The sequence below is a fragment of the Roseovarius sp. genome, assembly GCF_965228755.1.
In the GTDB taxonomy this organism is placed as follows: domain Bacteria; phylum Pseudomonadota; class Alphaproteobacteria; order Rhodobacterales; family Rhodobacteraceae; genus Roseovarius.
This window is the reverse complement of the sequence record NZ_CBDDIG010000014.1, coordinates 1-49,500: the sequence shown is the minus strand read 5'-3', so window position 1 is coordinate 49,500 and position 49,500 is coordinate 1. Positions and strand designations below refer to the sequence as shown.

At 64.1% G+C, this 49,500-nt stretch carries 52 protein-coding genes and 1 tRNA gene; 24 read left to right on the top strand and 29 right to left on the bottom strand.

Translation table 11 applies throughout. From position 1 onward, the window contains the following. Window positions 1-671, bottom strand: a 671-nt coding sequence (locus tag ACO07J_RS23515; RefSeq protein WP_422033597.1) for an ABC transporter permease, incomplete at its 3' end; no start/stop codon positions are given. Then, on the bottom strand, window positions 668-1,354 hold the full coding sequence (locus ACO07J_RS23510; protein WP_422033595.1) for an ABC transporter ATP-binding protein: 687 nt from the start codon (window positions 1,352-1,354) through the stop codon (window positions 668-670). The genes ACO07J_RS23510 and ACO07J_RS23515, both read right to left, overlap by 4 nt. A 16-nt stretch (window positions 1,355-1,370) precedes the next feature. On the opposite strand from ACO07J_RS23510, the gene ACO07J_RS23505 reads away from it, so the two are divergent. Then, a complete protein-coding gene (locus ACO07J_RS23505) occupies window positions 1,371-2,030 on the top strand; it encodes an arylesterase (RefSeq protein WP_422033593.1) in 660 nt (219 codons plus the stop codon). A gap of 50 nt (window positions 2,031-2,080) precedes the next feature. On the opposite strand, the gene ACO07J_RS23500 is transcribed toward ACO07J_RS23505, so the two are convergent. From ACO07J_RS23500 to ACO07J_RS23480, 5 genes are all read right to left on the bottom strand, one after another. After that, entirely contained in the window at window positions 2,081-2,338 is a 258-nt protein-coding gene (locus ACO07J_RS23500; protein WP_422033591.1) for a YjhX family toxin, read from the bottom strand. Between the two features lie 357 nt (window positions 2,339-2,695). After that, a complete protein-coding gene (locus tag ACO07J_RS23495) occupies window positions 2,696-2,902 on the bottom strand; it encodes a cold-shock protein (protein ID WP_300895765.1) in 207 nt (68 codons plus the stop codon). 237 nt (window positions 2,903-3,139) lie between these two features. Further along, entirely contained in the window at window positions 3,140-3,718 is a 579-nt protein-coding gene (locus ACO07J_RS23490; RefSeq protein WP_422033589.1) for a L,D-transpeptidase, read from the bottom strand. A gap of 120 nt (window positions 3,719-3,838) precedes the next feature. Further along, window positions 3,839-4,162, bottom strand: a complete 324-nt coding sequence (locus tag ACO07J_RS23485; protein ID WP_422033587.1) for a hypothetical protein — start codon at window positions 4,160-4,162, stop codon at window positions 3,839-3,841. A 124-nt stretch (window positions 4,163-4,286) separates the two neighbouring features. Beyond that, window positions 4,287-5,459, bottom strand: a complete 1,173-nt coding sequence (locus ACO07J_RS23480; protein ID WP_422033585.1) for a geranylgeranyl reductase family protein — start codon at window positions 5,457-5,459, stop codon at window positions 4,287-4,289. A gap of 401 nt (window positions 5,460-5,860) precedes the next feature. On the opposite strand from ACO07J_RS23480, the gene ACO07J_RS23475 reads away from it, so the two are divergent. Then, a complete protein-coding gene (locus ACO07J_RS23475; protein ID WP_422033583.1) occupies window positions 5,861-6,481 on the top strand; it encodes an REP-associated tyrosine transposase in 621 nt (206 codons plus the stop codon). Between the two features lie 383 nt (window positions 6,482-6,864). Here the strand turns inward: ACO07J_RS23475 and ettA are convergent, their stop codons facing one another. Continuing rightward, on the bottom strand, window positions 6,865-8,517 hold the full coding sequence (gene ettA / locus ACO07J_RS23470; RefSeq protein ID WP_422033581.1) for an energy-dependent translational throttle protein EttA: 1,653 nt from the start codon (window positions 8,515-8,517) through the stop codon (window positions 6,865-6,867). A gap of 220 nt (window positions 8,518-8,737) precedes the next feature. Here ettA and ACO07J_RS23465 point away from each other — a divergent pair, with 220 nt between their 5' ends. Together ACO07J_RS23465 and dacB are read left to right on the top strand one after the other, a co-directional pair. Then, window positions 8,738-9,352, top strand: coding sequence for a nicotinate-nucleotide adenylyltransferase (locus ACO07J_RS23465; RefSeq protein WP_422033579.1), 615 nt, complete (start codon window positions 8,738-8,740; stop codon window positions 9,350-9,352). Window positions 9,353-9,543: 191 nt separating this feature from the next. Beyond that, on the top strand, window positions 9,544-10,902 hold the full coding sequence (dacB, locus tag ACO07J_RS23460) for a D-alanyl-D-alanine carboxypeptidase/D-alanyl-D-alanine endopeptidase (protein WP_422033577.1): 1,359 nt from the start codon (window positions 9,544-9,546) through the stop codon (window positions 10,900-10,902). A gap of 6 nt (window positions 10,903-10,908) precedes the next feature. Here dacB and ACO07J_RS23455 read toward each other — a convergent pair whose 3' ends face one another. Beyond that, window positions 10,909-11,343 (bottom strand): Lrp/AsnC family transcriptional regulator, encoded by a 435-nt coding sequence (locus tag ACO07J_RS23455; RefSeq protein WP_422033575.1) that lies wholly within the window; start codon window positions 11,341-11,343, stop codon window positions 10,909-10,911. A 109-nt stretch (window positions 11,344-11,452) separates the two neighbouring features. Between ACO07J_RS23455 and ACO07J_RS23450 the strand changes: the two genes are divergently transcribed. The 3 genes from ACO07J_RS23450 (at window position 11,453) to ACO07J_RS23440 (ending at window position 15,995) form a co-directional block, all read left to right on the top strand. Then, complete coding sequence (locus ACO07J_RS23450; protein ID WP_422033573.1) at window positions 11,453-12,583, top strand: type III PLP-dependent enzyme; 1,131 nt, start codon at window positions 11,453-11,455, stop codon at window positions 12,581-12,583. 75 nt (window positions 12,584-12,658) lie between these two features. Further along, window positions 12,659-14,956, top strand: a complete 2,298-nt coding sequence (locus ACO07J_RS23445) for a xanthine dehydrogenase family protein molybdopterin-binding subunit (RefSeq protein WP_422033571.1) — start codon at window positions 12,659-12,661, stop codon at window positions 14,954-14,956. Then, entirely contained in the window at window positions 14,934-15,995 is a 1,062-nt protein-coding gene (locus tag ACO07J_RS23440) for a DUF2235 domain-containing protein (protein ID WP_422033569.1), read from the top strand. Before ACO07J_RS23445 ends, ACO07J_RS23440 begins: the two co-directional genes overlap by 23 nt. Window positions 15,996-16,164: 169 nt before the next feature. On the opposite strand, the gene ACO07J_RS23435 is transcribed toward ACO07J_RS23440, so the two are convergent. Then, entirely contained in the window at window positions 16,165-16,662 is a 498-nt protein-coding gene (locus ACO07J_RS23435; protein ID WP_422033567.1) for a PaaI family thioesterase, read from the bottom strand. 161 nt (window positions 16,663-16,823) lie between these two features. Then, the gene (gene metF, locus ACO07J_RS23430; protein ID WP_422033565.1) at window positions 16,824-17,696 is read right to left on the bottom strand and encodes a methylenetetrahydrofolate reductase [NAD(P)H]; all 873 of its coding nucleotides are present in this window, start codon (window positions 17,694-17,696) and stop codon (window positions 16,824-16,826) included. 103 nt (window positions 17,697-17,799) lie between these two features. On the opposite strand from metF, the gene ACO07J_RS23425 reads away from it, so the two are divergent. Next, window positions 17,800-18,729, top strand: coding sequence for a LysR family transcriptional regulator (locus ACO07J_RS23425; RefSeq protein ID WP_422033563.1), 930 nt, complete (start codon window positions 17,800-17,802; stop codon window positions 18,727-18,729). A 107-nt stretch (window positions 18,730-18,836) separates the two neighbouring features. Here the strand turns inward: ACO07J_RS23425 and ACO07J_RS23420 are convergent, their stop codons facing one another. After that, a complete protein-coding gene (locus ACO07J_RS23420; protein ID WP_422033561.1) occupies window positions 18,837-20,066 on the bottom strand; it encodes an acyl-CoA dehydrogenase family protein in 1,230 nt (409 codons plus the stop codon). Between the two features lie 166 nt (window positions 20,067-20,232). Between ACO07J_RS23420 and ACO07J_RS23415 the strand changes: the two genes are divergently transcribed. From ACO07J_RS23415 to ACO07J_RS23380, 8 genes are all read left to right on the top strand, one after another. Beyond that, window positions 20,233-20,958, top strand: a complete 726-nt coding sequence (locus ACO07J_RS23415; protein WP_422033559.1) for a Hint domain-containing protein — start codon at window positions 20,233-20,235, stop codon at window positions 20,956-20,958. A gap of 141 nt (window positions 20,959-21,099) precedes the next feature. After that, the gene (locus tag ACO07J_RS23410; protein WP_422033557.1) at window positions 21,100-22,365 is read left to right on the top strand and encodes a glycosyltransferase; all 1,266 of its coding nucleotides are present in this window, start codon (window positions 21,100-21,102) and stop codon (window positions 22,363-22,365) included. A 333-nt stretch (window positions 22,366-22,698) separates the two neighbouring features. Beyond that, window positions 22,699-24,051 carry a tyrosine-type recombinase/integrase gene (locus ACO07J_RS23405; RefSeq protein ID WP_422033555.1) on the top strand — a complete coding sequence of 451 codons (1,353 nt, stop codon included), beginning with the start codon at window positions 22,699-22,701 and terminating at the stop codon, window positions 24,049-24,051. Next, entirely contained in the window at window positions 24,048-24,755 is a 708-nt protein-coding gene (locus ACO07J_RS23400) for a hypothetical protein (RefSeq protein WP_422033553.1), read from the top strand. Before ACO07J_RS23405 ends, ACO07J_RS23400 begins: the two co-directional genes overlap by 4 nt. A 95-nt stretch (window positions 24,756-24,850) precedes the next feature. Continuing rightward, complete coding sequence (locus ACO07J_RS23395) at window positions 24,851-25,090, top strand: helix-turn-helix transcriptional regulator (RefSeq protein WP_422033551.1); 240 nt, start codon at window positions 24,851-24,853, stop codon at window positions 25,088-25,090. A 141-nt stretch (window positions 25,091-25,231) separates the two neighbouring features. After that, window positions 25,232-26,794 (top strand): hypothetical protein, encoded by a 1,563-nt coding sequence (locus tag ACO07J_RS23390; RefSeq protein ID WP_422033549.1) that lies wholly within the window; start codon window positions 25,232-25,234, stop codon window positions 26,792-26,794. A gap of 10 nt (window positions 26,795-26,804) precedes the next feature. Then, a complete protein-coding gene (locus ACO07J_RS23385; RefSeq protein ID WP_422033547.1) occupies window positions 26,805-29,192 on the top strand; it encodes a DotA/TraY family protein in 2,388 nt (795 codons plus the stop codon). Window positions 29,193-29,258: 66 nt separating this feature from the next. Next, on the top strand, window positions 29,259-29,486 hold the full coding sequence (locus ACO07J_RS23380; protein ID WP_422033545.1) for a hypothetical protein: 228 nt from the start codon (window positions 29,259-29,261) through the stop codon (window positions 29,484-29,486). A 448-nt stretch (window positions 29,487-29,934) separates the two neighbouring features. On the opposite strand, the gene ACO07J_RS23375 is transcribed toward ACO07J_RS23380, so the two are convergent. From ACO07J_RS23375 to ACO07J_RS23355, 5 genes are all read right to left on the bottom strand, one after another. Then, window positions 29,935-30,198: a hypothetical protein gene (locus tag ACO07J_RS23375; RefSeq protein WP_422033543.1), complete on the bottom strand. Its 264-nt coding sequence runs from the start codon at window positions 30,196-30,198 to the stop codon at window positions 29,935-29,937. Window positions 30,199-30,336: 138 nt separating this feature from the next. Next, a complete protein-coding gene (locus ACO07J_RS23370) occupies window positions 30,337-30,738 on the bottom strand; it encodes a hypothetical protein (protein WP_422033541.1) in 402 nt (133 codons plus the stop codon). Window positions 30,739-30,750: 12 nt separating this feature from the next. After that, complete coding sequence (locus ACO07J_RS23365; RefSeq protein ID WP_422033539.1) at window positions 30,751-31,662, bottom strand: relaxase/mobilization nuclease domain-containing protein; 912 nt, start codon at window positions 31,660-31,662, stop codon at window positions 30,751-30,753. After that, window positions 31,659-31,820 (bottom strand): hypothetical protein, encoded by a 162-nt coding sequence (locus ACO07J_RS23360; RefSeq protein WP_422033537.1) that lies wholly within the window; start codon window positions 31,818-31,820, stop codon window positions 31,659-31,661. The genes ACO07J_RS23365 and ACO07J_RS23360 overlap by 4 nt, the downstream gene beginning before the upstream one ends. A gap of 2 nt (window positions 31,821-31,822) precedes the next feature. After that, window positions 31,823-32,134 carry a plasmid mobilization protein gene (locus ACO07J_RS23355; protein ID WP_422033535.1) on the bottom strand — a complete coding sequence of 104 codons (312 nt, stop codon included), beginning with the start codon at window positions 32,132-32,134 and terminating at the stop codon, window positions 31,823-31,825. A gap of 164 nt (window positions 32,135-32,298) precedes the next feature. Between ACO07J_RS23355 and ACO07J_RS23350 the strand changes: the two genes are divergently transcribed. From ACO07J_RS23350 to ACO07J_RS23340, 3 genes are all read left to right on the top strand, one after another. Next, window positions 32,299-32,790: a hypothetical protein gene (locus ACO07J_RS23350; RefSeq protein WP_422033533.1), complete on the top strand. Its 492-nt coding sequence runs from the start codon at window positions 32,299-32,301 to the stop codon at window positions 32,788-32,790. Window positions 32,791-32,918: 128 nt separating this feature from the next. Continuing rightward, on the top strand, window positions 32,919-34,856 hold the full coding sequence (locus ACO07J_RS23345) for a DNA methyltransferase (RefSeq protein ID WP_422033531.1): 1,938 nt from the start codon (window positions 32,919-32,921) through the stop codon (window positions 34,854-34,856). Then, a complete protein-coding gene (locus ACO07J_RS23340; RefSeq protein WP_422033529.1) occupies window positions 34,853-37,477 on the top strand; it encodes a DEAD/DEAH box helicase family protein in 2,625 nt (874 codons plus the stop codon). Before ACO07J_RS23345 ends, ACO07J_RS23340 begins: the two co-directional genes overlap by 4 nt. A 223-nt stretch (window positions 37,478-37,700) precedes the next feature. Here the strand turns inward: ACO07J_RS23340 and ACO07J_RS23335 are convergent, their stop codons facing one another. The 9 genes from ACO07J_RS23335 to ACO07J_RS23295 all read right to left on the bottom strand — a co-directional run bounded on the left by ACO07J_RS23335 (window position 37,701) and on the right by ACO07J_RS23295 (window position 42,804). Further along, the gene (locus tag ACO07J_RS23335) at window positions 37,701-37,946 is read right to left on the bottom strand and encodes a hypothetical protein (RefSeq protein WP_422033527.1); all 246 of its coding nucleotides are present in this window, start codon (window positions 37,944-37,946) and stop codon (window positions 37,701-37,703) included. A gap of 29 nt (window positions 37,947-37,975) precedes the next feature. Next, entirely contained in the window at window positions 37,976-38,857 is an 882-nt protein-coding gene (locus ACO07J_RS23330; protein WP_422033525.1) for an ArdC family protein, read from the bottom strand. Between the two features lie 380 nt (window positions 38,858-39,237). Then, window positions 39,238-39,312, bottom strand: a tRNA-Phe gene (locus ACO07J_RS23325). Window positions 39,313-39,392: 80 nt separating this feature from the next. After that, window positions 39,393-39,575, bottom strand: a complete 183-nt coding sequence (locus ACO07J_RS23320) for a DNA gyrase inhibitor YacG (RefSeq protein WP_422033523.1) — start codon at window positions 39,573-39,575, stop codon at window positions 39,393-39,395. Further along, window positions 39,572-40,594 carry a ribonuclease E/G gene (locus ACO07J_RS23315; protein ID WP_422033521.1) on the bottom strand — a complete coding sequence of 341 codons (1,023 nt, stop codon included), beginning with the start codon at window positions 40,592-40,594 and terminating at the stop codon, window positions 39,572-39,574. Before ACO07J_RS23315 ends, ACO07J_RS23320 begins: the two co-directional genes overlap by 4 nt. Further along, window positions 40,591-41,169, bottom strand: coding sequence for a Maf family protein (locus tag ACO07J_RS23310; protein ID WP_422033519.1), 579 nt, complete (start codon window positions 41,167-41,169; stop codon window positions 40,591-40,593). Before ACO07J_RS23310 ends, ACO07J_RS23315 begins: the two co-directional genes overlap by 4 nt. Window positions 41,170-41,184: 15 nt before the next feature. Beyond that, the gene (gene infA / locus ACO07J_RS23305) at window positions 41,185-41,403 is read right to left on the bottom strand and encodes a translation initiation factor IF-1 (RefSeq protein ID WP_005978431.1); all 219 of its coding nucleotides are present in this window, start codon (window positions 41,401-41,403) and stop codon (window positions 41,185-41,187) included. Window positions 41,404-41,485: 82 nt separating this feature from the next. Then, window positions 41,486-42,370: a carbon-nitrogen hydrolase family protein gene (locus ACO07J_RS23300; protein ID WP_422033517.1), complete on the bottom strand. Its 885-nt coding sequence runs from the start codon at window positions 42,368-42,370 to the stop codon at window positions 41,486-41,488. A gap of 83 nt (window positions 42,371-42,453) precedes the next feature. After that, complete coding sequence (locus ACO07J_RS23295) at window positions 42,454-42,804, bottom strand: ArsR/SmtB family transcription factor (RefSeq protein ID WP_422033515.1); 351 nt, start codon at window positions 42,802-42,804, stop codon at window positions 42,454-42,456. 256 nt (window positions 42,805-43,060) lie between these two features. On the opposite strand from ACO07J_RS23295, the gene ACO07J_RS23290 reads away from it, so the two are divergent. Further along, complete coding sequence (locus ACO07J_RS23290; protein ID WP_422033513.1) at window positions 43,061-43,693, top strand: ATP-dependent Clp protease proteolytic subunit; 633 nt, start codon at window positions 43,061-43,063, stop codon at window positions 43,691-43,693. A 144-nt stretch (window positions 43,694-43,837) separates the two neighbouring features. After that, window positions 43,838-45,100, top strand: coding sequence for an ATP-dependent Clp protease ATP-binding subunit ClpX (gene clpX, locus ACO07J_RS23285; protein ID WP_422033511.1), 1,263 nt, complete (start codon window positions 43,838-43,840; stop codon window positions 45,098-45,100). Window positions 45,101-45,124: 24 nt separating this feature from the next. Here the strand turns inward: clpX and ACO07J_RS23280 are convergent, their stop codons facing one another. Then, entirely contained in the window at window positions 45,125-45,835 is a 711-nt protein-coding gene (locus tag ACO07J_RS23280) for a DUF4760 domain-containing protein (RefSeq protein ID WP_422033509.1), read from the bottom strand. Between the two features lie 339 nt (window positions 45,836-46,174). Between ACO07J_RS23280 and ACO07J_RS23275 the strand changes: the two genes are divergently transcribed. From ACO07J_RS23275 to ACO07J_RS23265, 3 genes are read left to right on the top strand one after another with little or no spacing between them, the layout of a single operon-like run. Further along, window positions 46,175-46,558, top strand: a complete 384-nt coding sequence (locus ACO07J_RS23275) for an NADH:ubiquinone oxidoreductase subunit NDUFA12 (protein ID WP_422033507.1) — start codon at window positions 46,175-46,177, stop codon at window positions 46,556-46,558. Window positions 46,559-46,591: 33 nt separating this feature from the next. Beyond that, a complete protein-coding gene (mlaD, locus tag ACO07J_RS23270; RefSeq protein WP_422033505.1) occupies window positions 46,592-47,053 on the top strand; it encodes an outer membrane lipid asymmetry maintenance protein MlaD in 462 nt (153 codons plus the stop codon). Further along, entirely contained in the window at window positions 47,050-47,415 is a 366-nt protein-coding gene (locus tag ACO07J_RS23265) for a DUF2155 domain-containing protein (RefSeq protein ID WP_422033503.1), read from the top strand. Before mlaD ends, ACO07J_RS23265 begins: the two co-directional genes overlap by 4 nt. Here the strand turns inward: ACO07J_RS23265 and aat are convergent. Both aat and accC read right to left on the bottom strand, forming a co-directional pair. Then, the gene (gene aat / locus ACO07J_RS23260) at window positions 47,379-48,029 is read right to left on the bottom strand and encodes a leucyl/phenylalanyl-tRNA--protein transferase (RefSeq protein WP_422033501.1); all 651 of its coding nucleotides are present in this window, start codon (window positions 48,027-48,029) and stop codon (window positions 47,379-47,381) included. The two genes, ACO07J_RS23265 and aat, sit on opposite strands and share 37 nt — an antisense overlap. A gap of 109 nt (window positions 48,030-48,138) precedes the next feature. Further along, window positions 48,139-49,488, bottom strand: a complete 1,350-nt coding sequence (gene accC, locus ACO07J_RS23255) for an acetyl-CoA carboxylase biotin carboxylase subunit (RefSeq protein WP_300895795.1) — start codon at window positions 49,486-49,488, stop codon at window positions 48,139-48,141. Window positions 49,489-49,500 lie beyond the last annotated feature (12 nt).

Here is a 49,500-nt window from a genome sequence, read left to right as displayed (position 1 = left end):
GGCAGAATGGCGCCCGGCGGCAGGTCGAGCCGGTATTTCGTGGAGTAGAGCGAGCCGGGTTCGAGCAGGCCGGAGCCTTCCAGCGCCTCGGTCGCGACGATGGTGCGGGGGCCAAGGCCGAAGCCGGCGGTGGCGTTGTCGGGCTCGGAATCGAGCGAGGCCATCAGGCGGAAGTCGCGGGTGCCGAGGCGGACGGTGTCGCCGGGGGCGATGCCCAGCCGGTCGATCAGCAGGGGGTGCATGACGAGGCCGGGGGTGCCGCCTTCGCCCGCCAAGGCCTCGGCAAGCGGCATGGGCGGGTCGAGCGTGACCTGGCCCACGAGCGGGTAGGCGGCATCGACCGCCTTCACCTGGGTCAGGCCGCGGGGCCCGTCGGGAACGGTGGCCATGGAGCGGAAATCGGCGATCTCGGAGACGCGGGTGGCGGTTTTTTCCATCCAGGCGCGCTCGGTGTCGTTGGCGAAGCGGTAGGTGAGTTCGATCTCGGCATCGCCGCCCAGGAGTCGGGCGCCTTCCTGCTGGAGGCCGGTGGCGATGCTTTCGCGCACGGTGCCCACGGCGGCGATGGCCGCCACGCCGAGGATGACGCAGCCGAGGAAGATGCGGAAGCCGCGCAGGCCGCCCCGCAATTCCCGCGCTGCCAGTTTCGCGGCAAGCCGCAGGGTGGTCATGCGGCGGCCTCGGTTCGGGAGAGGCGGCCATCGGTCAGGGTGATGACCCGGTCGCAGCGATGGGCCAGTTCCGGGGCGTGGGTGACGAGGATGAGCGTGGCGTTGTGGCGTTCGCGCAGGCCGAAGAGCAGGTCGACGATGGCGGCGCCGTTGACCGAGTCGAGGTTGCCCGTGGGCTCGTCGGCCAGCAGGATATCGGGGCGCGGGGCGGCGGCGCGGGCGAGCGCCACGCGTTGCTGTTCGCCGCCCGACAGCTGCGAGGGGTAGTGGTTCATGCGGCTTTCGAGGCCCACGGTCTTCAGCTCTTCCTCGGCGCGGGCGAAGGCATCGGCCGCGCCGGCGAGTTCCAGCGGGGTCGCCACGTTTTCCAGCGCCGTCATGGTGGGGATCAGGTGGAAGGACTGGAAGACCACGCCGAAATGATCGCGGCGGAGGCGGGCGAGCTGATCCTCGGTCATGCTGGTGAGGTCGTGGCCGAGCGCGGTGACGGTGCCGCCGGTGGCCTGCTCCAGCCCGCCCATCAGCATCAGCAGCGAGGATTTGCCGGAACCGGAGGGGCCGATCAGGCCCACCGTCTCTTGCCGGTGGACATCGAGGGAGATCGCATCAAGTATCCGGACGGGGCCGGCATTGCCCTTGAGAGAAAGCGAAGCGTCCTGAAGCGAAAGAACGGGTGAAGACATGAACTGGCGCCTGAAAATGAAAGGTTTTCTGTCATATGGGGCCTCGGCCGCGCGGGGCAAGGCGCTGGCGGTCATTATGCTGGCCGCGACGCCGGCCTGGGCCGAGGAGGTCACGGTGCTGGCCTTCGGCGACAGCCTGACGCAGGGCTACGGGCTGGCCGAGGCGGAGGGGTTCGTGCCGCAATTGCAGGGCTGGCTGGACGGGCAGGGGGCCGAGGCCACGCTGATCAATGGCGGGGTGTCGGGGGATACCACGGCGGGCGGTGCGTCGCGCGTGGAATGGAGCCTGACGCCAGAGGTGGACGCGATGATCGTGGCGCTGGGCGGGAATGACCTGTTGCGGGGGATCGACCCGGCGGTGTCGCGGGAGAACCTCGACCGGATCCTGGCGGCGGCGGAGGCGCGGGAGGTGCCGGTACTGCTGGTGGGCATGGACGCGCCGGGGAATTACGGGGCGGAGTACAAGGACGCGTTCGACGGGATGTACCCGGCGTTGGCCGAAGAATATGACACGCTGTACGTCGAGAGCTTCTTCGAGGGGCTGGGGACGACAGACCCGGCGGAGGCGCGGGGGTTGTTCCAGTCGGACGGCATCCATCCCAATGCCGAGGGCGTGGGCCTGATCGTCGAGGCGTTGGGGCCGAGGGTGCTGGAGCTGATCGGCGAGGTGGAGTAGGCCGGCCGCCCTTGTGAAGAGGCGGCCGGACCGGTGGTTTTGCAGGGGCGTCAGCGCTGGTTCAATTGGGCGCGGACGGTGATGATGCCCAGCCGCGAGACACGGTAGGGCTTTCCCTGTTTCGAGTGGATGAGGCGCCGGCGCTTCAGGCGCTGGAAGACCTCGAGCGTGCAGTCGGAGAGGATATGCCCCTCGCGCGTGACGCAGGTGACCTTACGGATTTTGCCGGACACGCCGCGTTCGTGGAGAATGGCCCCACCCAGCGCGAGTTCGTGCAAAACACGCTGTTCGTGCTTTGATATGTTCAACGGATTGTCCCGATGTCATGAGAGTACAGCGTCAGGCCCGCCCGGCGGTGCGGGTGGGGCCTTTCGGTTCAGCTGTTCCCGGCCTCGAGGGGCTCAGGAACGGGCGGTTGCCCGGGACTCTTGCATCAAATCTCCATCGGTCCGAGGGGTCTGACCTCGGGTTGACGGGTTGGTAGGGATGGATCGGGAGAAAGGCAAGGTGACCGGCCGGCCCGCGGCCGGGGGCGTGGCGGACGGGTCACGTTGGCGTTTGCGCGCGTCGTCGTATTTGACGGTTGTCTCGATGGACGGGGCGGAAGCCACCCAACGAAAAAGGGCCCCGGCGAGGGGCCCTTCTCTATCTTTTCAACACGCGTCTCAGGCGAGGGCGAGGTTGGTCGCCGCTTCGCGGCCGTCACGGCCGGCTTCGACGTCGAAGGTCACTTTCTGGTTGTCGGCGAGGCCGGTGAGGCCGGCGCGCTCGACTGCCGAGATGTGGACGAAAACGTCTTTGCCGCCTGCGTCAGGCGCGATGAAGCCGAAGCCTTTGGTGGTGTTGAACCATTTCACAGTGCCAGTGGCCATGTGCTGTCTCCTGGTATGTTTCTGCCCGCGGAATTGCGGCAGACCGGCAAGTCATTGCTAGATCGAGTGACTGAGCCGTGGATAGGAGCAGGTGGTCGATAGAGATAACGTCGCGCGCCTGATATGGCCCGCTTCCGGCGCTAACACAAGAAAAATTTCCATGACACCGCGAAACTTACCCCGTTGACGGGGCAGAAATGTGCCGACGATTCGGTTAAGAAACCGTTAATTTCAGGGTTAAAGAACCGTTACCTTGGTGCCGATCGGGACGCGCTCGTAGAGGTCTTCCACATGGGCGTTCAGCATCCGGATGCAGCCGTTCGAGACCGACAGGCCGATGGTGCGGGGCGCGTTGGTGCCGTGGATGCGGAAATAGGTGTCGCGGCCGTTCTTGAAGAGGTAGAGCGCGCGTGCGCCCAGCGGGTTGCCGGGGCCGCCGGGCTGGCGATAGCTCTCGTCCGCGGCGAACTTGGCATAGGTCCTGGGCTCGCGCTCGATCATCTCGTCGGTGGGACGCCAGTCGGGCCATTTGCGCTTGGCCTGGATGGTGGCAGTGCCCTGGAACTCGAGCCCGGCGCGGCCGACGCCGACGCCATAGCGCATCGCCTCGCCCGGGGCGGTGATGTAGTAGAGGAAGTGCGCCCGCGGCAGGATCAGCAACTGGCCCGGCCCGTAAGGCGCCTTGATCTGCACCTTGGTGGGCTGGTAGCGCGGCTTGATCACCGAACTGGCCGACTGGGCGATGGCCGGGGCGGCCAGCGCGGAAAGCCCGGTCATGGCAAGGCCGGTGGCGATGAAATGGCGTCTGTCGATCATTGCAGCCTCCTGCTTGGGCATCTTGACGTAAGTTGCCCGGAGGTCATTTGCCACCATGTCGGCAAAAAAGTCAAAACTCCGTAAACAGGGCGCGCCCGGGGTGTGGCCGCCATGCGTCGATCAGATCAGGATCTGCCCGATATCGGCCGGCGAGAGGCCGGGGACATCGGCCACGGTGGCCACGCGCAGCCCGTTGACCAGTACGTCTGTTCCGCGCCTGTCGCGGGTCGGGCGGGTTTCGATCACCGCGTCGGCGCCGGTGTCTTCCAGCGCGATGACAAGGATGTCCTCGGCCGGATCGAACCCGGTGACGGTCACCGGTTTGCGGGGCAGGGCGGTGGTGCCGGGCAGGTCGGCGAACGGATCGTCGGCCGTGCCGCCCGACGGCGATTCGCCGAAGATCGGGCCGCCGAATACCGTATCTTCGAATACCGTATCGCGCATCATACTATCCCTTGTGGCGGGGGCCGGCGTGAAGGCGGTTGGCAGGCCGCGGCAAGCCCCGTTGGCAGAACGGCATGCAGTATTCCCCGGAAGCGCTTGTCAGACCAAGGAAAAAATCATCGGGCTACCTGGAAACTCTGCGTTTCCGCCGCATCGCCCAGCGCAGGGCGGCGCGCGGCAGGCGCAGGACGGTGCGGGCCAGCAGGGCCGGGTATTCGACCTCGCCCGAGAGCAGGTGCATGTAGTCGCGCTTGAGCGTGCGGGAGGCGCGGAAGGTGCTGGCGAAGAAGGGTTTGAGCGCTGGCGAGAAGATCACCGGGCGCAACAGGCGGGCCGAGCGCAGCGCGATGCGGATCGGCCGGGTCATGGGCCGGTAGCGGGCAAGGGCCGAATCGGGGCGGCCGGCGGCGATGGCCTGTGCGGCGGCGGTTGCGGCCAGGGCGCCGGAATGGAGGGCGTGGCCGATCCCCTCGCCGGTGATCGGGTCGACGAAGCCTGCCGCATCGCCCGCGAGCAGGACGCAGCCCTTGCCCGGCACGCTGCGATAGCCGCCGAAGGGCAGGAAATGTCCCTTGATCCTGGTGCCTTGGCCGGTGTGAAGCTGGTCGAGGTAGCGGGCGAGGCGGGCGCGCATGTCGGGGTTTTTCAGGTGCAGCCCGCCCAGCCCGATCGTGGTGCTGCCCCGCTTGGGGAAGGACCAGCCATACCCCCAGTCGGCGGCGGCGAAATCGATGCGCACGGGGGTTTCGCGGGTCGGGGCGGCGGCGGGCGCCTCGATCTCGAGGGCGAAGCCCACGCGGGCGGGGTCGAACGGGGCGCCGAAGAGGGCGCGGGCGACGATGCTCTGCACCCCGTCGGCGCCGATCAGGCAGCGGTAGTCGAGGGTCTCGCCCGATTGCAGGGTAAGGCGGCCGGCGGCGAGGTCGAGCGTGTCGACGCGTTGGCCGGACAGGTCTTCGGCCCCGGCGGCCAGCGCCTTCGAGAACAGGAGCTGGTCGAGATCCCAGCGCATGGTCAGGTGCGTGGGCGGCACCCCGTCGAGCCGGCCGAGCGGGCGGCCTTCCATGTAGAACTCGAAATTCCGCCGCGTTTCAAAGAGTTGCGGGTCGATATCAAGGTCGAAGATATGCTTGAGATGGGCGGCGCACCGGCCGGTGACCAGGCCGCCGCAAAGCTTGGGGCGCGGGAAGCGGGCCTTGTCGACCAGCGCCACCGAGAGCCCGTGTTTCCGGGCTGTCACCGCGGCCGCGGACCCCGCCGGGCCGGCGCCGAGGATGACGAGATCGTAATTTGGCATGGTCGCTCGGGCTCTTGCGGCGTCTGACCGTATACATAGAACACCCCCGGGCAGGGGGAAAGGCGCCAGCGACAGGCGCCTGGCTCAGAGCGCGGCCCAGTCGCGGAAGCGGAAGGGCGTGCCGGGGCGGTAGCCCGGGATGCGGCCGGGGCGGCGGCGGGGCTGGCTCCATTTCGGTGTCCGGGTCTGTTGCATGGCGGATCTCCTCGATGGTGGGAATGTGCCGGGGAAATCCGCCGGAATTGGCGCGGTGTCGGGGTTTTTCCGGGTCTGGAATGTGCCGGAAACCGACGTCGGTATAACGTCGGTATTTTGTCGGTATTGCGTCGGTGCGCGGGACGGCCGGGGCATGTTCCGGGGGGCGTGAACGGTTTTTTAACCGGAATCGCTCAGGCTGGGGCATGTCGAGTTACCTACGTCCCCGCCGCGGCGGCGCGTCCGTGTTCTTTACCGTCAACCTCGCCGAGTGTGGCAGCCGGTTGCTGACGGAGGAGGTTCTGCGGCTGCGCGCCGCCGTTCGGCGGGTGAGGGAAGAGAGGCCGTTCCATATCGACGCGTGGGTGGTGCTGCCGGATCATATCCACGCGGTCTGGACCCTGCCGCCGGGGGATTCGGATTTCTCCACGCGGTGGGGCGCGATCAAGGCGCGGTTCACGCGGGGGCTGAATGCGGCGGCGCGCGGGACGGATGGCGGGCCGGATGGCGGGCTGGATGCCGGGCCGCTGCGATTGCCCACGGAATTGCCGGTGGTGCGGTCGGGGCGGTATGCCGGGCTGAAGCCCGGCCTACGGGCGGACAAGCGCGAATGCGCGATCTGGCAGCGCCGGTTCTGGGAACACCATGTGCGCGACCTCGACGAGTATGCGCGGCTGGTGCGGTATTGCTGGGGCAACCCGGTGAAGCACGGGCTGGTGGAGCGGGCGGTGGACTGGCCGTACTCGTCGATCCACCGGGATGTGCGGCTGGGGATGGTCGAGCCAATATGGACCGGGGTGCAGGTACCGGGCGCGAAGCGCGCGTAGGGCCGGGCAGGCCTGGGATGGCGGGCGCCTGGGCGCGCCGGAGGCGTGGCACTGGCGTGGCGCAGAGCGCAGGCGTGGTACGAGGCGCGGGCGTTGTGTGAGGCGCAGGGGCGAGGCGAGGCGTAGATGCGGCGCGTGGCGCAGGTGCGGGGCCACGCTAGGTCAGGCGCGTGGCGCAAGCGTGGCGCGTGGCGTAGGTGCGGCGCGTGGCGCAACCGTGGTGCGAGGCACAGGCCAAGGCGCAATAGGCATGACGCGCGGCAGGTGGAGCCGGATGCGGTGGTGGTAGGCCGGGCTTCAGCCCGGCTTCCGCCCGCACAATATCCACGGCGTGCCGGGCCGAAGCCCGGCCTACATGGGGCCTCGCTTCCGTCCGACAGCCCCTACCGCGCGAACTTCTTGTGCTTGATCCGCTTGGGCTCCAGCGCGTCCGGGCCCAGCCGGCGCTTCTTGTCTTCCTCGTAATCCTCGAAGTTCCCCTCGAACCATTCGACATGCGCCTCGCCCTCGAAGGCGAGGATATGGGTGCAGATTCGGTCGAGGAAGAAACGGTCGTGCGAGATGACCACGGCGCAGCCGGCGAAATCCACCAGCGCGTCTTCCAGCGCGCGCAGGGTTTCGACGTCGAGGTCGTTGGTCGGCTCGTCGAGCAGCAGCACGTTGCCGCCGGATTTCAGCAGGCGGGCCATGTGCACCCGGTTGCGCTCGCCCCCTGACAAAAGCGAGACCTTCTTCTGCTGGTCGCCGCCCTTGAAGTTGAAGGCCGAGCAATAGGCGCGGGAGTTCATCTGCGCGTCGCCCAGCTCGATCACCTCGGCGCCGCCGGTGATCGCCTCCCACACGGTGTCGCCATCCTTGAGATCGTCGCGCGACTGGTCGACATAGGACATCTCGACCGTGTCGCCATATTCGATCGTGCCGGCGTCGGGCTGCTCCTGCCCGGTGAGCATCTTGAACAACGTCGACTTGCCGGCGCCGTTGGGGCCGATCACGCCGACGATGCCGCCGGGGGGCAGCGAGAAGGAGAGGTTCTCGATCAGGAGCTTGTCGCCCATGTGCTTCCTCAGCCCCTCGATCTCGATCACCTTCGAGCCGAGGCGGGGGCCGTTGGGGATGACGATCTGGGCCTTGCCGACCTTCTCGCGCTCCGACTGGCTGGCGAGCTCGTTATAGGCGTTGATCCGGGCCTTCTGCTTGGCCTGCCGCGCCTTCTGGCCCTGGCGCATCCATTCCAGCTCGCGCTCGAGCGTCTTCTGGCGCGACTTGTCCTCGCGCGCCTCCTGCGCCAGGCGCTTGGCCTTCTGTTCCAGCCAGGCCGAGTAGTTGCCCTCGTAGGGGATGCCGCGGCCGCGGTCGAGCTCGAGGATCCAGCCGGTGATGTCGTCGAGGAAGTAGCGATCGTGGGTGACGATCAGGATGGTGCCCTTGTAGTCGATCAGGTGCTGCTGCAGCCAGGCGATCGTCTCGGCGTCGAGGTGGTTGGTGGGCTCGTCGAGGAGCAGCATGTCGGGCGCCTCGAGCAGCAGCTTGCAGAGCGCCACGCGGCGTCGTTCCCCGCCCGAGAGCGAGTCGACATTTGCGTCGTCGGGAGGGCAGCGCAGCGCCTCCATCGACACGTCGATCTGGGCGTCGAGATCCCACAGGTTGGCGCTGTCGATCTCGTCCTGGAGCGCCGCCATCTCGTCGGCAGTGTCGTCGGAATAGTTCATCGCCAGCTCGTTGAACCGCTCGAGCTTGGCGCGTTGCGGCGCCACCGCCTGCATGACGTTCTCGCGCACGGTCAGGTTCGAATCCAGCTGCGGCTCCTGCGGGAGGTAGCCCACGCGGATGCCCTCCGCCGCCCAGGCCTCGCCCTGGAACTCGGTGTCGAGCCCGGCCATGATCTTCATCAGCGTCGACTTGCCCGCGCCGTTGGGCCCGACCACGCCGATCTTCACCCCGGGCAGAAAGCTGAGATGGATGTTCTCGAAGCATTTCTTGCCGCCGGGATAGGCCTTGGACACGCCTTGCATGTGGTAGACGAATTTCTGCGCCATTGGGCTCTCTTCCTGAAAACTCTGAGGTTGGCGCCCATGTAACCGGGCCGCGCGGCGAATTCAAATGCTCTTGCGGCCCATTTGCGGTATGCGCGCGCCCCGTGCTTCTTCTGGCCCCAAATATCCCCGCCGGAGGCTCCCCCGGCCTGTCACGGGCGCAGGCGGCGCGACGGCACGAAACCGCTGGACACCCGGGCGCCCCTGCGGTCAGAAAGGCGCGATGCGATATGTGCTGCCCCATATACGCGCCGGACAGGCGGTCGGCCTTCTGGGCGGGTCCTTCGACCCCCCGCATGCGGGCCATGTGCATATCAGCCGCGAGGCGTTGCGGCGGTTCGGGCTGGACCAGGTCTGGTGGCTGGTGAGCCCCGGCAACCCGCTGAAGGCGCGCGGCCCGGCGCCGCTGGCCGAGCGGATGGCGGCCTGCCGCGCGATTCTCGATCATCCGCGGATGCATGTGTCGGATTTCGAGGCGCAAGCGGGCACGCGCATCACCGCCGAGACGCTGGCCGTGTTGCAGGGCGCGCGGCCCGATCTGCGCTTCGTCTGGCTGATGGGGGCCGACAACCTCGCGCAGCTGGACCAGTGGCAGGACTGGCAGGAGATCGTCGAGCGGGTGCCGCTGGGCGTGCTGGCGCGCCCCGGTCAGCGGATATCCGCGCGGATGTCCAAGGCGGCGCGGGTCTATCGTTTCGCCCGGCTGAAGGGGGCGAAAAGCCGGCTTCTGGCCTGTGCGCAGGCGCCGGCGTGGTGTTTCGTGAACGTGCCGATGCGGGGGATTTCGTCGACCGAACTGCGCGCGGCCGGGGGGTGGCGCGGCGGCAGCCGAAATTGACGGGAACGTAAGCGTGGTATCGGATTGTTTGCGCGGCAGAGTTTGGCATAATTGACCATATGTTAAAGCGCGTTTCGAGACGGTTCTTTCTGGGTGGGGCCCTTGGGGTTCTCGCCGGCCCGGCCTGGGCCGGGGCGCCCGAGGTTTCCCTGCGTCCGCGGGCGCGGCCGGCCCCTGCGGCCCCCAAGCGGGTGCCCACGCCCGAGGAGCTGATCGCCGAATCGCGGCTGAGCGGGGTGGTGAGTTTCTCGGTGGTCGACGTGAAGGCCGGTGCGGTGCTGGAGACGCATGACGGCTTTACCGGTCAGCCGCCGGCCAGCGTCACGAAGGCGGTGACCGCGCTTTACGCGCTCGACGTTCTGGGGCCGGACTATCGGTTCGAGACGCGGCTTCTGGCCGGGGGCGCGGTCAAGGACGGCGTGGTGCATGGCGACCTGATCCTGGCCGGCGGGGGCGATCCCGAGTTGGACACGAACGCGCTGGCCGAGATGGCCGCGAAGTTGAAGGCGGCGGGCGTGCGCGAGGTGAAGGGCAAGTTCCGGGTCTGGGGCGGGGCGCTGCCCTTCGAGCGGGTGATCGACCCCAGCCAGCCCGAAGAGGTGAGCTACAACCCGTCGGTGTCGGGGATCAACCTGAACTACAACCGGGTGCATTTCGAATGGACCCGCGCGGGCGGGGAGTACACCGTGACGATGGATGCGCGTTCGGGCAAGTACCGCCCCGACGTGCGCGTGTCGCGGATGCAGGTCGCCGCGCGCAGCATGCCGGTCTATACCTATGCCGACATGGGCGACCACGACGCCTGGACCGTGGCCAAGGGCGCGCTGGGCAGCGGCGGGGCGCGGTGGCTGCCGGTGCGCAAGCCCGAGGCCTACGCGGCGGAGGTCTTCGCCACCTTCGCGCGCTCGCACGGCATCAAGCTGGAGCCGGGTGACCCGCCCGCCGCCGCGCCCGAGGGCGAGATCCTGGTGACGCACCGCAGTGCGCCGCTGACCGAGGTGCTGCAGGGGATGCTGAAATATTCCAACAACCTGACCGCCGAGCTGTGCGGGATGACCGCCAGCGCCAAACGGCTGGGCCGGCCGGTGTCGATGAAGGCGTCCGCCGAGGAGATGGGCCGCTGGGCGCAGACCGAGATCGGGATGCCGGGCGCCAAGCTGGTCGATCATTCCGGGCTGGGCGAGACCTCGCGCCTGCGGGCCGCCGCGCTGGCGCAGGCGCTGGCGAAGGTTCACAAGGAAGGGCTGTTGAAGCCGATCCTGAAGGAGTTCCCCATGGTCCGGGACAACGGGCAGGTCGACGCCGCGCATCCCGTCAAGGTGATGGCGAAGACCGGCACGCTGTATTTCGTCAGTTCGCTGGCGGGCTACATGACGGCGCCGGACGGGCGCGAGCTGGCCTTCGCGATCTTCACCGCCGATCCCGACCTCCGGGCCAGCTTCGACAAGGGGTCGGAGGCGCGGCCCGAGGGCGCGTCGACCTGGAACGCGCGGTCGAAGAACCTGCAGCAGAAGCTGCTGGAGCGCTGGGGCCGGGTTTACGGCAGCTGAGCCGGCTCAGCCGCGCCGGTCGATCTTGGTCGACAGGTGGATCAGGCTTTCCGAACTTTTGACGCCCTTCGCCTCGCCGATGCGGTCGAGCGTGTCGTCGAGCTGTTCCGTGGTGGCGGCCTCGAGCCTGACGATCAGGTCGACGCGGCCCGAGGTGGTGTGGACGGTGCGCACCCCCGGCAGCGATTCGAGCCGGGCGAGGACGGCCGGGGCGCTTCGCGGCTCGATGCTGACCAGCGCCGTGGCGCGGAGGGGGGCGCGGAGGGCGTCGGTCACCCGGACGGTGTAGCCTGCGATCGTTCCGGTCGCCTCCAGCCGGTCGAGGCGGGCCTGCACGGTGGTGCGGGCCAGGCCGAGGCGGCGGGCGAGGCCGGCGACGGGCATGCGGGCGTTTTCCCGGAGGAGGCTGAGGAGGGCGTGGTCTGTATGGTCGATTTGCATGGGCGTTTCGGCGAAATGACGGTAGCTGATGTCGTTTTATACGATCCGCCTGATGAAATCGACGAAAACTGCGCGCAGACTGCAAGAAAACGCACCGCGAGGCAGTCACATGAGAGAAACCCCCACATGGGCCGACCCGGCCAGCCATATCGCGCGGCACAAGCCGGACATGGCGCAGTTCTATTTCTCCCCTTCGGTATTGCAGGCGACGGCAAGGCGGTTTCGCGAGGGCTTTCCGGGTTTGGTGACCTACGCGGTCAAGGCCAATGCGGGCGAGGAGGTTCTGGCCAACCTCGTGGCGAGCGGCATGCGGGCCTACGACGTGGCGAGCCCGCGGGAGATGTACGCGGTGCGCGCGGTCTGCCCCGGCGCGGTGCTGCATTACAACAACCCGGTGCGGTCGATAGAGGAGGTCGGCATGGCCCGCGCGATGGGCGTGGCCTCGTGCTCGGTCGACTGTTTCGGGGAGCTGGCGAAGCTGGACCCGTTGCCAAGGGAGACGGAGGTGGCGGTGCGGCTGGCGCTTCCGGTGTCGGGCGCGGCCTATGATTTCGGCGAGAAGTTCGGGGCCGGGCCGGAGAAGGCGGCGGCGCTGTTGCGCGAGGTGGCGGCGATGGGATTCGTGCCGGCGATGACCTTTCATCCGGGCACGCAATGCGCCGACCCTGCGGCGTGGGGCGCCTATATCGCGGCGGCGGCGGAGGTGGCACGGGCCGCCGGTGTGCGGATCGCGCGGCTGAACGTGGGCGGCGGGTTCGCCTCGCACCGCAGCGGCGTGGCGCCGGACCTGGAGGCGATTTTCGGGCATATCGCGGCGGTGACCGAAAGTGCCTTCGGAGCGGACGCGCCGGGGCTGGTCTGCGAGCCGGGCCGGGCGATGGTGGCCGAGGCGTTCACGCTGGCGACCCGGGTGAAGGCGCTGCGCGGCTGCGGGGCGGTGTTCCTCAATGACGGGCTGTATGGCGGGCTGTTCGAGGCGCGCGATATCGGCATGGGCGACCGCATCCGGGTGATCGGCCCCGATGGCACGCCACGCGGCGGCGAAAGGGTCGAACGGGTGGTCTTCGGGCCGACCTGCGACAGCCTCGACCGGTTGCCGGCGCCGGTGGCGCTGCCCGGGGACATGGCGGAGGGCGATTACGTGCTGTTCGACGGGATGGGCGCCTATTCAAGCGCCATCGCCACGCGGTTCAACGGTTACGGCCCCGGCGAGGCGGTCACGGTGGCGGCTTTGGCCTGATCGGGTCTGGACACCGGGCGCCCACGGGCTAGGGTCGGGCACATCCCGACACAGGCCAGAGGACCCCGCTGACCCATGCAGAAATTCGGCAAGAGCCAACCGGCCTCCCGCCTCGAAGACGCGCGTTTCCTGACCGGCCATGGCCGGTACCTGGATGACACGCCGCCGGAAGAGGCGCTGCGCGTCTATTTCCTGCGCTCGCCCATGGCGCATGCGACGATCGCCTCGATCGACCTTGAGGCCGCGAAGGAGGCGCCGGGGGTGCATCTTGTGCTGGATGGCGAGGGGCTGCGCGACGCGGGCGTGACCGAGGGGCTGGCCGCGGTGCTTGTCGACAATCGCGACGGCAGCAAGGGCGCCGCGCCCCGCCGGCCGTTGCTGGCCGAGGGGCGCGTGCGGTTCGTGGGCGAGGCGGTGGCGATGGTCGTGGCCGACAGCCTGCAGGAGGCGCGGGATGCCGCCGAGCTGATCGAGGTCGATTACGAGGATTTGCCGGTGCACATGGCGCTGGCCCCCGGCGGCGAGCCGCTGCACGAGGACGTGCCGGAGAACCGGGCGTTCGACTGGGCGCTGGGCGATGAAGAGGGCACGGAGAAGGCCATTGCCGAGGCCGCGCACGTGGTGCGGCTGTCGGTGGGGGACAACCGTATCATCTCGAACCCGATGGAGCCGCGCGGGGCCTGGGCCGACATGGAGGACGGGCGGCTGCACCTGTCATTCGGCGGGCAGGGGGTGTGGAACACCAAGCGGAACGGGGCGAAGATCTACGGGATGGACCCGGAGGAGATTCGCGTGACCATCCCGGATGTGGGCGGGGGCTTCGGCACCAAGGCGCCGGATTATCCCGAGACCTATCTGGTGGGGCAGGCGGCGCGGATGCTGAAGCGCCCGGTGCGCTGGTATGCCGACCGGTCGGAGACGATGCTGGCCGACAATGCGGGGCGCGATCTGGAGCATGACCTGACGCTGGCGTTCGACGCGGACCTGAGGATCACCGCCTACAAGGTCGAGACGCGCTGCAACATGGGGGCGTATAACAGCGGGCTGAACCAGCCCATCCAGACGGTGCTGTTTTCCAAGGTGCTGACCGGGGTGTACGACATCCAGACGGCTTATCAGCATGTCGAGGGGTTCTATACCAACACCACGCAGGTGGATGCCTATCGCGGGGCCGGGCGGCCCGAGGCGATCTATGCGCTGGAGCGGGCGATGGACCGGGCGGCGCGGGAGCTGGGCGTGGATACGTGGGAGCTGCACCGGCGGAACTTCATCCGGCCGGAGCAGTTTCCTTATACTTCCTTTACCGGCGAGACCTATGATGTGGGGGAGTTCGCGCGGCTGCTCGACCGGGTCGAGGCGGAAGCGGATCGCGACGGGTTCGCGGCGCGGAAGGCGGAGAGTGAGGGCAAGGGCCGGCTGCGCGGCATGGGGCTGTGCTATTATATCGAGGCGATCCTCGGCAATCCGACCGAGACCGCGAAGGTGGAGTTTCACGAGGATGGCACGGTGTCGATCTATGTAGGCACGCAATCGAACGGGCAGGGGCACGAGACGGCCTATGCCCGGTTCCTGTCGGACCAGACGGGGATTCCGGTGGAGCAGATCCGCGTGGTGCAGGGCGACAGTGACCGGATCGAGAAGGGCGGCGGCACGGGCGGCTCGCGCTCGGTGACGACGCAGAACAACGCGACGCTGGCGACGGTGGGCAAGATGGTGGAGGCGTTCACGCCCTACCTGGCCGAGAAGATGGGCGTGCCGGCGGAGGATGTGCGTTTCGACGACGAGACCTTCCGCGCGCCGGGCTCGAACCTGACGCCGACCTTCGTCGAAGCGGCCGAGATGGCGCGGGCCGATGGGCGGACAGACCTGCTGGTGCACGAGGAGACGGCGACACTGCCGGGCCGGTCCTATCCCAACGGCGCCCATGTGGCCGAGGTGGAGGTGGACCCGGAGACGGGGCATGTCACGCTGGAGCGCTACACCGTGGTCGACGATTTCGGCAACTTGATCAACCCGATGCTGGCCGAGGGGCAGGTGCATGGCGGCAGCGTGCAGGGCATTGGCCAGGCGCTGTGGGAGCATGTGGGCTATGACGAGGATGGCCAGCTCCTCACCGGAAGTTTCATGGACTATGCCATGCCGCGGGCCGATGATGTGCCGATGATCGGCTTTACCTCGGAACCGGTGCCGTCGACGGCGAACGTGATGGGCATGAAGGGCTGTGGCGAGGCCGGCACGGTGGGCGCGATGGCGGCGACGGCGAATGCCGTGGCCGACGCGCTGTGGGGGCGCGGGGTGCGGCAGGCCGACATGCCGTTCACGCCGTCACGCGTATGGGACATGTTGAACGATGCAATGGCCCCGGTGGGTTGAGAAGCTATATGCCCTGCTCCGCCCCGGCCTGCGCCATGGGCAGAGCCGGTACGAGGGCACGCGGGGGCAGGTCACCCACGTGATCATCCTTGACGGGACGATGTCCTCGCTCGAGCAGGGGCACGAGAGCAACGCGGGGCTGGCCTATCGCCTGTTGAGCGAAGTCAGCGGGGCGCGGCTGTCGCTCTACTACGAGGCCGGCGTGCAGTGGCAGGACTGGAGCACCACGGGCGACGTCATCCTGGGCCGGGGGATCAACCGGCAGATCCGGCGGGCCTATGGTTATCTCGCCAGCCGGTATCGCGAAGGCGACCGGATCATCCTGATGGGCTATTCGCGGGGCGCCTACGCGGTGCGCTCGCTGGCGGGCATCATCGACCAGGTGGGGCTGCTGAAGGCGCAGGACGCGACCGAGCGGAACATCATGACCGCCTATCGCCATTACCAGACCGGGGGCGAGAGCGCGGCCGAGCGCGCCTTTGTCGAGGCCTATTGCCACGCGGCGGTGGAGATCGAGATGATCGGGGTCTGGGACACGGTCAAGGCGCTGGGGCTGCGGCTGCCGGTGGTCTGGCGCTGGTCCGAGCCGGCGCACGCGTTCCACAACCACCGCCTGGGGCCCACGGTGAAGCGGGGCTATCACGCGCTGGCGCTGGACGAGACGCGCGCCGTCTATACGCCGGTGCTGTGGGAGACGCCGGAGGGGTTCGACGGCAAGATCGAGCAGGTCTGGTTCCGCGGCAACCACGGCGACGTGGGCGGCCAGTTGGGCGGGGTCGAGGCGGCGCGGCCGCTGGCCAACGTGCCGTTCCGCTGGATGATGGGCAAGCTGGAGGAATGCGGCGTGGCCCTGCCCGACGGGTGGGAGGCGCGGTTCCCGGCCGATCCCGATGCGCCGTCCTGCGGGTCTTGGGGCGGCTGGGGCAAGATATTCCTGCTGCGCGGCGCGCGGGTGGTGGGGCTGGACCCGTCGGAACGGCTGCATGAAACCGTGCAGGGGCGGGAGGACCTCATGGCGCACGTGGCGGCGGCGCAGTGACCTCGGGCGTTGGCGCGGGTGGCCGGTGTCGGATCATGGATATTTGAGCCAAGAAGAAGCCCGGGCCTGCGCTGCTTCTTCTTGGGAAAAGTATCCCGGGGGGAGCGTTGAATTTTTGCAGAAAATTCAACGCTGGGGGCAGCGCCCCCCTCGACGGGTGCGGGTGGCGTCAGCCGTTTGCGTCCATGATCAGGCAGGTTGTGGAGGCAGTGGCGTAGAGCTTGCCGTCCTCGATGCCGCGCAGCTCGCCCGAGGCGACGCCGGTGCGGCGGCCGGCATGGCCGACCTCGCCCACCGCGCGCATGGCCATGCCAATGGGCACGGCGCGGGTGATGTTCACCTTGTATTCGAGCGTGGTGTAGAGGCGCCCCTTCGGCAGGGTGGTCATCACCGCGCAGCCCATGGCGCTGTCGAGGATGGCGCCGTACCAGCCGCCATGCACGCCGCGCATGGGGTTGGTGACGGGGAATTCCGGCGTGCCTTCGAAGGTGACGCGGCCGGGTTCGACGCGGGTGAGGGAAAAGCCCATGGTCGCCCCGATCGGGGGGCCGGAGAGGGCGCCCGACAGCACGTCCTGCATGAATTCGAGGCCGGAGCGCGACAGCAGGTCCGTCATGTCCGGCAGGGCGTCGAGCGTCTGGGCGACATGCGGGGCGGGGTCTGACATGGGGGGCTCTCCTGTTCCTGACGCGGCGGAGGGTAGGGCGCCGCGCGGGCCTTGGGCAAGGGCGACGCTACGGCATGAAAAAGGCCCGGCCTGCTTGGGATGCTGAGGCCGGGCCGGAGGGACGGGGGCGGAGAGCCCCGACCAGAGAGCCGTGAGTGGTGTCAGGCGACGTCGCGCAGTTCGACCCGGGACCGGACGCCGAGCGCGTGGCAGACGTCGCGGGTGAGATCGGGGCGGTTGAGCGTGTAGAAATGCAGGTGCTCGACGCCGCCGTCGATCAGCTTGCTGCACAGTTCGGTGGCAACCGCGACCGCCAGCAGGTCGGCGCGGCCGTCGTCATGGGCCTCGGCCTTCTCGAAGGCGTCGGCCAGCCATTTCGGGATCGAGGTGCCGCAGGATTCGGCGAAGCGGCGGGCGCCCTTCCAGTTCTCGATGGGCAGGATGCCGGGCAGGATGGGCGCCGTGATGCCGGCCTTGTCGCAGGCATCGCGGAAGCGGAAGAAGGTGTCGGCCTCGAAGAAGAACTGGGTGATTGCCTCGTCCGCACCGGCGTCGAACTTGCGCTTGAGGTACTCGACATCGGCGCCGGGGTCGGCCGCCTCGGGGTGTTTCTCGGGGTAGGCGCCGACGCGAATCTTGAACTTGCCGGTCTCGGCCAGGGCCGAGATCAGCTCGCAGCTGTCGGTGAAGCCTTCCGGGTGGGCCGTGAAGCCGCCCGAGCCCTTGGGCGGGTCGCCGCGCAGCGCCACGATCTCGTTCACGCCGGCCTCGGCGAAGGTGTCGGCGATGGCCAGCGTTTCCTCGCGGCTGGCATCGACGCAGGTCAGGTGTGCCGCCACGTTGAGGCCGGAGGACTTGTGCAGGGTGGCCACCGCGTCGCGGGTCAGCTCGCGCGTGGTGCCGCCGGCGCCGTAGGTGACCGACACGAAGGACGGGTCGAGCGGGGCGAGCGCCTGCACGGTGTCCCAGAGGCGGAAGGAGGCCTCGAGCGACTTGGGCGGGAAGAACTCGAAGGAAACGGAGGGGGCGGTCATGACAGGGGCGTCCTATTGCAAAAGGGTGTTGCCCCTCTTGTCGCAGGCGCGCGTACGTGAGACAACTTCATAAAATTCATGGTTTAGATGAGGCGAGCTAATAATGCACATCGACTTCCGGCATTTGCGGACGATCCGGGCGATACACCAGGCCGGCGGCCTGGCCAAGGCGGCGGACCTGTTGCACATCACCCAGTCGGCGCTGTCGCACCAGATCAAGGGGCTGGAAGACCAGGCCGGGGTCGAGCTTTTCGTCAGGCGGTCCAAGCCCTTGCGCCTGTCGGCGGCGGGGATGCGGCTGCTTCGGGTGGCCGAGAAGGTGCTGCCCGAGATCGAGGCGCTGGAGGCGGAGTTCGACAGCCTCCGGCAGGGGAGCGCCGGGCGGCTGCATATCGCCATCGAGTGCCATGCCTGTTTCGAGTGGCTGTTCCCGGTGCTGGAGCAGTTCCGGAAGTCCTGGGCGGATGTGGACGTGGATATCCGGCCCGGGCTGGCCTTCGACGCGCTGCCGGCCTTGCAGAAGGAGGAGGTGGACCTGGTGGTGTCGTCGGATCCGGAGGACCTCGACGGGATCGCGTTCCGGCCGTTGTTCGATTACGAGCCGGTTTTCGTGGCCTCCTCGCAGCATCCGCTGGCGGCGAAGGATTTCATCGAGGCCGAGGATCTCAGGGGCGAGACGCTGATCACCTACCCGGTGGAGCGGACGCGGCTGGACGTGTTCACCGAGTTGCTGACGCCCGCGCGGGTGGAGCCGCGGGCGGTGCGGCAGGTGGAGCTGACGGCGGTGATATTGCTGCTGGTGGCGTCGAACCGGGGGGTGGCGGTGCTGCCCGACTGGGTTCTGCGGGAGCAGCGGGCCAGTTCGGATTACATCACCCGGCCGTTGACCGAGACCGGCGTGACCAAGCGGCTTTACGCGGCGATCCGGGAGGATGACGGCGACAAGCCGTTCATGGCGCACCTGCTGCGGCTGGCAAGGGAAATCCCGGTCAGGATGCAGCGGCGGGCGAAGGAGGTGGACAAGGTAGAGTAGGGGCTGCCGCCGACTCAGGATTTGCGCGCGAGATCAAGGCCGCAGCCTGCTGCGTGATCACCACCCCGCAGCTTGGCGATCACGCGGCTTGGTGCCCCGGAATAGCCTCACATCTTCTGCTGCGTGTACTTCTTCAGCTCGGCCCGCGCCACCTGCCGCCGGTGTACCGCGTCGGGCCCGTCGGCCAGGCGCAGGGTGCGCAGGTGGGTCCACATGGCCGGGAGCGGGACGTCCTGGCTGATGCCCTGGGCGCCGAACATCTGCACCGCCTCGTCGACCACCTTGAGCGCGACGCGGGGCGCCACCACCTTGATCTGGGAAATCCACGGTGCCGCGGCGCGGGCGTCGCCCTGGTCCATCATCCAGGCGGCCTTGAGGCAGAGCAGGCGGGCCTGCTCGATCTCCATCCGGCATTCGGCGATGATGTCGTAATTGGCACCAAGCTGGACCAGCGGCTTGCCGAAGGCCTCGCGCGCGAGGCCGCGGCGGCACATCAGCTCCAGCGCCGCCTCGGCCTGGCCGATGGCGCGCATGCAGTGGTGGATGCGGCCCGGCCCGAGGCGGCCCTGCGAGATCTCGAAGCCGCGACCCTCGCCCAGCAGCATGTTTTCCGCCGGCACGCGCACGTCGGTGAAGCGGAAATGCATGTGGCCGTGGGGCGCGTCGTCGTGGCCGTAGACCTGCATCGGGCGCAGTTTCTCGATGCCGGGGGTGTCGGCGGGCACCACGATCATGGAATGGCGCTGGTGCTTGGGCAGGTCGTCGCCGCCGGTGCGGACCATGACGATATAGACCTTGCAGCGGGGGTCGCCCGCGCCGGTGGCCCACCATTTCTCGCCGTTGATCACGTAGTCGTCGCCGTCGCGGACGCAGGACATCTCGAGATTGGTGGCATCCGAGCTGGCGACCTGCGGTTCGGTCATCAGGTAGGCGCTGCGGATATCGCCCTCGAGCAGGGGCGCGAGCCAGCGGTCCTTCATCTCGGGCGTGCCGTAGCGCTCGAACACCTCCATGTTGCCGGTGTCGGGGGCGTTGCAGTTGAACACCTCGGCGCCCATCGGGGTCTTGCCCATCTCCTCGGCGAAGCAGGCGTATTCGACGGTGGTCAGGCCGAAGCCGCGCTCGCTGTCGGTGAGCCAGAAGTTCCACAGGCCGGCGGCCTTGGCGCGGGCCTTGAGCCCCTCGAGGATCTCGGCCTGCCGGTCGGTGTATTCCCAGCGGTCGCCCTTGCCGATTTCGGCATGGTACTCGGCCTCGAGCGGGGCGATCTCGTCGCGCACCATGGCGGCCACCCTGTCGAGAAGTTCCCTGATCTCCGGCCTGATCGAAAAATCCATACTCTCGCCTCCTGTCATCGCGGTTTGCGCGGTCCGGCAGGCCGGACACAACTCTTGACCGTTTCGGCAGGATTGTCGCCATAATGTCAACACGTATCCCCGGAAATCCCCTAATGCCGCCACAATGCGGGTCTAGTCAGATGGCGCGAGCAGTTGGTTCGCCCGCATGATAGGGCGTGCCGGGTTTCACGAGGTGTTCCGGGTGATCAGTGCAAAGGCGATACAGGCGATCGGTGCGGCGGGCGACGGCCCCGGCACCGGCGTGCCATGGGCCGGTGCGGCGGACGGCGAGAGCGCGGCCGACCGCATCGTGCCCTGTTTCACCCCCGGTACCATGGTGACCACACGGTCAGGCAAGCGCGCGGTCGAGACGCTGCGGCCGGGTGACATGCTGCTGACGCGCGACCGGGGGTTCCAGCCGGTGGTCTGGCGCGGGCGGCGCCGGGTGGCGGGGGCGGCCCTGGCGCGCGACGCGGCGCCGGTGACGATCCGGGCGGGCGCGCTGGGACCGGGGCAGCCGGAACGGGACATGACGGTTTCGCCGGGGCACCGGATGCTGAGCACCGACCGCGACCTGCTGCGCAGCCTGGGCGAGCCCGAAGCGCTGGTCGAGGCGCGGGCGCTGACCGGGCTGCCGGGGATCGGGCGGCCGGCGATGGGGGCGGTGGGGTACGTGCACGTGCTGATGGAAAAGCACGAGGTGATCCTGGCGGAGAATACCTGGACGGAAAGCCTGCGCCTGACCACCGCGCTGTTGCGGGAGTTGTCGGCGGCGGGGGTGGATATCGGGCAGACGCTGGCCCGCTCGGGCGACCGGGCGGCGGCGACGGCCCAGGCGCCGGCCCGGCATTGCCTGACGGTGACGGAGGCGGTGCAGGGGCTGCGGGTGTGACCGGAACCGGGGCAGGGGCGCCACCGTGACCCTGATCCCCCAGGGGTCAGCGTACATACGAAAAATCGAACATCTCGCTTATCCTTTGGTATGGGTTTGTGCAATAGTATGGAATTATCCCACTCGAAGGATTGAGGAATAATGACCGCGAGCAGTTCCACGTCGAAACCGGTTATCGCTTTTGCCGGGGCCGTTTATCCCGGCCAGTTCGGCGGGTTGTGCGATTACCTGAGAAAAGAGAACCTGGCCGAGACGTATTTCTTCACCACGCCCGGCAATTGCAAAAGAAACAGCAAGGACCGGCCTCACCTGCGGGCCTTCACGCCGGACGGGGACATCGTCGGCGCGCAGGGGTATTACTATTCCGCCAAGGTCGAGCGGTCCGCCCGGATCAGTCGCGGGTTGCACGGTGCCATTCGCGCGTTCGAGAAGGAACGGAAGATCGATGTCATCGTGAGCCATGCCCTGTGGGGCGCGCCGCACATGCTGTATGGCGAGACCGACGCGGCCATCGTCAGCTATATCGAGTTTCCGAGCTATCGGACACATGGCTGGGATCCGGCCTATCCGCCAAGCCCCTCGCAACGGCTGACCGACCACAACAGCGAGATGGTCAGCCTTTACCAGGTCATCAGAAGCGACCTGGTGATCTGCCCGTCGCACCATGCCAAGGGCATGATCCCGGGCGCCCTGCAGGGGAAGGTCGAAGTCCAGATGGAAGGGTTCGACATATCCTCGTGGAAGACGATCGAAGCGGCCGGCGAGGCCAAACCTTTCACCGTCGGCTTCGCAGCGCGTGACCTGTCGAGTGCCAAGGGGATCGACCGCTTCATGAGCATCGCGAATACCCTCGTCAAGAAGGATCCCGATATCGAGTTCGTCGTTATCGGCGACGAAAACGCCTCGAGCTACGGATACGAGAAGCAGTGGGTCGAACAAAGGTATCCGGGCGAAACCGTCTCCTTTGCCGAGCACCTGCGGCGCATTCACCCGAAAGCCGCCCGCAAGGTCACCTTCGCGGGCCTGCTCAAGTATGACGAGTACGAGAAGACCCTCCAGGGTATCGACGTGTTCCTTTACCCGCTTCGCCACGGCGTCGCGAACTGGGGGCTGGTCGAGATCCTCGGGCGCGGCGGCTGTGTCGTCGCGTCGAACCATGGGTATCCGGCCGAGATCATTCAGCACGAGGTCACGGGCTATCTGCTGCCTCATGACGAAAGGCACTGGGTGAACGAAGTGCTCTCGCTCAAGAACGATCCGGCGCGCCGGCAATCCTATTCCCGTAACGCCCGCAAGATGGCGCAACAGGAGTTTTCCCTGGAGGTGGTCGCAAACCGGTACATGCGCCTGTTCGGCCAGGCCATGGTGAACAGGGACGCGCGCCTTGCGGGGGCGTCGCTGTACTAGGGGGCGGGGAGAGCGGGGCGTCTCCTTCGGTTTCAGCGCAGCTGTCCGGCGGCATGGGCTCGGCGAGCGCTGAACGCTATTGGGTTGGAGATGGGTGAGGCTGTTGGAGATAGTGGTGCCCGGGGGCGGAATCGAACCACCGACACGAGGATTTTCAATCCTCTCGCAACCCCTCCGGGGAAGCCTTTGGATATTGGCCTGAACTTCAAAAACACTTTGTTTTTCAATATCCTAAGAAATTCCGACTTGTGGCCCACAATGGCTTGTTGTGGCTCAAGGGGGCTTGGAATAGAAAGGTTTTTGTAGCCCATGTGTAGCCCAGAGGGAGGATAAATGTCGAAGGTCAAATTTTCAGAGGTTTACTTGAGGAATTTGAAGCCCCGATCCGGGCAACGCTATGAGGTGACTGATGCGGTCACAACCGGCTTGAAGGCGAGGGTTTCGCCCGATGGGGCCGTTACGTTCATCTTGAAGGCAAGGGGTGCGAACTCCAAGGTGACAACAATCACCCTGGGGAAGTACCCAGATCTCTCACTTAAAGAGGCGCGAACACGGGCGACGGAGAACCGTCTTGCCATCAAAAATGGTGAGGACGTCAATGCAGCGAAGCGAAGTCTGCGTCAGGCTACCGAGGCAAATGGTCTAACCTTGCGAGAGCTTCTCGAAGAGTACAGGGAGAAGGCATCTCGCACGAAGAAGATATGGCAGCGTGCGGGTCCGAAAACTGAGCGGACGCAAGCCGGTCGAGTTATCGAAACCGTATTCGCAAGTCTTTTGGATCAGCCCGTCGAAAGTATTTCGTCGAAGGCTTTTGCTACCGCGATCAACAATTATCAGCCTGCCCGTGATGGGAAGACAACTGCAAACGGGCAGGCCAGCCACGCCCGCTTATACCTTAGTCCCGTCTTGGACTGGGCGGCAGGCCGCAAGGCATTCAACAAAGTTGGGGCGGCCCGGCCTGTGGCTCTCGATGTGGCGAGTATGGATGAAATTCACGATCCGGCGTCGTCCGATCCCGAGATCAAAGGAGAGAGATCGAGGGTTTTGATGCAGGATGAACTGGAGCGCATACTGCCGCTGTTGAAGTATCCCGCTCCGGTCATCGGAAAGATGACAACATCTCCCAATGATGACTATCGGCCGATTGCGTTCCGATTCATTCTTTATACCGCTGCCCGGCTCAATGAAGTGGCTTCGATGCGCTGGCAGGACTTAGATAGGCTGAATGGCGTATGGCGGAAACCAGTTGTGAAGGCCACAAGGGGGCAATCGCGCGGGCAATCTCTCCCATTGTCTGGGGCAGCCTTGGACATCCTCCGAAGCCTGCCGGGATGGAGCAAGGCCAAACCCACAGACCTAGTTTTCCCGAACTCTGCGGGCGGAAAGCTGGGGAACTTGACGCGCTTTCAAAAAGCAATGTTCGCCGCGACGGGAACACGCGATTGGCATCGCCACGATCTGAGGCGAACGGCGTCAACTCTGATGTACAGCCTCAAGATTTCCGCGTTTGTTGTCGACCAAATTTTGGCCCACAAGGACCCCTTGAAACGCGAAGGTGTCAGTGCGTCCGCACATGTGTACATTAAGTTGATGAAGATGATGACGAACCAGCGCGATCCCCAAGAGGAGGCTTTGTCAATCCTCGCGGATGCGTTGGAAATGATCGAACAGGGCCAAGTCACATGAATGAGGAAGCAGTTGAGGGCGAAGATTTCCTGATGGAGTCGGAGCCACTCTACGAAGAATTGGATATTCGAGAGTTTTTCTCGGAATCAAATATTGCGATTATGACCAACGAGCTTCGGGGGCGAGGCTGCAAGGAAACTGATATCCATCGGTCTCTCGTGGTCGCGGCGAACTACGCATCAGCATTTATCCACAACAAGAAGAATTTCTCAGGGGCGCATATGGGACCAGACGCGGCAGGGAAACTTGTTGAGGACATCCAGAGGCAGGCTCGCAAGCTGCGGGGCAAGATTGAAAAAGCGCGAGATTCCCGCCTCGTTTTCGATAGACCGGACGGGACAATCAGAAAGTTCTCTGTAGATGATGTCCTGAATACGCTGCGCAGCCTCGAATACATGTTCGTTGAGGAACTTATGCATCAGGAGAGGCAGCGAGCGTTTCAGGGCACGGGGTTGGAAGCTGCGCCGAAGGGGGGGCAAGGAGACAGGGACTTTGACCAGTTTTTCGAAGCGATGCTGGCAATCTGGCAGGCCAATGGTGGCAACCTCAAGCGATCGAAGAATGACGATGGGTATGGCGGGCCTACGCTTCGTTTCGTCAAAGCCGCAATCTCCGATCCCTGTAAGACCGTTGGCTTACCTATAAGGTCGGATAAAAGGATAGCTGATAAGATTGTCGAAGTGAGGGATGCACTGCAAACCTAGGGCATCCCCGAACTGCATTGAAAATAATTTAGTTCGGGCATTTAGCGCCGCGCAAAGTGGCTGGCTACCTTCCTCTCAACACAGGAGGGTAGCCCATGCAGGACACCAAAGCACAGGACAAATTGCCGGACCTTGGTTGGGCCACGGTCAAACAGGTGGCACAGCACTTTAGCTGTAGCGTTGACTTGATCTGGCGCATGTCTCGGGATCGGGAGAACGGTTTCCCCGCGCCTTATAAGCTCGTTGCCCGCTGTACTCGGTGGAACGTTCAGGAAATCCTTGAGTGGGAAGCGTCCCTGAGGTCGGGAACAGCTACCATCAAGGAAGCAGCATAAAGAAAACCCCGCCGCGAATGCGGCGGGGTCTTTTTCGTCGCCGGATTGCCGTCCGACGTAGGTGCAACGTTCGTTTCCATCACACAACCTGTAGCAATTAAATATGTGGTGCGAGACGGACAGTCAAGGAAGTGACTGGCTGTGACCGTTAAAAACATCCAGAAATCCTCAAGTGAAGCGGGCCTCGCCCGCGCCTCGGAGAACCCCAAAAGCCACCCGTGTGGTAAGACGGGTGGCACTTTGAGGCATAACCCTAAAAACAAAGAGAAAAACTCCATCAAGAATGAGGGTGCGAAGGGGGTTCCTGCCGCAAAGTACCACCCCCCTCGCGCGTCCCGGAAGAAAGTAACTTCACCGGAGATGCAGGCATTCCTCCATCGTTTTTTCATCGACTATCTGACTGTCTCGGTTCCGAACAGTCGCGACGGTACAGGGCGGCGGATCGGTACGTTCGAGACCGAGGACGGGATTACGGCGGCGGACGTAGAGCAGGGCGAGTATGAGGAGGCCGTCGCCCGCGACCACCTGTTCGCCGTTGCGACTGCGGAATGCCTGCGCCCGTTCCGCGTCGGGCGCGGCACGGACGGATTCCATGGGGCCACGCAGCTCTCTTTTGATCCGACAGACAATGTGCGTGTGGTCACGATCCGCGCGGGTCATGCGACAAACATGCCGTCTATGGAATTGCCCGGATCGTCTGGAACGTGCGCAACACTTGCCCCGAAGCTGTTGCGGCGACTTGGCCCGGTCAACGTCGCACGTGTCGATGTTTCATTCGATATCTCCGCGGCGGGGCTGTGGGATGAGATAGACGATATGGCTGTGAAAATGGCCGCGACCCGGAAGATGAAAGCCCCCACGTACAAGGGGTCCGAAGAGGAGGGGCGCACGATGTATTTCGGGTCCGGGGATGTCTCAGTGAAAGTCTACGAAAAGGATTTCGAGCGTTTCGCGAAGGGGAAAACTGCGGAGGAGGACATTGATCCGAACCTCGTTCGCATCGAGTTTTCGATCCATGAGCAACATGCTGACGCGAAAGCTGCTGTGGGCCGGTATCTCCAAGAGCGCAACGATGACGGTGAACTTGTGAACCACCCCGGCGACCTCTTGAAAAATTATGCGTGGGTCCGGGAGTTCGTCGAAAACCTCGCGGTTCTGACCAGAGATGTTGCGCCGGATGCCGCGCGACTTGAGGTCGGTCGCATGAACAAGATGCCGGTCTCTCGCCCGGCCATCGTCCGCGCGAAAACGGCGGCGCGGCAATATGCCAGGACGTTCTGCAACGCGGCTATCGTCCAGATCGTAGACGACGAGTTCGACGGAGACTGGCAGTCAGCAACGACGACGCCGGACGCCGTGACGGATGTTGCGATTGAGATGCTGCGCCCAATTATCAAGGCTCGCGCTCTCGATCTGTGCGATTTCCACGGCCTCAACGCGGTACAGCGCGATGAGGAAGAGGCGCGGCGGCAGAGCGACATGCTCTCACGGTGGCTTGAGCGTGACGCGGACTTGAAAGACCTCGCGCAGGCTCAGCTTTGCCGGGCGGCTGAAAAAGCCCGCGACAATTTCGGGATGCCCGACGTGCTGCCGCCCTCTGCGATCCTGATGCCCGAAGGTGGGTATACGCCGCCCGGTGACGACGAGGAAATCGACCAGATTTTCGCAATGTCCGCCGATAATACCCAAGCCGCCGCCGCGTGAGGAGCCAGTCATGAAATACCTTTTTGTTCTGATCGCAATGCTGATCGCCTCCCCGGCTCTCGCCGCTGACCCGTCTGCGGCGACGTTCTGGGACGGGTTCGGAACGGAGTTCGGCGATGCCTATTCGAGCGTCATTCTCCATGAAATTTTCGGGCCGCTCTTCCCCTCGGCGGCGGGTGCGTCGGGACCGACGGTTTTTTCTCAAATCATCGGATATCTGAATTTCGCATGTGTCGCCGTAGGCGGTGTGCTGTTTTTTTACAATGTCACGGTCGGCGTCATGCAGAGCGCACATGAAGGGGAGGTTCTGGGGAAACGTTGGTCCTCCCTGTGGGCGCCGCTGCGTGTCCTTTTCGGCGTCGGCCTCCTGATCCCTCTCCCCGGCCTCGGCGGCTACAATCTGGGGCAGGCAGGCATAGCCTACATCGTTAAAGGGGCGACGGCCTCGGCGTCCCTCGTGTGGACGGCGGCGGCGGAAACGGTGATATCTGATGATATCCCCCTCGCCGCCAGCGCCCCCAGCGTTTCGCCGGGGCTGATCCGGGATTTGTACGCGAACGCGGGGTGCATGAAGCTCGTGCAGTATCAACTCGATATCGCGAGTGGATATGCTGCCGACAATTCAAAGCCGCGCCCGGTGATCGGATATCACCGAATGGAAAGTGTCACGCCCGGCCACGGTTCCCGCGCGCGTGTTCAGGTTCTGCGGCGGAATGGTGAGCTTGTTTCATACGCGCCGCCTGAGAGCATCGCAGTGACAACCGCGATCACCCACCCCGGCGATGATGCCAAGACCTTTCCGGGCCTGTGCGGTGGCTGGCAGACGCCGGACATGCCTATATACCTGACTGATCTCGGCGCTGATGGAACCGCGCTCCGAGAGGCGTTCAGCACGGGCCACGCAGTTCTGATCGACACTGTGGCCGCCGAAATGTCTGCGCTGTCCGGAACGCATTTTGAGGATGCGCGGAATGGCCGAGACATGGCCGATGTGTCCGGCGAGATTGCCCGGATCACACGCGATGCGAACGGCGCAATGTCCGAGTTTATGGTTGAACTTCGCGCTGCGGCGATTGAAGCGTCCGGCGCAGATGACGGGCGCGACATGCTCCTAGATCGCATCAGGGGCGATGCGGACTGCACCGGCCCTGACTGTCTCGGAGAAGGCTGGATCGGCGCGGGGACGTGGTACATCACGCTGGCGCGGCTGAATAACAGGTTGTCGTCCGTGATCGAGGCGAGGCCGGAGACCGATGGGCCGCAACTTTCGGCATCTCCCGAAGACCTGTTCGAAGAAGCCGGTGGACGCGCAACCGGGCGGAAATGGCTGGGCCTCGGTTCGTATGTGTCGGCGGATGATGTGGAGGGCATGGCTGCGGCATCTGAAATGACCCGCACCCTTGAGGGTTATGACCGACAGTTTGCAGAGAGTTCCGGGAAACTGGCTGCGCTCGGCTTTCCTCTCGACGCCGCGACGGTGGCGGAAATCAACAGCGATGCGGCGGACTCGATTTGGGATCGCGTCCCCGGTGCGCAGGCGATGCTGACGAATCTTCACGGAATTCTCCTCTCTGCGTTGGAGCCGGGAAATTTCGCCGATGATCCGATGATCGGCCTCACGTCCATCGGGAAATTTCTGATCACATTCGCATTCGCGCTGATCGGGGTTTCTACGCTGGCGGGCCTCGCCACCGGCGGGGCATTGGCGGTCTCTTTCGGACCGATTATCACAGCGATGATCGGCGCGGGCGTGGTCCTCTCGTTCGTGCTGCCGATCATGCCATTCATTTTCTGGCTCCTCGGCGTCACCGGGTATTTCCTCGTCGTGATTGAAGCCGTCATCGCAATCAATCTTTTTGCGCTGTCACACATGCGAATGGACGGCGAAGGGATCAGCGGCGAGGCGGGCCGGAACGGCTGGTTGCTGATGCTGACCTTGGCATTTACTCCCATGCTGATGATTTTCGGGTTCATCGCGGGAATGGTGATTTTCCGGGTATCGGACGCCCTCCTGTCCGCAGGGTTCTTCTACGCCGTTGAGGGCGTCATCGGCGGCGATTTCACATTCGGATTTGTCGCGATCATCGGCTACGCCGTGCTGATGGCGCTGATCTACGTCGTGCTCCTCGAAAGGTCGTTCAGCCTGATTACAGAACTCCCGGCGCGGGTTTTGCGCTGGATGGGGGACCGTGATCAAGTCGTCTCCAATACGTATGCTGTCGCCCCTGTGCGCCCCGGTGCGCGGCTTCCCGTAGGTTCGCCCGGCGGGGGTGCCGCGCCGGGTGGTGGCGGGCTTCCGAAGCCCTCGGGCGGCGGTGAGCCAAAGCCTACGGGCGGCGGCGTCCCGAAACCCACGGGCGGCAATTCAAACCCCCGCCCCCCGGTCGGGGGCGGCTGACAGAAAACGTTCTTGCGCACCGGAAATTTGCGCATAGATCGCATAGAGATTGAACGGAGAGAACCCATGTCACACGAAAAATACAATGCTGCACTCGCTCGCCTGACTGCGCATATTGAGGAGCACCCCGAATCGGGTTCTGCGAAAATCATTAGAGATGCGATCTGCGATAAACCCGTGCGTCTGTCGCAGCTATTCCATTCACTCGACGAGGAAAATCGCGAGGACGTCATGACTGTGATGTCGCTCGCACGGGTGTATGGCTTCCCGCAAAATTTTCATGAGAATGCGTAAGTTTTTTTCTTGTATCTGAATTTTCGGCGCATACATGAATACTATGAGAGGGCGACAAATTGCCCACTCTAGTTACCCGCCGCACAGGCGGCTTAGAGAGCACAAGCGGCATAGAGAAATCTTGCGCTCAATAGGGTCGGTTTCGATTGATCCTTATGTTACCCGCCGTACAGGCGGCTTGAATGGGCCTTGTAGCTCGATCACATTTCCCCGCCTGCGCGGGGATGAACCGATGTGATGATAACGAGATGCATTTCCGTGGAAGCGCGGATAGGTCCATGGTCTAGCGTTCTGCAGGACGTGACGACTGTTCCCCGCATGCGCGGGGATGAACCAACAGTATTGGTATGGGTGAACCCATGGCAGTCTGTTTTTCCCGCGTATGCGGGGAGTACTTCTGCTGAGAAGCGGATCGGGAAACCGGGGCAATGCCCCGGTTTTTCTCGTATTAAAGGCCCGGTTCCATGTCTCCGAAGGGGTCTTGAACCTCGGGCCTTTCGTTCTCCGCCTCCCTGCGCCGGGCCGTTTGCGCGGCTCCGGTAGCCTCGGGGATGTTCCGCATCCAGCCGCTTCCCTCGTCGTCATCGAGATACGTGAGGGCCGCATCCTCGGGCGGCGCGGGAAACTCTTCCGAAAGACGGCGGATAAGCTGTCGGGCAGCCTCGCCCAAGGCATTGCCCTGGGCGAGGTGTCCGGTCTCGTCGTCGGTCATCGTCGCGCCGAAGGCGTCACACCACCGGAGCCAAACCGCCGCCCTTCGACAGGCTGTCGCGTCGAGTGGATCGCGGGCAACTGTGGCTGCATCGAGAAACCGGCGAATAGCGTCTGTGTTTCGCATGATGACCCCCCGTCAGATCAGATCAAGAATAAGCAGAACGGCAACGCCCCCCGCGCCGATTGCAGCGCCGGTGAGGCCGGAAAGGAACGCGGTGATCCGGGTTTCTCGTGCGATAGCCTCGGCCCGTGCCAAAGGCTCGGTGAGTGCCAGCGCGATGCTCTGGCGGGCCTTGTCGATATCGCTTCCGATATGAACAGTGACGCCCTCAGCCTCGCGTTTCGCAAGGGTGCGTGAGGTGCGGTTATATCCTGTAGACACGTCGGTCAGGGCTTCCCGCGCGGCGGTCAGTTCATCTGTGACGCGCTGCTGCGCTTCGATCAGATCGCCCGCGTAGATGATGAAACGCCTGATATCGTCGGCAGGCGGCAGGTCTGTTTCATTCTCCGGCGTGGCGGCTTTCTTGATCCGTGCCATGGGGTGATCCTGTTATCTGAGACCCGGAGCGCGAAGGCCGCGCCTCGGCTCCCGGCGCGGGCGATGGTGCGATTGAAATCCCGGTGCAAGGAATGGCGCGAACGCGGCTTTCGCAGCCATGCCTGCCGCTCTGCCAAGCTCCCGCCTCGCGGCCCGTGCGGCCCGCATACGCGCTTTTTTGACCTGCTCGGGATCACGGCCAAGCCGCCGCCGGAGTTGCGTCAACGTTGCCGCCCGGTCGATCCGCCCCGCGCCTACCTTCTGACCCTCCGGCCCGGTCAGGAGCGCCCCGCTTCCCTTTCCTTTTTGTACGATTTCGAACTCCCACCCGGCGGCACGGATTTCCCTGTGCAAATCGTGCCAGCTTGTGGCCGTCAGGAGCGCCTGCCGGACACGTTCCGGCACGTCCGGCTGGTATGGTTCCCGGCTGCGCCGATGGCCACGCATCCGCTCTCCCGTTTCCGGGGCGGGGGCGTGCCGCCCTTCGACGGCGGTCCATCCGCGCTCCGCCTCGATCCGGCGCAACGCGCTCTCAATCTTTGCATAGCTGTTGCTGTCGGAAACAGTTTTGCCGTCCGGCCCGACCCTGTTTACAGCGATGTGAAAATGCGGGTGATCTCTGTCATCGTGTGCGATGATCACCGCTTGATTTTCGGACAAGCCAAGAGATTTCAGGACGCGCCGCGCATCCGCCCGCATCTGCTGCGGGGTGGGTCGCTCCCCTTCTGCATAGCTGACTGAGATATGCATGACGGGCTGCGTTGTCCGGGTGCTCTGCGCCGCCGCAACGGTCATTTCAGATACCGCCGCCTCGGGGCTGTCTGACGCGAGATTGTAGAGCGCCAGAAGCCGACCCCGAACTTCCTTTGTCAGGTATCGTATGAGCCTGCCGAAGTTGTCGCCTTTCCGGGTTTTTCCGATCATCTCTGATCGTCTCCGGCGGCAACTTTCCGGGCCACCCGGCGGCGGCGCGGTGCGTCCGCGACGTAGATCAGACCCCGGACGAGTCCGCTGATCATCATCATCAAGATGCCAGTGAAAACGAGAGTGATGGTCCGTGCCATTGCGGTTTCGGTTGTCATGATCAATCCCCTTTCAGGTCTGTTGCAATTTCAAGAATGCGCTCTCGCGCGGCTGTCACCCGCCCGACCTCAGCCGCCGAAAAGCTATTCGATGAGTTGCCGACACGGGCAATTTGATTGAGCAACGCACCGATGCGATTCAGCGCCGCTACTGCTTCGACGGTCACGCCCGAGGCTTTGGGCTTGGGCGGCGTCTGCGTCAGAATAAATGACCGGACATAGCTGGACATGGGAAGTGAAACCGACCCCGCCATGTCTGCGATCCGGTTCCACTCGTCATCATTGAGACGGATTGCCAAGATGTTCTCGCGCATTTTCTCGCTCCTCGGACCTGTCCGGAAATCGAAGCCGCAGGCGACTATCTGAGCCACAGGCGACTGCGTGTGCGTTTTGTTTTAACAAAACATTGCTTGCTGTTCTTACTCTGTTCACTTTATGTTAAAGGAGTTAACATTGCAAGGAAAACTGGGATAGGCTGATGGGCATGAAACGTTACTGGGTATGTGTCGGAATGAGCGCGGTCGCGTTTTTCTACACAGGGCTGCGCGTCTATGTCAGAGAATTTCCGGAAAACGATCCCGGCGAAGTGGTCGTGCGTGGGCGCGTGATTGGGATCAGCAACGAAGATGCACGAGACCTAGGCGCGGCATATGCTGCGACACGGCGGGGCTGCGCCCTGATCGCATTCCATCGGCTCCCGGAATCCCGGAAACTGGCGGTTAGGAAAGAGGCCGCCGAGTTCCGGGAAAAGAGCGCACGGGCAAAGTGGTTCGAGATGTCAGATGCGGAAATTGCGGTGATGCTCGCGCTGTCAGATTTTCCGGAACGGTCCCGAGGCATCGAGTACCTCGGGCGGTCTAAACTGGTTGAAGGTGGGCTGATTTCGTCGGCGGCGTCGTTCCTGTTCATCCTGCCGTTCCACATGGCGCTGAGCTTGCTTTCTGAGGTGAGGAGGCATCTTCCACGGTAGGCTCCCTGACCACGATACAAGAAGCCAGTCCCCTTATTTTGCGAGGTATAGCGCAGTCGAGGTGGCGCTGGATCTTTTCCTTCCCATCAGTCAAAAGGGGGAAAAGAATTTTACTGAGGCGTCCATCCATGCAGAACCTTCTCGATGACCTGACCGCTCTACTCCAAGCTGAACAGGCGTTCATCGCGGATGGAGCGATCCTCAAAAACGCGGTGATCGAGGCCGCGTTGAACATGGATGCGAGGTTGTTGGAACTGCTGATGCAGTCCGGCACGATCAAGGCCCATTTCTTCACCGAGGTCGCGGGGGCGCTGGTCTTCGACAAGGTTAAGTTTCAGGATTTCGTGTCCAACAAAGCCTTCCTGCCTGACAGCTACACCGCCTTCAAGAACCGCATCGGCTTGACGGACGGGCGCGGCGATTACCTGAGCCAGTCGCGCGACGTGGTGCTGGCGTGGCCCTACAAGGATTGCGTGCTGGAAGGTGGCATGACCAAAGAGGACCGGGGCCGGAACGAGGTGTTCTGGAACACGACGCTGGCCCCGGACGACATCACGCGGCTGTTTGAACCCAAGGTGCTAACCGGGTGGGAACGCTGGGATGCCGAGGCAGTGGCGGCGGGCGTGCCCAAGCCCGTGGGCGAAGTTTCAGAGGACGACAACCTGCTCATTAAGGGCAACAACCTGCTGGCGCTGCATTCGCTGAAAGCGCGTTATGCGGGTAAGGTGAAGCTGATTTATATCGACCCGCCCTATAATACCGGAAATGACGGATTTCGGTACAATGACCGTTTCAACCATTCCGCTTGGCTGACGTTCTTCAAAGGACGACTTGAAGTCGCGAAGTCGCTGCTGACCCGTGATGGCGCAATCTTCGTCACACTCGACGACACGGAAGTCCATTATGCGAAAGTGATGATGGACGAGGTCTTTGGACGGGAGAAATTTGTAGCCCACATTGCTTGGCAAAAGAGAACTTCACCTGACGACCGAGTTATTTTGGGCAACTCACATGACAACATTCTTGTCTTTGCCCGTGAGCAAGGAACAACCAAACGGTCAAACGGCACCTTCAAAACTATCTTTGAAGAAAGCGCCAACCGCTTGCCCATGACTGATAAGCAGCGCGCTGAGTACAAAAATCCGGATAATGACCCCAAAGGCCCGTGGGTTCATCGAGACTTTACTGCCCAGAACCAAAAGAAGAACGGCAAGTGGGGCCGTGAAAACCAGATGTATTGGATCACTGCACCGTCAGGCGACCGGTTCTATCCACCAGAGGGGTATTGCTGGAAAGTAACTGAAGATGAATATCGCACTCTTGAGAAAGAGAAGCGCCTTTGGTTCGGCAAAGATGGAAACAATCAACCGAGGCGCAAGAAGTACCTTAAAGACGAAAACGGTATTCAGTCATCGACATGGTGGGCGCACCAAGATGCTGGAACAAATGAACAAGCTAAGAAAGAGTTGAATGCAATCGTAGGCACGGACGAAGCGTCTGACTTCACACCGAAGCCCGAGAGATTACTGCAACGCATTGTCCACATCGCCACCAATCCCGGCGAGATCGTTTTGGATTTCTATTCCGGCTCAGGAACGACAGCAGCGGTTGCGCACAAGATGGGCCGTCGATGGATCGCCGTGGAGCAAATGGACTACATTCTTGAGTTGCCCGCTTCGCGCCTAAAGAAAGTCGTCGAAGGGGAGCAGGGTGGCATTTCCAAAGCCGTTGAATGGCAAGGCGGCGGATCGTTTGTCTATGCCGAACTCGCGGCCTCAAACTCCGCCTTTGCGGAACGGATCGAAGCGGCCCCGGACATGGCCACGCTGCAAAACACCCATGCCGACATCCAAGCTACTGGCTATCTCCGCTATGACGTGGACCCAAGTGGCTTCGACAGCGACGACTTCGCCACGCTTCCACTGGAAGACGCCAAGCGCGTGTTGATGGACTGCCTTGATGCCAACCACCTCTATGTCAATCTCGGCTCACTTGGCGATGCGGATTTCGACATCTCGGACGAAGACGCCCGCGCGACCCGTTCTTTCTATGGGCTGGACCAATGAGCCAGACCCTGACCCAAGAGTTTGACGCGCTGGCCAAGTATGGGGCGCTGAAAGCAGACATACCCGACGACATCACCGGCAACCTTGCGCCCCAGATCGCGCTGCGCCCGTATCAGCACACGGCGCTGGAACGCTGGCTGTTCTACATCGACAAATACGATGGACGCCCCAAGGCCCCGCACCTGCTGTTCCACATGGCCACGGGCAGCGGCAAGACGGTGCTGATGGCGGCGCTGATCCTCGACCTCTACCGGCGCGGTTATCGCAACTTCCTGTTCTTCGTGAACTCTGCCCAGATCATCGAGAAGACCAAGGAAAACTTTTTGAATCCCGCATCGGCCAAGCACCTGTTCGCGCCCACGATCCGCATTGACGACAAACCCGTGGACATCCGCGCGGTGGATACCTTCGACGCCGTGTCGGGCGATGCGATCAACATCCACTTCACCACCATCCAAGGGCTGCACACGCGGATGCAGGCCCCTAAAGAGAACGCCGTCACCATTGAGGATTTCCGCGACTACAAGGTGGTGATGATCTCGGACGAAGCGCACCACCTGAACGCCGAGACTAAAAAAACGCTAACGGCAGGGGAAAAGGCAGACAAGGCCAGTTGGGAAGGTACGATATCCGAGATTTTCCGCCAGCACCCCGAGAACATGCTGTTGGAGTTTACCGCGACCGTGGACCTGAGCCATGAGGCGATCCGGGCGAAGTATGCCGACAAGATACTCTATGACTATTCCCTGCGGCAGTTTCGCGAAGACGGCTATTCCAAGGACATCGAGTTGCGGCAGGCCGATTTGCCGCCCGTTGAACGAATGATGCAGGCAATGGTCTTGAGCCAGTACCGCCGCAAGGTGGCCGAGGCGCATGGGCTGCATTGCAAGCCGGTGATCCTGATGAAGTCCAAGACGATCAAGGACAGCGCCGACAACGAAGCGGCCTTCACGGCGATGGTGGCGGGACTGACGGGCGAGGCGCTGGACGCGCTCAGAGCGGCTTCTGAGGGCGATGAGACGCTCTCGCGGGCCTTCGCCTACATCATGGGAGAAAGGGCCATGAGCGGCGCGGATTTCGCCCGTGAGCTACAGGGCGACTTTGCCCCCGAGAAGGTGGTGAATGTCAACAACCCTAAGGACTTGGAAAACAGACAGATCGAACTCAATGCCTTGGAAGACCGCGACAACGAGATTCGGGTGATCTTTGCCGTCGATAAGCTGAATGAAGGCTGGGATGTGCTAAACCTGTTCGACATTGTGCGCCTTTATGACACGCGGGACGGCAAGGCCAATAAGGTCGGCAAGACCACGATGGCTGAGGCCCAGTTGATCGGACGCGGGGCGCGGTACTTCCCCTTCGTGGCCCCGGATCAACCCGACGCGGCACGGGAAAAGCGCAAGTACGATAGCGCGATGGACACGCCCCTGCGCATCTTGGAGGAACTGCATTACCACTGTTCCCACAATCCCAAGTACATCCAAGACATCCGAAACGCCCTGCGCGAAACCGGGATGCTGGACGACACCGCCCGGACGGTGCGGCTGCGGCTCAAGGACAGCTTCAAACAGACTGACCTTTATGAGCGGGATCATGTCTGGGTCAATGATCGGGTGCGCAACCCGCGTGACGGTGTTGCGGGGCTGGACGCCTACAAGATTGAAGGCTCCTTTACCTATCCGAGCTTGATGACAGGTCGGGTGACTGAAGCCTCTGCATTCGGAGGTGGACAGTTGACGCTGAAACCGTCGAGCAAGGAACCCGTGTCTCGCGATTTTAAACTGGCGGATTTTGGCAGGGCCATTTTGGGCTTTGCGATGGATGCCAACGACTTCTTCCACTTCGCCAATTTGCGGACCTATTTTCCGCAACTCTCCTGCGCCACCCAATTTGTCACCTCTGACACCTATCTGGGCGGTGTCACGGTCAGTGTGCGCGGATTGCCGGACGACTTGAACAACCTTACTCCACGGCAAAAGTTGGACATCGCGCAATACGTCCTGCACCAGATCGAAAGCGGCGTAAAACGCGAAAGTGTCGAGTACATTGGGACCAAGGACTTCAAGCCCTATCCCATCAAAGACCGTTTCACGGACAAGGTTCTGAAACTCCGGGTCGAAGGCGAGACAGGGCTAAGCTGGGCCGAAAGTAATGTGCCAGGGCTGAATCAGATCGACTTGCGCGGTAAGGACTGGCACGCTTACGACGACAGCTATGGGACGGATCAAGAAAAGCACTTCATCAAGTTCATGCACGATCAAGAAGCGCGGCTTCGTGAGATCTATGATGACTTCTATCTTTTGCGGAACGAGAAGGCGGTTAAGATATTTGACTTTAAGACCGGTCGCGCCTTCGAACCCGATTTTGTTCTTTTGCTGCGGAGGAAGGGCGCGGATGCCAGCACGATCCTGCAACTATTCGTCGAACCCAAGGGCGCTCATCTACGACCGCAAGATGACTGGAAACAAGATTTCCTTTCCGAGATCAAAAATCATGCACGTCTTGAGACCATATTCCAAGGCCGCGATTATGGCGTTCTAGGGCTTCCCTTCTACAATGAGGACGGCCAGACAAAAGCCGATTTCAAACTGGCCTTTGAGGGTGTCCTGACGGGCGGGTGATTTTTGGAATGTTGAAACTGATGGGAATGTAGACCTCCCCTCCCTCGGCTCTTTCATTTCAATGCTCTGCGTGGTCCAGCGGCGCAACGCTGGTCGAACGGCTGTGACGGGTTCTGTGACGACGCGCCTGCGTTGTCACGGGTTCTGTCACGACGGATCGAAACGATTGAGGGTAGCGTTCCAACGAATAGGAAAGCCCCGCCTGAGCGGGGCATTAGTGTGTTTAGACGACGTGGAGCGCGTACATTTTTCGACCCTCCGGCGGATAGCTCGACCGCTCTGCCACCGTTTCCATGCCGATATACATGATATCCTCGTGGTCGGCAGTCATCCCCTCTGTGATCTGCTCGAAAACGGCTTCGATCCGCGCCCCGAGGGGCAATTCTCGATCACCGCCCCCGGCCATGACATTTTTGATCGTATCTGCGCATTCTGCACTCCATTCGATTGAAAGTTCGTTGATGTCCATGTGGTTCTCTCCTGTGAAGTGGGGGCCGCTCACGCGGCCTCCCGTTGCTGAATTGGGTTGGTGATGTAGTCCATGGCCTTCTGTGCCGCGCTGGCGGCGCTGAAAATGAACCGTTTGTCGTCTTTGAGAGCCTTAAGCCAGCCCTCGATATACGCGCCGCTCTGCCCGAAATCAGGGGGCAGGCCGAGGGAAAGGCACATCATGCAAGCCCCGATCTCGGCCACAAGTTCTTCCTTCGCGTAGGCTTCCCGGTCGCGGCCTTTGGTCAGGCGGTCAAGGCGGCTCTGGTGTCCGGTCCAATGGACGGTTTCATGTGCCATGGTGGCATAGTAACCGCCTGCATTATGGAAGGTTCTGACCGGCGGCATGTGGATTACATCCCGCGCAGGATGATAGTACGCCTCCGGCTTCTCGGTCGTCTCGATCTGTGCGCCGGTCGCTGCAAAGTATGCGTCAAGCTCGGGGTTGGCCTCAGTCCCGAGGTCGCGGGCCTCCACTGCGGCGGGGCGATAGTACTCATCGGGTAGTCCGTCGATCTGGTCGGCATTGAAAACCCGATAGCCGCGCATGTAGGGGATTTTTACTTCCTCCCCGGTCACATCGTCCTCTCTTTCGATAGTGTTGTAGAAGACAACGGAAGCGGATTTCTCCCCACGGCGGACCATGCCGCCCGCGTCCTTGGCTTGCTTGAATGTGAACCAGAATGGCGATCCGTATCCTTCCTTCCCTGCGATCAGCCAAAGCATCAGCGTGTTGATCCCCCGGTACGCCTCCCCGTTGGCCCGCAGGGGGAACGCTGCCCCGGCCTTGCTCCCTGTCCACGGCTGACGCCACGGGGGCGTTCCTGCCTCCATCGCTTCGATGATTGAGTCCGTGACGTGCTGTTGGATATCGAATGTCTGTTTAGCCATTTGTGGCCTCCCTCGGTCTCTTGCTCCCTTCCAGAATTGGACGGGCTGGCAAGTGAGCCGCGCATCGCGCGTGTCTCTCTTGCCGGACTGGCCCTCGCCGAGAGCAGGGGGGGAACCGCCGCAATTGGAAAATCAAGGCCTGCAAGGGGTGGAGCGGCCCGCAGGCGAAGCCGAGGACACGGCCCGCCGCAGGGCGTAGTATTTTCCGGTTGAGGTGGGGGACCGGCGGTCCCCTGACGCCGCGCATGGCGCGGCATACAAGGAAACCAAAAGCGGTTCAGTCTTTCGGGGTGTAGCCCCGACGTAGCCCCGAACAGGCGCGCGGAGAAGGTCCTAGACCGGATCGGTTAGAAAAATTCTTTATTATCAAGGCTTTGAAGTGGTGCCCGGGGGCGGAATCGAACCACCGACACGAGGATTTTCAATCCACTGCTCTACCTCTGAGCTACCCGGGCACGGGGAACGGCGGGGCCGTTCGGGTGGAGGCGTTCTAGGCGAGGTTCGAGAGGGTGTCCAGAGGGAATTCGCGGCAATTTCAGTGTGGTTTGCCGTCGGGGCGGTCGAGCTCGTCCAGGGCGCGTTCGGCGTCTTCGGGATCTTCGGAGGGCACCGCGTAATCGCCGCGGATCCACTTGCCGAGGTCGATGTCGGCGCAGCGTTTCGAGCAGAAGGGACGGTAGCGTGTGTCTGACGGCTTCGCGCAGATCGGGCAGGTCATGAGAGCACCTCGGAGAGCGGCACCCGGTCGCGCTTGCGCTGGAGCTCGTAATGGCCGAGCGGGGTCCAGCCGGCGAGGGCGGTTTCGGTGGCGTCGTGGCGGAAGGCGGCGCGCAGGGTGGTTTCGAACTGGCGGCGGTCCTTCTTGCCCATCGGCGCGAGGTCGAGGGTGATCTGGCCGCCGAGGCCCCGGAGGCGGAGCTGGCGGGGCAGGTCTTTCGCCGCCGCCAGGTTGGCCTTGAGGCCCGCCGCGGGGGAGGTGTCGCCGCCGGTGTTGACGTCGACCGCCACCAGCGCGCGGGTGGGTTCGATGTAGAATGAGGCGCCGCCGGGCAGGGGGGCGAGGGGGGATTGCAGCGCGTCGAGCGCGTCGAGCACGCCGTGATCCTCGAACGCGCCGGGGGTGTCGGCGACGGTCGCCTCCATGACCCAGTCGCGCCAGGCGAGCTCGTGCGGGCCGTCGCCCTCGGTGAGTTTCTCCGGCTCGCCCGCGCGGTCGGCGGTGACCTGTTCGGCCATGGCGGCCATGGTGCGGATATCCTCGGCGATGGCGTCGGGGTCGGCGCCGGCGCAGGAGGAGCGCAGGATCAGGCCCATGTCGGAGCCGCCCATCTCCTCGTGCGCGATTTCGAGCAGGCCGTCGCGGATGTCGTCGTCGCGGATCTGGCGCGAGATGTTGAGGCCCGGCGCCTCGGGGGTGACGATGGCATAGCGGCTCTTGAAGAGGAGCTTGGAGGAGACCGGCACGGCCTTTCCCGGTTCGGCATAGCCCGTGACCTGCACCAGGATCGGCTCGCCCGGCGAGAGGCCCTTGACCTGGCGCAGGAAGACGGGGCCGTCGGGTGTGTTCAGGAACATGCCGCCCTGGCCCTTCATCGGGCGGTCGGCGCGGGCGCGGTAGATGGCGCCGGGGCGGGGGCGGTCGCTGTCGATCAGCAGGTCGGTGAGGCGGCCGTCCTCGATCAGGGCGGCGGCGTCGCGGCCATTCACGGCGCCGAGGGCGATGACGGTGCCTTTCATGGCGTTCCTTTCCAGATCGGGTGGCCCGCGGCGCGCAGGAGGTTGGCGGTCTCGGCCAGCGGGAGGCCCACGACGGCGGTGAAGGAGCCCTCGATCCACGGGATGAGGGCGCCGGCCGGTCCTTGAATGCCGTAGCCGCCCGCCTTGCCCTGCCAGTCGCCGGTGGAGAGGTAGCCCGCGATCTCGTCCTCGGTGAGGCGCTTCATGCGGACGGCGGTGACCACGTCGCGTTCCCACAGCTTTTCGCCGCGTTTCACGGCGACGGCGGTGATCACCTTGTGGCGGCGGCCCGACATCAGGCGGAGGAAATCCGCCGCCTCGTCCGCGTCGGCGGGTTTGCCGAGGATGCGGCGGCCGACGGCGACGGTGGTGTCGGCGCAGAGCACGGTGTCGTCCGGCCCGGCGGTGACGGCCGCGGCTTTCTGCCGCGCAATGCGCACGCAGTAGGGGCGGGGCAATTCGCCCGTCCGGGGGGTCTCGTCGATCTCGGGCGGGCGGATGTCGTCGGGTGACAGCCCGAGCTGCGCCAATAGTTCCAGGCGCCGCGGACTGCCAGATCCGAGGATGAGTTTCATCGGGTTTTCAGACGCTTACTTGAAGCGGTAGTTGATCCGACCCTTGGTCAGATCGTAGGGGGTCATCTCGACCTGCACCTTGTCGCCAGCCAGAACACGGATGCGGTTCTTCCGCATCTTCCCTGCCGTGTGTGCGATGATTTCATGGCCATTTTCAAGCTCGACCCGAAATGTCGCATTGGGCAGGAGTTCCTTCACGACACCGGGAAATTCGAGCGTATCTTCCTTGGCCATGACGTCTCCATTGTTGATCGCTCCGCCTGAACGCGGAACGTTGCTTACATGATCCCATTCGCCGTTTATTTCAAGGCTTTTATCAGCGCAGCCGTTCGGCCGTGACATAGGTGTCGCGCCCGTCCTGCTCGGCCCAGTGGGTGCGGCCCAGCACGTTGCCGTCGGCGCGGACACGGGCGATGGCGGCCGGGTCGACCTCGGCATAGGTCCAGCCGGGGGTGTTCAGGCTGCCCTCGGCCAGGATGCCGGTGGGCGGGAAACCGGTGTCGGGCGGGCCGAAGACGCCGCCCATGCCGGTGTTGCTGTCGACATGTTCGCACCACGCGGCCTTGCCCACGAGCGAGGCCATGGCCGAGACGCACTGGGTTTCCAGCGCCCGGGCCATGGCGCCGATGCGGACGCGGGAATAGCCGGCCAGCGCCTCGGTGCAGGAGGGCACGAGGATCAGGTCGGCGTCGTGCAGGGCGCGGCCCAGCAGGGGGAATTCCGAATCGTAGCAGATCAGGATGCCGATCCTGCCGAGCGCCGTGTCGAAGAGGTGCAGCGGGCCGCCGCCGATCACGTCCATAGCCTCGCGCTCGTAGCGGGTCATGAGCTGCTTGTCCTGGTGGGCGACGCTGCCGGTGGGGGTGAAGACATAGGCGCGGTTGACCGGGCGGGGGCCGAAATCGGGGTCGTAGACCGGGGCGGAGGCGCCGACGATATGCACCTTGTATTTCGCCGCCAGCTCGGAATGGAGGCTGTTGGCGTCCGCCATCCGCTCGGAGACGGCGACCATGCAGCCCTCGTGGTCGGCGGCGGTCTCGGCCCCGGCGAGCGTGGCCAGCTCCATCGCGCCGTATTCGGGGAAGAGCAGCAGCTCGGCGCCCTGGCCGGCGGCCTCGGCCACCCAGGCCTCGATCTTGGCGGCGTAGTCGGCCCAGCTGGCGTGGAAGTCGAGCGGGTAGGCGGAGGTGGCGATTTTCATGGCTTGGGTCCGGTAAGGCGGCTTTGGTGCGCCCTGTTTAACCGGATCGCGGCGGCGAGGGCCAGAGGGGAGTGGCGGCGCGGTCAGCCGCCCGTTCGTGTCCCCTTGGCGCAGAACAGGTCGTAGACCACTTCGAGCACGCGCTTGGGCCGGTCGTCGGCAAGGCTGTAATAGATCGTCTTGCCCTCGCGGCGGGGCACGACCAGCCCCTCGACCCGCAGGCGGGAGAGCTGTTGCGACACCGCGGCCTGCCGGGCCGAAAGCAGGCGTTCCAGCTCGGTCACCGATTTCTCGCCCGTGACGAGATGGCACAGGATCATCAGCCGCCCCTCGTGGCTGATCGCCTTGAGGAAATTCGCGGCGTCCTGCGCGTTTTCCGCCATCTGCGCCCTGTCCTCGGCGCTGAGCGATGTGTCGAGTACCGGCAGTGTCATGCCCCTGTCTCCCAAGCCCCTGCGATGTTTTTAATGCCTTCCCGGCGGATGTGCAAAAGCCATGTCGCCGCGAGGGCGGGGATTGGGCCGAATTTGCCACAGGCCGGCCGCCGTTCGACCGGGCCGGAAACGGACCGGGTGCCGCGAGCGTGATCCGAATTTGCCGGGCGGCACTTGCAGCCCCTTGGGCTCGCCACTAAGACTCTCTTAGCACCTGATCCTGTAAGGATCGGACACTCTAGCAGGCAGGCGGATTATGAAAGACCCATACGAAGTATACATGAACACGCTCGTGCCCATGGTCGTCGAGCAGACCAGCCGGGGCGAACGGGCCTACGACATCTTCTCGCGCCTCCTGAAGGAGCGGATCATCTTCGTCAGCGGCCCGGTGCATGACGGCATGTCGAGCCTGATCGTGGCGCAGCTTCTGCACCTCGAGGCGGAGAACCCGTCGAAGGAGATCAGCATGTACATCAACAGCCCCGGTGGCGTGGTCACCAGCGGGCTGTCGATCTACGACACGATGCAGTACATCAAGCCCAAGGTCAGCACGCTGGTCATCGGGCAGGCGGCGAGCATGGGCTCGCTCCTGCTGACGGCGGGGGCCAAGGGGATGCGGTTCTCGCTGCCCAACAGCCGAATCATGGTGCACCAGCCCTCGGGCGGCTACCAGGGCCAGGCCACGGATATCATGATCCATGCCGAGGAAACGCTGAAGCTGAAGCGGCGGCTGAACGAGATCTACGTCAAGCATACCGGCCAGACGCTGAAGAAGGTCGAGGATGCGCTGGAGCGTGACAACTTCATGGACCCCAGCGAGGCGAAGGCCTGGGGGCTGATCGACGACATCGTGGAAAACCGGGTGAAGGACCCCGACGAGGGCGCCTGACCGGCGGGAAGGCCAGCGAAGGGATGGGGCCATTTTTCACATTGAGGTGACTGGGGCTCTGTCTTAAGCTGGCAGAACAGCGAATGGAATACATGGGTCAGGCCTGACCCGGAAGTCGGCGGGGCACGGCGCGAAAGGTTACGAATGGCGAACAATTCCAACGGCGACAGCAAGAACACCCTGTACTGCAGCTTTTGCGGAAAAAGCCAGCACGAGGTGCGAAAACTGATTGCCGGGCCGACCGTGTTCATCTGTGACGAATGTGTCGAGCTGTGCATGGACATCATCCGCGAAGAAACCAAGAGCGCCGGCCTGAAATCCAGCGAGGGCGTGCCGACGCCGCGCGAGATCTGCGATGTGCTCGACGATTACGTGATCGGCCAGTCGATGGCCAAGCGCGTCCTGTCGGTGGCGGTTCACAACCACTACAAGCGGCTGAACAACTCGGGCAAGAGCGATATCGAGCTGCAGAAGTCGAACATCCTGCTGATCGGCCCGACCGGCTGTGGCAAGACGCTGCTGGCGCAGACGCTGGCGCGGATCCTGGATGTGCCCTTCACCATGGCCGACGCCACCACGCTGACCGAAGCGGGCTACGTGGGCGAGGATGTGGAGAACATCATCCTCAAGCTGCTGCAGTCGAGCGAGTACAATGTCGAGCGGGCGCAGCGCGGCATCGTCTATATCGACGAGGTCGACAAGATCACCCGCAAGAGCGAGAATCCCTCGATCACCCGCGACGTGTCGGGCGAGGGGGTGCAGCAGGCGCTGCTGAAGCTGATGGAAGGCACGGTCGCCGCGGTGCCGCCGCAGGGCGGGCGCAAGCATCCGCAGCAGGAATTCCTGCAGGTCGACACGACCAACATCCTGTTCATCTGCGGCGGGGCGTTTGCCGGGCTCGACAAGATCATCTCGCAGCGCGGCAAGGGCAGCGCTATGGGCTTTGGCGCCGACGTGCGCGAGGTCGATGCCCGCGGCATCGGCGAGGTGTTCACCGATCTCGAGCCGGAAGACCTGTTGAAATTCGGGCTGATCCCGGAGTTCGTCGGCCGCCTGCCGGTGATCGCGACGCTGGAGGATCTCGACGAGGAGGCGCTTGTCACCATCCTGACCGAGCCGAAGAACGCGCTGGTGAAACAGTACCAGCGCCTGTTCGAGCTGGAGGATGCGCAGCTGACCTTCACCGATGACGCGCTGAAGGCCATCGCCAAGCGCGCCATCGCCCGCAAGACCGGCGCCCGGGGCCTGCGCTCGATCCTCGAGGATATCCTGCTGAACACGATGTTCGAACTGCCGGGCATGGAGAATGTCGAGGAAGTGGTCGTCAACGAGGAGGCCGTGACCTCCGACGCGGCGCCGCTGATGATCTATGCGGACGCCAAGAAGGAAGGCACCAGCGCGGGCTGAGGGCCTGACAGGGACGGTCTCGGCTCAGGTCGGGGCCGTCGCCTTGCGGTGCACGGCATCACGAAACCTTGGGTGCTGATCCAGCCAGGCTTTCATGTCCGGAATAGCGCGTTCGTTCGGGTTGCCGTTGATATCGCGGGCCGTTCCTGACGTGTCGCGCCAGTCTTCGTAGAGGTCGGCGAGGTTCTTGTAGATTTGCGGATGAACCATCCGCAGCCGGGCAATGAGCCACTTGGCGTCGTCGACAAGGTTGCACATGATCCCGCGAACGGTCTGATCCAGCAGCATTTCGTCGAGGTCACCCTGATCGAGGCCGACGGCAAGAAATTCGTAATAATTCAACAGCTTGGTGACGGCATCTGCCGACCCCCGCCTGGTTTCCCTGACGCGCCGCCACTGCTTGTACGTGATGTCGGTATACTCCGGAAAACAGGCCGCTCTTTCTGGATGGAGCGACTGGAAATGGTCGGACATCCGGGTTTCGAAGAGGATCGTGATCGTGTGCTGTTTCCTGCGGTCCGATTGCGCCTTGGCACTGGTGCGCCAGTACGTCCAGATGGCGACCGCGATGCCGATCACGGCCGTCAGCGTGGACGCGGCTATGGCGAAGAGTGCGACAAGGGTCTTGTACTGTTCCGAAGGCTCGCTTGGAATCCGGGCCAGGAGCGCGGAGAATTCGCCGACCAGCAGCCGGCTGCAGATTGCCGCGAACAGCAGGATGACAGCGACGAGCAACGCCGCGGCGGCAATCAGGAACAGGGATTTCAGAACGGCGTCGAACAGCGTATTGCCCCGGGTGGCTTACCCGTTGCCGAACCCCTCGCGGGGAAAGCCGTTACCAAATCCTTCACGTACCATCGGATTTCTCCACCTTCTCAACAAACATACCATGGCCGATCGTGTCGTGCCAACATGGTTCATGCCCCGGAGCCTGCCGTCGAACGGTTAAGATGGGGTAAAATTCCCGGTCGGCAAGCCCGGGAAATCACTGTGACCTGCCTTTGCCCGCTTCCCGGCACTGGACCTTTGCCGCCATATGCGCCATACGGATTGAAGCGATGACCGGAGGGTTTCATGGGCCTTATCAACACGCTTCTGCGCGCCGTGACATGGTGGAACGGGGCCACGCTCAACACGCTGATCTACACTTCGCGCAAGGGCGTGAAGGTGGGCGAGGACGAGCAGGGCAATGTATTCTACCGTGACCGCGAAGACAAGCGCCGCTGGGTGATCTTCAACGGCGAGGCCGAGGCCAGCCGGGTCAGCCCCGCCTGGCATGGCTGGCTGCACTACACCTACAAGGAACCGCCGACCGAGCGGCCGCTGCTGCGCAAGGCGTGGGAGAAGCCGCACGAGGAGAACCTGACCGGCACGGCGCTGGCCTATGCGCCGGCCGGTTCGATCCGGCGGCCGGAACCGGTCGAGCGGCGCGATTACGAGGCGTGGAGCCCCGAGTAACGGCGGCGCCACGGGTCGGGAGAAGGCAGGCACATGTCCACGCAGCAAACGACGGAAGTCCTGGTCGGCGGGGCCGTTCTGGCGGTGGCGATCGGTTTCATGGTCTATGCGGGCCAGGTGACCGGCTTTTCCGGCGGGCAGCCGGAATACGCGCTGAACGCCAGTTTCCGCAGCGCCGACGGGGTCAGCGTGGGCACAGATGTGCGGCTGGCGGGCGTCAAGGTGGGCCGCGTCACGGATATCGAACTCGACCCGCAGACCTTCCGCGCCTCGACCCGGTTTTCCGTGCGCGAGGGGATCGACGTGCCCGATGACAGCGCCGTGGCGATCTCGTCCGAGGGGCTGCTGGGCGGCAATTACGTCGAGATCCTGCCGGGCGGTTCGCCCTTCTTCCTCGAGCCGGGCTCGGAGATCGAGTTCACGCAGAGCTCGGTCAGCCTGGTCAGCCTGCTGATGAAATTCGTGGCCGGTGACGAGGAGGGCTCTGCCGAATGATGCGAGTGGTAACGGGGGCTGTGCTGGCCTGCGTGGCGGGTCTTGCCCTGGCGCAGGAGGATGCGGTGGATATCGGCACCGGCGTGGTGCTGCGCGGGCTCGACAAGGTCAATGCCAACGTCACCGACATCGACCTGCAGAGCGGGCAGAGCACCGAGTATGGCCGGCTGACGGTCAGCCTTGGTGAATGCCGCTATCCCGTTGGCGATCCGGCGGCCGACGCCTTCGCCTTCCTGACGATCACCGACACGGCCAGCGGCGACGAGGTGTTTTCCGGCTGGATGGTGGCCTCGTCCCCGGCGATCAACGCGCTGGAGCATCCGCGCTACGACGTCTGGGTCCTACGCTGCAAGACCGGCTGAGGCGATGGGTCGAAGGGGACGTCGGTGATCGATACGGGCATTTCCAGCGCCTCGTGCAGCAGCGCGCGGTATTGCGCCCGCGAGATCTCGGTGGCGCCCAGCGTGGCGAGGTGCGGGGTCAGGAACTGCGTGTCGAAGAGGGTGAAGCCGCAGGTCCGCAGGTGATGGGTGAGATGTGCAAGCGCCAGTTTCGAGCCGTCGGTGCGGCGCGAGAACATGCTTTCGCCGAAGAAGGCCGCGCCGAGCGCCACGCCGTAGACGCCGCCGGCCAACTGTCCTTCCTGCCAGATTTCCAGTGAATGGGCATGGCCCAGATCGTGCAGCGTGCCGTAGATGCCGGCGATCTCGCCGCTGATCCAGGTCTCGGACCGGTCGGCACAGGCGGAGACGACCGCATCGAAATCGGCGTTGAGCGTCACGTCGTAGCCGCCGCGCCGGATGCGGCGGGCTAGGCTGCGCGAGATGTGGAAGCCGTCGAGCGGCAGGATGCCCCGGCGGCGCGGGTCGACCCAGAAGATTTCCGGGTCGTCGCGCGATTCGGCCATCGGGAAGATGCCCGAGGCATAGGCGCCGAGGATCAGCTGGGGGCTGAGCAGGGGGGCTTCGTCCTTCATGGGCGAAGCCGGGTGGATTTGGGGGCGCTGCCCCACGTTGAAATCCTTGAGGATTTCAACGCTCCCCGGGATATTTGCGGGCCAGAAGAAGCCGGGCCGGAAGGCGGGATCAGCCGCGCAGGTTGGTTTCCAGCCATTTTTCGAGCCAGTGGATGTTGTAGGCGCCGGTCTGGATGTCTTCTTCCTGCAGAAGCGCGTGGAAGAGCGGCACGGTGGTGTCGACCCCGTCGACGATCAGTTCGCCCAATGCCCGGTTGAGCCGGGCCAGCGCCGACTGGCGGTCGCGGCCGTGGACGATGAGCTTGGCGATGAGCGAGTCGTAATAGGGCGGGATCTTGTAGCCGTCATAGAGCGCCGAATCCATCCGCACGCCCAGCCCGCCGGGGGCGTGGAACTGGGTGATGGTGCCGGGGCGGGGCGAGAATTCGGGCAGTTTCTCGGCGTTGATCCGAACCTCGATGGCGTGGCCGTTGATCTTGAGGTCTTCCTGCGTGAAGGACATCGGGTAGCCCTCGGCCACGCGGATCTGTTCCTGCACGAGGTCGACGTCGAAGATCGCCTCGGTCACCGGGTGTTCGACCTGCAGGCGGGTGTTCATCTCGATGAAGTAGAACTCGCCATTCTCGTAGAGGAACTCGATCGTGCCGGCACCGGCGTAGTTGATGCGCGCCACCGCGTCGGCGCAGATCTTGCCGATGCGCTCGCGCTCTTCCTCGGAAATGGCGGGGCCGGGGGCCTCTTCCAGCACCTTCTGGTGGCGGCGCTGGAGCGAGCAGTCGCGCTCGCCCAGGTGGACGGCCTTTCCCTTGCCGTCGCCGAAGACCTGGATCTCGATATGGCGCGGCGTGGTGAGGTATTTCTCGATATAGACCTCGTCATTGCCGAAGGCCGCCTTGGCCTCGGACCGGGCGGTGAGGAAGGCGCGTTCGAGCCCGGCGGCATCCTGTGCCACCTTCATGCCGCGCCCGCCGCCGCCGGCGGTGGCCTTGACGATGACCGGGTAGCCGATCTCGTCACACAGCTTCCGGGCCGCGTCGACATTGGGCACGCCGCCATCGGAGCCGGGGACGCAGGGTACGCCGAGATCCTTCATCGTGTCCTTGGCGGTGATCTTGTCGCCCATGATCCGGATATGCTCGGCCGTGGGGCCGATGAAGGTCAGGTCGTGATCCTCGACGATCTGCACGAAATTGGCGTTCTCGGAGAGAAAGCCGTAGCCCGGGTGGATGGCCTGGGCGCCCGTGACCTCGCAGGCGGCGATGATCGAGGGGATCGACAGGTAGCTGTCGGAGCCCGGCGGCGGGCCGATGCAGACGCTTTCGTCGGCCATGCGCACATGCATCGCGTCGGCGTCGGCGGTCGAGTGCACGGCAACCGAGCGGATTCCCATTTCGCGGGCGGCGCGGATCACGCGAAGGGCGATCTCGCCCCGGTTGGCCACAAGAATCTTGTCGAACATGGGGGCGGCCTT

Excerpts from the sequence above, each read along its gene's own strand:
- ACO07J_RS23410 (WP_422033557.1), top strand. The coding sequence starts at position 21,100 with ATGACCGCGAGCAGTTCCACGTCGAAACCGGTTATCGCTTTTGCCGGG.
- ACO07J_RS23330 (WP_422033525.1), bottom strand. The coding sequence starts at position 38,857 with ATGGCTAAACAGACATTCGATATCCAACAGCACGTCACGGACTCAATC.
- clpX (WP_422033511.1), top strand. The coding sequence starts at position 43,838 with ATGGCGAACAATTCCAACGGCGACAGCAAGAACACCCTGTACTGCAGC.
- ACO07J_RS23485 (WP_422033587.1), bottom strand. The coding sequence starts at position 4,162 with ATGCGCGATACGGTATTCGAAGATACGGTATTCGGCGGCCCGATCTTC.
- ACO07J_RS23425 (WP_422033563.1), top strand. The coding sequence starts at position 17,800 with ATGCACATCGACTTCCGGCATTTGCGGACGATCCGGGCGATACACCAG.
- ACO07J_RS23435 (WP_422033567.1), bottom strand. The coding sequence starts at position 16,662 with ATGTCAGACCCCGCCCCGCATGTCGCCCAGACGCTCGACGCCCTGCCG.
- ACO07J_RS23380 (WP_422033545.1), top strand. The coding sequence starts at position 29,259 with ATGTCACACGAAAAATACAATGCTGCACTCGCTCGCCTGACTGCGCAT.
- infA (WP_005978431.1), bottom strand. The coding sequence starts at position 41,403 with ATGGCCAAGGAAGATACGCTCGAATTTCCCGGTGTCGTGAAGGAACTC.
- ACO07J_RS23375 (WP_422033543.1), bottom strand. The coding sequence starts at position 30,198 with ATGACCGACGACGAGACCGGACACCTCGCCCAGGGCAATGCCTTGGGC.
- ACO07J_RS23455 (WP_422033575.1), bottom strand. The coding sequence starts at position 11,343 with ATGCAAATCGACCATACAGACCACGCCCTCCTCAGCCTCCTCCGGGAA.
- ACO07J_RS23310 (WP_422033519.1), bottom strand. The coding sequence starts at position 41,169 with ATGAAACTCATCCTCGGATCTGGCAGTCCGCGGCGCCTGGAACTATTG.
- ACO07J_RS23300 (WP_422033517.1), bottom strand. The coding sequence starts at position 42,370 with ATGAAAATCGCCACCTCCGCCTACCCGCTCGACTTCCACGCCAGCTGG.
- ACO07J_RS23400 (WP_422033553.1), top strand. The coding sequence starts at position 24,048 with ATGAATGAGGAAGCAGTTGAGGGCGAAGATTTCCTGATGGAGTCGGAG.
- ACO07J_RS23350 (WP_422033533.1), top strand. The coding sequence starts at position 32,299 with ATGGGCATGAAACGTTACTGGGTATGTGTCGGAATGAGCGCGGTCGCG.
- metF (WP_422033565.1), bottom strand. The coding sequence starts at position 17,696 with ATGACCGCCCCCTCCGTTTCCTTCGAGTTCTTCCCGCCCAAGTCGCTC.
- ACO07J_RS23415 (WP_422033559.1), top strand. The coding sequence starts at position 20,233 with ATGATAGGGCGTGCCGGGTTTCACGAGGTGTTCCGGGTGATCAGTGCA.
- ACO07J_RS23475 (WP_422033583.1), top strand. The coding sequence starts at position 5,861 with ATGTCGAGTTACCTACGTCCCCGCCGCGGCGGCGCGTCCGTGTTCTTT.
- ACO07J_RS23275 (WP_422033507.1), top strand. The coding sequence starts at position 46,175 with ATGGGCCTTATCAACACGCTTCTGCGCGCCGTGACATGGTGGAACGGG.
- mlaD (WP_422033505.1), top strand. The coding sequence starts at position 46,592 with ATGTCCACGCAGCAAACGACGGAAGTCCTGGTCGGCGGGGCCGTTCTG.
- ACO07J_RS23385 (WP_422033547.1), top strand. The coding sequence starts at position 26,805 with ATGAAATACCTTTTTGTTCTGATCGCAATGCTGATCGCCTCCCCGGCT.
- ACO07J_RS23420 (WP_422033561.1), bottom strand. The coding sequence starts at position 20,066 with ATGGATTTTTCGATCAGGCCGGAGATCAGGGAACTTCTCGACAGGGTG.
- ACO07J_RS23450 (WP_422033573.1), top strand. The coding sequence starts at position 11,453 with ATGAGAGAAACCCCCACATGGGCCGACCCGGCCAGCCATATCGCGCGG.
- ACO07J_RS23495 (WP_300895765.1), bottom strand. The coding sequence starts at position 2,902 with ATGGCCACTGGCACTGTGAAATGGTTCAACACCACCAAAGGCTTCGGC.
- accC (WP_300895795.1), bottom strand. The coding sequence starts at position 49,488 with ATGTTCGACAAGATTCTTGTGGCCAACCGGGGCGAGATCGCCCTTCGC.
- ACO07J_RS23440 (WP_422033569.1), top strand. The coding sequence starts at position 14,934 with ATGCAATGGCCCCGGTGGGTTGAGAAGCTATATGCCCTGCTCCGCCCC.
- ACO07J_RS23405 (WP_422033555.1), top strand. The coding sequence starts at position 22,699 with ATGTCGAAGGTCAAATTTTCAGAGGTTTACTTGAGGAATTTGAAGCCC.
- ACO07J_RS23295 (WP_422033515.1), bottom strand. The coding sequence starts at position 42,804 with ATGACACTGCCGGTACTCGACACATCGCTCAGCGCCGAGGACAGGGCG.
- ettA (WP_422033581.1), bottom strand. The coding sequence starts at position 8,517 with ATGGCGCAGAAATTCGTCTACCACATGCAAGGCGTGTCCAAGGCCTAT.
- aat (WP_422033501.1), bottom strand. The coding sequence starts at position 48,029 with ATGAAGGACGAAGCCCCCCTGCTCAGCCCCCAGCTGATCCTCGGCGCC.
- ACO07J_RS23340 (WP_422033529.1), top strand. The coding sequence starts at position 34,853 with ATGAGCCAGACCCTGACCCAAGAGTTTGACGCGCTGGCCAAGTATGGG.
- ACO07J_RS23505 (WP_422033593.1), top strand. The coding sequence starts at position 1,371 with ATGAAAGGTTTTCTGTCATATGGGGCCTCGGCCGCGCGGGGCAAGGCG.
- ACO07J_RS23265 (WP_422033503.1), top strand. The coding sequence starts at position 47,050 with ATGATGCGAGTGGTAACGGGGGCTGTGCTGGCCTGCGTGGCGGGTCTT.
- ACO07J_RS23395 (WP_422033551.1), top strand. The coding sequence starts at position 24,851 with ATGCAGGACACCAAAGCACAGGACAAATTGCCGGACCTTGGTTGGGCC.
- ACO07J_RS23510 (WP_422033595.1), bottom strand. The coding sequence starts at position 1,354 with ATGTCTTCACCCGTTCTTTCGCTTCAGGACGCTTCGCTTTCTCTCAAG.
- ACO07J_RS23320 (WP_422033523.1), bottom strand. The coding sequence starts at position 39,575 with ATGACCTGCCCGATCTGCGCGAAGCCGTCAGACACACGCTACCGTCCC.
- ACO07J_RS23445 (WP_422033571.1), top strand. The coding sequence starts at position 12,659 with ATGCAGAAATTCGGCAAGAGCCAACCGGCCTCCCGCCTCGAAGACGCG.
- ACO07J_RS23290 (WP_422033513.1), top strand. The coding sequence starts at position 43,061 with ATGAAAGACCCATACGAAGTATACATGAACACGCTCGTGCCCATGGTC.
- ACO07J_RS23360 (WP_422033537.1), bottom strand. The coding sequence starts at position 31,820 with ATGACAACCGAAACCGCAATGGCACGGACCATCACTCTCGTTTTCACT.
- ACO07J_RS23465 (WP_422033579.1), top strand. The coding sequence starts at position 8,738 with ATGCGATATGTGCTGCCCCATATACGCGCCGGACAGGCGGTCGGCCTT.
- ACO07J_RS23480 (WP_422033585.1), bottom strand. The coding sequence starts at position 5,459 with ATGCCAAATTACGATCTCGTCATCCTCGGCGCCGGCCCGGCGGGGTCC.
- ACO07J_RS23365 (WP_422033539.1), bottom strand. The coding sequence starts at position 31,662 with ATGATCGGAAAAACCCGGAAAGGCGACAACTTCGGCAGGCTCATACGA.
- ACO07J_RS23335 (WP_422033527.1), bottom strand. The coding sequence starts at position 37,946 with ATGGACATCAACGAACTTTCAATCGAATGGAGTGCAGAATGCGCAGAT.
- ACO07J_RS23370 (WP_422033541.1), bottom strand. The coding sequence starts at position 30,738 with ATGGCACGGATCAAGAAAGCCGCCACGCCGGAGAATGAAACAGACCTG.
- ACO07J_RS23490 (WP_422033589.1), bottom strand. The coding sequence starts at position 3,718 with ATGATCGACAGACGCCATTTCATCGCCACCGGCCTTGCCATGACCGGG.
- ACO07J_RS23355 (WP_422033535.1), bottom strand. The coding sequence starts at position 32,134 with ATGCGCGAGAACATCTTGGCAATCCGTCTCAATGATGACGAGTGGAAC.
- ACO07J_RS23345 (WP_422033531.1), top strand. The coding sequence starts at position 32,919 with ATGCAGAACCTTCTCGATGACCTGACCGCTCTACTCCAAGCTGAACAG.
- ACO07J_RS23315 (WP_422033521.1), bottom strand. The coding sequence starts at position 40,594 with ATGAAAGGCACCGTCATCGCCCTCGGCGCCGTGAATGGCCGCGACGCC.